We start from the raw sequence: 57,671 nt of genomic DNA, 5'->3' as shown, positions 1-57,671 counted from the left end.
CACCATCGCGTAATCCTTGATGATCCGCTTGAACGGCGTCAGTGACAGCAGATGGGTCACGATCGGCGCACCGTCCGCGCGTCGGATCTCGAAGGCGAGCCGGCGCTCGACCAGAGCGAGATGGGCGATATAAGGCCCGCATTCCTGGTCCGGCAGAGCGAAATGATTGCGCTCTATCAGGTCGTAGATCGCAATCGCGCGCTCGTGCTCCTGGTCGGGCGAGCCGCGACCGAGCGAGGCCTCGTCCAGCGTCACGCCGATCAGGCAACTGGTTTCAACCTTCGCGCTGTCGTCGGACATGCCGCCTCCGATCGTGATTGCCGCCTACAGGTTCAGTCTGATGGTCACGGAACGACCATGCGCCTGCAAGCCCTCCGCCTCGGCAAGTTGCGTCGCGGCGGACGCCAGCACGCGCAGCGACTCCGGACCGCATTTCAGCAACGAGGTCCGCTTCATGAAATCGACTACGCCAAGGCCCGACGAGAAGCGCGCCGAACGCGCTGTCGGCAGGACGTGGTTGGGGCCGCCGACATAGTCGCCGATCGCCTCGGGCGTATGCCCGCCGAGGAAGATCGCGCCGGCATTGCGGATCTTTGCCGAGAGCCGGTCGGGATCGACAGTCATGATCTCGAGATGCTCCGGCGCCAGCCGGTCGACCAGCGGCACCGCGGCTTCGAGGTCCGAGACCAGCAGGATCGCGCCGAACTCGGCCCAGCTGCGGCCCGCGATCTCCGCGCGCGGCAGGGTCTTGAGCTGCGCCAGCACCGCCTTCTCGACCGCCTCGGCAAGGGCAGCATCATCGGTCATCAGGATCGACTGGGCCGAGACATCATGTTCCGCCTGCGCCAGCAGATCGGCCGCGATCCATTCGGGATTGGCGGTCCTGTCGGCGATGACGAGCACCTCCGAGGGGCCGGCGATCATGTCGATGCCGACCTGCCCGAAGACGCGGCGCTTGGCGGCGGCGACATAGGCGTTGCCGGGCCCGACGATCTTCGCCACCGGCGCGATCGAGTCCGTTCCATAGGCCAAAGCCGCCACGGCCTGCGCGCCGCCGATGCGATAGACCTCGTCGACACCGGCCAGCCGGGCAGCCGCCAGCACCAGCGGGTTGGTCTCGCCGCGCGGCGTCGGCGCGACCATGACGACGCGCGGGACGCCGGCGACCTTTGCGGGAATCGCGTTCATCAGGACCGAGGACGGGTAGCTCGCCGTGCCGCCGGGAACGTAAAGGCCAACGGCCTCGATCGCGCTCCAGCGCCAGCCGCTCTCCACACCTGCCTCATCCGAGAACCAGGCATCCTGCGGCTTCTGGCGGGCGTGATAGGCCTCGATGCGGCTGCGCGCCGTCTCGAGCGCGGCCAGCAGTTCCGGAGAGCAGGCAGCCACGGCTGCGTCGATCTCGGCTTCGCTGACGCGCAGGGTGCCTGGCGTCAGGTCGAGGCTGTCGAACCGGCTGGTGTAGTCGATGACGGCCGAGTCCCCGCGCCCACGGACCTCTGCGATGATGTCGGCCACGACGCGATCGACCTCCTCGGAGGCCTCGCGCTTGGCGCCGAGCAGATCCTTGAACGCAGCCTCGAAGGACGCACTCCTGTCGTCGAGCCTGATCGGCATCGTAAAATCCTGAATAATGGTCTGGAGGGTCAGGCGTCGTCGGGGTGACCGGGCGTGGCCACGGCTTCCCATATCGGCCCGAGATCCTTCATCTGGGACTCGATGCACTCGACATCGAGGCGGATCGCGGCGCCGTCGGAAAAGTGCAGGGTCACGATACCGGCGGGCGCATCCTGCGCCTCGAAGGTGATCGCCAGCAAATTGAGGATCGCGCCGGGAACCGCGGGGTCGATCTTCGTGCTGCGGGCGGCCGCGACGCGGTCGAAATGAAGCGCCGCGAGACGGCGCCTGCGCTGGCCGGCCGGCACGCCCTGCCAGTCGAAACGCCTTGCCGCCAGGGCAAAGCGCTTCTCGGTTGGCAGATATGCGATATCGGCCACCTTCAGGACAGCGTCCTGGAGATGCGCCGAGACGATCGCGAGATCGTCCGTATCGAGCGCGATCAGCTTAAGCGGTTCTGCGACATCCTTTGGCATCGCCGAGTTCTGGCGAGGCTGCGCGCTGCCGTCAACCGCTGATGCGCTCAACGGCGGCTCCGCAGCGGCTGAGCTTGGCTTCCAGCGCCTCGAAACCGCGGTCGAGATGGTAGACGCGGTTGATCGTGGTGTCCCCTTCGGCAGCCAGACCGCCGATGACGAGCGAGACAGAGGCGCGCAGGTCGGTGGCCATGACCGGCGCGCCCGTGAGCTTCGCGACACCCTCGACATGGGCGACATCGCCGTCGAGGCGGATCTTGGCGCCCAGCCGCGCGAGTTCCTGCACATGCATGAAGCGGTTCTCGAAGATGGTCTCGCGGATGCGCGACGTGCCCTTGGCCCGGGTCATCAGCGCCATGAACTGCGCCTGCAGGTCGGTGGGGAAGCCCGGGAAAGGATCGGTGTCGATGTCGACGGCGTCGATGCCGTGGCCGTTGCGGCGGACGCGGATGCCCTCATTCGTCGCGGTGATCTCGGCGCCGGCCTGGGTCAGCGCATCGAGCGCCGACTGAAGCAGGTCGGGGCGTGCGCCTTCCAGCATGACGTCGCCGCCGGTCATGGCCACCGCCATGGCGTAGGTGCCGGTTTCGATCCGGTCCGGCAGGACCGCGTGATGCGCGCCGCCCAGGCGTGCCACGCCGGTCACGACGATGCGGGAGGTTCCAGCGCCCTCGATCTTAGCGCCCATCTTGGTGAGGCAGGCTGCGAGATCGGTGACCTCGGGTTCGCGCGCGGCGTTATTGATGACCGTTGTGCCCCTCGCCAGCACGGCCGCCATCAGCGCGGTGTGAGTGCCGCCGACCGTCACCTTCGCGAAATCGATCTCGGCGCCGCGCAGGCCCTTGGGGGCGCGCGCCAATGCATAGCCGTTCTCGATGACGATCTCGGCGCCGAGCTTCTCGAGCGCCATGAGCAGAAGGTCGACCGGACGCGTGCCGATGGCGCAGCCGCCCGGCAGCGAGACCTTGGCCTCGCCCATGCGGGCCAGGATCGGTGCAATCACCCAGAAGCTCGCTCGCATGGTCGAGACCAGTTCGTAGGGCGCACAGGTATCTGTGATCTGGCGCGCCGTCAGCGACATGGTCTGGCCACTCTCGGCGGATTGGCCGATGCGCTTGCCGGCGACGGTGCGGTCGACGCCCTGATTCGACAGGATACGCGAGAGCGCCGTGACATCGGAGAGCCGCGGCACATTCACCAGCGTCAACGTCTCGTCGGTCAGCAGGCTGGCGATCATCAGGGGCAGCGCGGCGTTCTTGGCACCCGAAATCTGGATGCTGCCATTGAGGGCCTGGCCGCCGGTGATGCGAATCTTGTCCATCTATATGTCCTGCAGGGCCTGACGCGGCGAATGCCGGGCGGTTCGTGAGAGGGTCAGGACCGGGGGGACTCGGCCTGGGTTTGTGACGCCGGCTCCTGCGCTGGCGCTTCGTCCACCCGGCGAGCGCGAGCCTGCGCCTTGCGGCGCTTCAGGTTCTCGCGAAGGGCGGCGGCAAGCCGTGCCCGTCTTTCCTCGTCTACGGTTGGTCTGCTGTCCACGGCATCAACTCGACGTCACGCTTCAACGCTGGGAACACGGCGGAATCGCGGCATATGGCTTAACCGGGCCGATTCATTTGGACAAGTGCACCGTCCCGGCGCCGCGCAGCATCCGGCACGGTTGCGTGTCGGATCGGGACATTGCGCCCGGGCGCCCTCGCCGCTTTCGCGACACCGTCGAGCCCTCCGAGGATAATCGCCCGAACCGGAGCTGTCTGAAGCTCGAAAGCCCAGCCGATTCCGGCGCTGGCGAGAACGTTTTTCCCCGACCACAGCATGCCGCGATCTTGCACGCGATTTGCGTGCCTTCAGCCACCGGCCGGCTTCGCTCCACACCGCAACGCAACATAGCCGGTTAAGGACAAAACCTAACGAAATTAACCATTTCTAAGGGATTGCGTTTACAGTTCGTTAACTTCGATTACCCTGCATTTTATTCAATTGCTGCACAGCAACACGGGATCCGAGGCATGCTTCAATCTCTTGCCCAAGCCGTCCACCCGACCACTGCCTCCGACCCCGACAACTGTGAAGTCATCGATGCGATCCGGCGCCGGGCGGGGTTCCTGCCCGAAGTCCAGCTGGCCTATGAGCCCGAGATCCAGACCCTTTGGGTCACGATCAAGCCCGAGCTGAAGCCCGTCTTCACCCTCCAGTTGCTCGACAGCCTCGGCAAGGTGCAGCAGGCGATCATGGCGCTGTGGGGTGCGCCGGAGCAGTATCATCGCGCCCCGGTGCGGTTCCTCGCCTTCCGCGGCGTCGGCCCCTTCTTCACGCTGGGCGGCGATCTCGATTTCTATCTCGATTGCCTGGCCAAGAACGACCGGGCCGCCCTGGCGGAATATGCAAAGCTTTCGATCGAAGGCGCGGTCGCCAATGCCAGCGGGCTCAACGGGCTGGTCGTGACGATGTCGACGATCCACGCCAAGGCGATCGGCGGCGGCATCGACGCCCCCCGCTCCTGCAACATCATGATCGCGGAGGAACAGGCCTCGTTCGTCTACCCCGAGATCAAGTTCAACCATTTCCCGATCACGGCGGTCGCGATCCTGTCGCGCCGGATGGGCGCGCGCGCCGCCGAGCAGATGCTGCTCTCAGGCGAAGAGCTCAGCGCCAACGCGTTCATGGCGGCCGGTGGGCTCGAAGCCGTGGTGCCGAGCGGGACCGGGGAAGCCTGGATCCGGAAGTACGCCGCGGATTCGCTGCCGGTCCACGCCGCCAAGACTGCGCTGTTCTCGGCCTTCAACCGCCGGGCCGGCGACCTGCGCGAGGAACTCGCGCATCTCGGCGAGATCTGGACGAACTGCATGCTCAGGCTCAATCCGAGCGCGATCTCGAAACTGCAGCGGATCGCGCAAACCCAGGATCGCATGCTGGCACGGGTCTATCAGCGGCCCGCCGGCAATGGACTTTCCGCCGCACTCAACACCTGACGCGCCGGCATCTGCCGCAGGGGCATCAAAGGACCGCCCGCAACTTGCTTGGATTCTCCTCCGGCCACACCAAACATTTACTTCTGCTGCTCTAAATCAATCTCACGGCTGTGATAATGTGGTTGAAGCGCAAAGTGCGCTCGTGCCGTGCAGAGGCAGAGGTGGATGGCAGGCCCCATCGGTCGATTGCTGACAGGAGGACAGGCTGAGGCTGGCGGGGAGTTTGACCTCCCCAGCTATCGGCTGCTTGTCAGCTCGCTGTTTTCGTCCCCCGCCTCGATCACTCCTGGCGGCATCGCCGGGATTCTGACTCCGTTCCTGTGCTGGGTCTCGACCGGGCTCGACCTGTTTCTGAACCTGACGATCCTGGTTACGCTGATCGTGATCGCCCGCCTGATGACGGTCGTGAACTATCGCAGGCGCGATCACGCCAATGACGATTTCGCCGAAACCCGGCGCTGGGATCGCGAGTATTTCCTCGGCGCGACCGTGTTCAGCATCGTGCTGGGCTATAGCTGCTACGCGGCGCTGGCGCACACCGACGACCCCGCCGCCCACATCACATCCGTCGCTTCGACGATCGCGCTCGCCTCCGGCTATGTGTCGCGCAATGCCGGGCGGCCGAAATTCGTGGCCGTCCAGTTGCTCGCCTTCTGCGTGCCTATGGCCGTCGGCCTGATTCAGGCCCACAACGTCTACTACCAGTATATCGGCTACTTCGCCTTCCTGTACCTCGCGGCCAATATCGCGATCACGAACTCGCTTCACCGCAACCTGTTGGCTCTGAGCGATGCCACAAAGCAGTCGAAGGCGCTGGCGACCGCACTGCATTCCCAGAACCTGACGCTCGATGCCGCCCTGAATACGATGATCCACGGGCTGGCGATGTTCGATCGCGATCTCAAGATCGCCGTCAGCAATGCGCCCTATCGGACGCTTTACGGCATTCCCGAGACGCTCTCCCTGCCCGGCACGCCGGTGACGGCGATCGCACGCTTCCTGATCGAACGACAGGTGATCGGCGCCGACCAGGTCCGCGAGATCCGCAGCGGGCTCGCCACCGTCCAGGACACGCAGGTCACGACGACCCGCGAGATCGTCACCCGCGCCGGGCGCGTGCTCGTCGTCACGATCGCGCCCGCGGCCGAAGGCGGCATCCTGCTGCTGACCGAGGACGCAACCGAACGCAAGGCCACCGAAGCCCGCATCGAGCAGATGGCCCGCTTCGACGAACTGACCGGCCTCGCCAACCGTTTCGAGCTCAACAACCAGCTCGCAGACGCCTTCAGCCGCCACGAGCGCACCGGCGAGGCGTTTGCGCTGCTCTATGTCGACCTCGACGGCTTCAAGCAGGTCAACGACAATCTCGGCCACGACATCGGTGACCAGGTTCTGGCCGAGACCGCCAACCGCCTGCGCGGCGCGATACGCAACGGCGATCTGCTGGCGCGCTTCGGCGGCGACGAATTCCTCCTGATCCTGCCTTCGGCGAGCCACGCCATCGTCACCAGCGTCGCTCAACGCATGATCGAGACCATGGGCAAGGTGTTCCAGGTCGACGGCAAGAGCGTTTACGTCACCGCCAGCATCGGCATCGCGATGGCGCCCGATGACGGAACGACGCCCACCGACCTGCTGCGGCATGCCGATACCGCGCTCTACAAGGCCAAGGCGGCGGGTCGCAACACGCTGACATTCTTCAACCCGGCCATGGCCGAGGAGATGCTCGACCGCCACGAACTCGAGGTTGACCTGCGCGGAGCGAGCGCCGATGGCTCGCTGGAGCTGTTCTACCAGCCGATCATCGACCTGAAGACCCAGAAGATCGTGACCCGCGAGGCGCTGATGCGCTGGCGCCACCCGACGCGCGGCATGGTGCCCCCCAGCATCTTCATCCCGATCGCCGAGCAGTCGGGGCTGATCGCGGCGATGGGTGATTGGGCGATCCGCCAGGCCTGCCGGGACTGCGTGCGCTGGGGCAACGACGTCGGCGTCTCCGTCAACATCTCGCCTCTGCAGTTCCGCGAGCCCAGGCGCATCGTCGAGACCGTCAAGCATGCGCTGATCCTCTCCAACCTGCCGGCATCCCGCCTGACGCTCGAGGTCACGGAATCGCTTCTGATCGAGGACAACAAGACGACGCTGTCGGTCATCGACGAACTGCGCGCGCTCGGCGTGCGCTTCGCCCTCGACGATTTCGGGACCGGCTATTCGTCGCTGTCCTACCTCTCGACCTACCCCTTCGCCCAGGTGAAGATCGACCAGAGCTTCAGCCGCAACGTGCATTCCAGCGAAGCCTCCAAGGCCATCATCGAAGCGGTTTGCCAACTCGCCCGACGGCTCTCGATGAACGTGGTGGTCGAAGGCATCGAGACCGAGCAGCAGCGCATCGCCGTGCAGTTGCTCGGCGCGCAGCGGGCGCAGGGCTATCTGTTCGGACGGCCCGAACCGATGTCGGATATCCTTCCCCAACAGGACCGCCGGATCGCCTGACCGGCCGGATGGCATGGACCGTGCGAAGGCATGGCCTTGATTCCGCCCGCCCCGCCACGCATCTGCGTGATCAGGCTGGCAGATTCGGAGGACGGCGTGAGCGAGACACAGGCTGCGACTGCGAGGGCCGCCGCGCTGACGCCGGATATCTGTGTGATCGGAGCGGGCCGAGGCGGGCTCGCCCTGGCAACCGCTGCGGCCGCCTTCGGCGTCTCCGTGGTGTTGGTCGAGCGCGGTAACATGGGCGGCGCGCGCCTTGAGGCCCGAACATCCGCCTTGCGCGCCGCAGCCAGCCGGGCGCAGGCAATGCGTGGAGCCGCTCGCTACGGCATCTCGGGCACCGAGCCACAGGTCAATTTCGCCGGAGTCCATGACCATGTGCAGCGCGCCGGTTCGGCGCTTGCAGCCAATCAAACAGCCGAGCGCCTGGGCGCACTCGGCATCACCGTGATCTCGGGCGAAGCGCGCTTCGTCAGCCGCAGCACGGTCAAGGTCGGCGAGCAGGCGATCAAGGCACGGCGCTTCGTCATCGCGACCGGCTCGCGGCCGGTCATGCCCGATATCGTCGGGCTCGACGCTGTACCGACGCTGACAGCCGGGAGCCTGCTCGATGTCGCCCGCCTGCCCGCGCGATTGCTGGTCCTCGGTGGCGGCGCGACCGGGGTCGCGCTAGCCCAGGCCATGGCACGCCTCGGCAGCGCGGTCACGCTGGTGGAATCCGGGAACCTGCTGTCAGACGAGGATCCGGAAGCCGTCGGCCTCGTCAGGCGCGCCCTGCTTCGCGAGGGGATCGCCCTGCACGAGCAGGCGAACTTCCTGCGTGCCGAGGCGCTCAAGGGGGGCGTCAGGTTGGTGCTGTCGCGGGGAGAGAACAGCGAATTTGCTGTCGAGGGCTCGCATCTGCTGATCGCGACCGGACGTAGACCCGATATCGAGGCGCTCGATCTCGAGATGGCGGGCGTCGGGAGCACTGGCGGAGGCGTGATCGTGAACAGCAGCCTGCGTGCGCAGAACCGACGTGTCTTCGCGATTGGCGGCTGCGCCGATCCTGGCATGGGAGCGCCAATCGGGCACAGCGCCATCCATCAGGCCGGGCTTGTGCTGCGAAACCTGCTGTTTCGCCTTCCGGTGAGGTTCGAGCCGCGCCTCATCCCGCGGCTGACCAGTTGCGACCCCGAGCTTGCCAGCGTCGGCCTTTCCGAAGTGCAGGCGCGAACGAGCCAGCGCGGCCTCACCATCTTGCGCTGGCCCTATGCCGAGATCGAGCGCGCGCAGGCCGAGCGCGAAAGCGACGGGTTCATCAAGCTCGTCTGCGACCGTCGCGGCAGGATCCTCGGCGCAACCATCGTCGGCGCACGCGCCGGCGACCTGATCGCGCCTTGGTGCCTGGCCGTGCAGAAAGGTCTCTCGGTCAAAGACATGGCGGCCATGGTCGTGCCATCGGGGGCCTTCGCCGAGATTTCGACACGCGCGGCGACCTCGTTCTATGCGGCCTTGGCCGCAAAACCGCGCCTTCGACGGCTGATCGGCTTTCTCCGGCGTTTCGGCTAGACTGCGGCCTTATGCTTCAACCGGATCTCGACACCACCAAACTCTCCGTCAGCGTACCGCGCGGCCTGACGCGGCTTGGCCTTTCGGCCAAGCTACTGCTGCTGACCGTGCTATTCGTGATGCTGGCGGAAGTCCTGATCTACCTGCCGTCCGTCGCGAATTTCCGGCTCAACTGGCTCAATGACCGGCTCGCCGCCGCGCAGGTCGCAGTTCTGGTGCTGGAAGGCGCGCCCGATGATCGCCTGCCCGAAGGCAGCGAAGCGCGGCTGCTCATGGGCGTGGGGGCCCGGGCAATCGCAGCCCGCGTCGGCGGGGCGCGGCGGCTGCTCAGCCTGGATTCGATGCCGGTCGAGGTCGCGCGCACAGTCGATCTCCGCGCAATGACCTGGACGACAGCCTTGCGCGAGGCGGTCGAAGTCCTGGCGACGCCGCCGCATGACCTGCCGATCCGCGTCATCGGCCAGGCCAAGGGCGAAGCCGATTTCGTCGAGCTCGTCATTGACGAGACGCCGCTGCGACGGGCCATGCTCTCCTTCTCGGTCAACCTGCTGCTGATCTCGCTGCTGATCTCGGGGCTGACGGCGGTGCTGGTCTATCTCGCGCTGAACTGGATGATCGTCGAGCCGATCCGGCAGCTCGCGGCCAATGTGATGGAGTTCGAGGTCGACCCCGAGAACCCGCGCCGGGTCTTCGAGCCCTCGCTGCGTGCCGACGAGATCGGCGAGGCCGAGCGGGCGCTGGCGCGCATGCAGAGCACGCTCGCGGGCGAATTGCGCACCAAGAAGCATCTTGCCGAGCTCGGCCTGGCAGTCAGTAAGATCAACCACGACCTGCGCAACATGCTGGCCGCGGCACAGCTGATGTCGGACCGGCTCATCGAGAGCCGCGACCCCAAGATCAAGCGCTTCGCGCCGCGCCTGATCGCGACGCTGGGGCGCGCCATCGACTTCTGCCAGGCGACGCTGGTCTATGGCCGGGCGGCCGAGGCCACACCGGTGCTGCGCGACGTGTCCTTGCGCCAGTTGGTGGCCGAGCAGGCGGAATTGCTGGGCTTGCCGGAGAATGCACAGCTGCGCTTCGCCAACGACGTCCCGACCAGCTTCACCCTGCCCTGCGACCCCGACCAGATGGCGCGGGTTCTGCTCAACCTGATGCGCAATTCGGTGCAGGCGCTGACGCAGGCCGGCGTGGAGGGAGAGGGCGTGCCGCTGCTGGCCGTGAAGGCGGAGGCAGCCGGCGGGGCCGCCGTTCTGCGCGTCTGCGATAACGGGCCCGGCGTGCCGGAGCGGGCGCGGGCAAACCTGTTCCAGGCCTTTCGTGGTTCGGTCACCCCCGGCGGCGTGGGGCTTGGCCTCGCCATCGCAGCCGAGCTTGTGCGCCTGCATGGCGGCACGATCGAACTCGAGCCCTCGCCCATGGGGGCGGTGTTCAAGGTCACGCTGCCAATGCGCAGGCAGAGCGGAAACTGACGTGGGGAGCCGGCCGTTCTACTGGCTTGCCCAGATCACCCGCGCCATGAAGGCGATGTCGTCGAGGTTCAGAACCCTGTCGGGATGCTCGGGATTGAGCGAGGCGAGCTCGATCGTCTTGGCCGTCTGGCGCTTGAGCTGCTTGGCCAGGACCTCACCCTCGATCGTCTTGACCACCACCCTGTCGCCGCGCCTGACGGTCGCGGTCGGCGAGACGATGATGGTATCGCCATCGCGATAGAGCGGCAGCATCGAATCGCCGGCGATCTCGAGTGCATAGGCCTTCTCGTCGGCGACGCCGGGGAAAGCGACCTCCTCCCAGCCGGTCCCCACCGGGAAACCGCCATCGTCGAAGAACCCGCCGGAACCGGCCTGCGCGAAGCCGATCAGCGGGATCGTGCGCGAGGGCGCCGGGCCGCGCCGCATCACCACGCTCATGAACTCGTCTAGCGAAGCGCCGGTCGCGATCAGGATTTTCGCGATCGACTCCGTCGAGGGCCAACGCTCGCGGCCGTCTAGCCCGATACGCTTCGAACGATTGAAGGTGGTCGCGTCCAGCCCCGCCTTGCGGGCGAGCCCCGAAGCGGTGAAACCGTAGCGCTGAGCGAGCGCATCGATCGCGCCCCAGATCTGGTCATGTGACAGCACCGCGGAGCCTCGTTGCTGATGTTGCCGATTGGCGACGATCGAAATAGGAAATATACCCTATTTGATGAGATTTCAATCCGTTTCTCGCTGGAATGTCGATAAGATTTGCCGAAGGCTCCTGCCACTGTTTATGCCGGATGCGACGATCACCAGGCGAGGCTGTCCGTGCCGCTCATCTACAAGATCTGCCCCGAAGCGCTATGGCGCGAAGCCGAGCTATCGGGCCGCTTCACTGGCGCTCCCGTCGACCTCGCCGATGGCTACATCCATTTCTCGACCGGAGCACAGGTGCGCGAGACGCTGGCACGGCATTTCGCCGGGCAGACCGAGCTGCTGCTGATCGCGGTCGATGGCGGTAAACTCGGCAGCGCGATGCGCTACGAGCCCTCGCGCGGCGCCGCCCTGTTCCCGCATCTCTATGCCACGCTTGACCCCAAGAGCGCGCGCTGGATCTCATCCCTGCCGACCGCTCCCGGCGGCGCTCATCTCGTACCGGAGGATGTCGCGTGATCGGCGCCCTGTTCAATCTCGCCCGCCCCCTGATCCACAAGCTCGATGCCGAGACGGCGCACCGCATGACGGTCGTGGCACTTGCTGCCGCGCCAGCGCTGAAGCCCGCGCCCGATGCCGCGATCCTCGCGACGACGGCCTTCGGACTGTCGTTCTCCAATCCGGTCGGGCTCGCAGCCGGCTTCGACAAGAATGCCGAAGCGGTCGACGGGGCGCTTGGCCTCGGCTTCGGTTTCGTCGAGATCGGTGGCGTGACGCCGCAGCCACAGCCCGGCAATGCGCGCCCGCGCGTGTTCCGGCTCGTCGAGGACGAGGCTGTCATCAACCGCTACGGCCTCAACAGCGAGGGCATGGAGGCCGTGGCGCAGCGCCTGGCCGCGCGGCGCAAGCGCGGCGGGCTGGTCGGCGTCAATCTCGGCGCCAACAAGGACTCGACCGACCGCGCTGCCGATTATGCGATCCTGGCCCGGCGCCTGGCCCCCGTCGCGGACTTCCTGACCATCAACGTCTCCTCGCCCAACACGCCGGGCCTGCGCGACCTGCAGGCGGAATCGGCGCTGGACGATCTCGTCGCGCGCGCGCTGGAGGCCCGCGACGCAGTCGCCATGAACGGCCGCAAGACGCCGATGCTGCTCAAGATCGCGCCCGATCTCACATTGCCCGAGCTCGACGGCATGGTTTCGGTCGCCCGCAAGCGCGGCATCGACGGCATGATCGTATCCAACACGACGATCGCGCGTCCGGCCTCCCTGATGAGCGCCTCCAAGGGTGAAACCGGTGGGTTGTCCGGCCGCCCCCTGTTTGCGCCCTCGACGCGGATGCTCGCCGAAACCTTCCTCCGTGTCGAACGCCAGTTCCCGCTGATCGGCGTCGGCGGCGTCGATTCCGCTCAGACGGCGCTGGGGAAGATCAGGGCTGGTGCCGACCTCGTGCAGTTCTACTCCGCCATGGTCTTCCATGGCCCCGGACTGGTGGCCAAAATCAAGACTGGGCTCGCTTCCGAGGCCAGGAAGGCCGGCGTCTCGACCATTGGCGAACTCGTCGGGCGCGACGCCATGGCAGTCGCGCGCGGCGAGGACTTCTAGCCTCGTCGTCATCGCGAGCGAAAGCGACGCGATCCAGAATCGTCGGACTCTACGTCCCCTGGATCGCTTCGCTTATGCTCCCAATAACAGGTTTCAGCGCCGCGCTGCGAACAGCCGGGCCAGCAGCCAGAGCGGAACGACGATGAGCGCGCCGGCCACGACCCACTGGCCGACTTCGCTGAGCGCGCCGAATCCGAGATTTCCGATGGAGCGGACGAAGCGCGCCACCGCCTCGTAGAGGGCTCGCGGCGAGATCCCGAGGAAGGCCATGCCCGCGCCGACCAGCAGCGATATGAAGATCAGCCGGACCAGCACGCCGAGCGGCGAGCCACCCAGAAACCGTTCGACGTTGCCATTGGCCATTGCAGAGAATCCCCGGATAAAAAATCTGGCTAGCGCCCGGCGCTTGAACCGGGACTGAATGAACGGAGTAGCCGGTCTCAGGCCGTCGCCGCTGCGCCTGCGGTGGCCCAGGCTGTGCCTGCGATCTTCGAAGCCGCGATCACCGCCTGAGTGCGGCTGTCGACATTGAGCTTCGTCAGGATGGCCGAGACATGAGCCTTTACGGTCGCCTCCGAGACACCGAGCTCATAGGCGATCTGCTTGTTCAGGAGCCCCTCGGACAGCATCATCAGCACACGCACCTGTTGCGGCGTCAGGGTCGAGAGCCGGCGCACCATGTCGGCGACCTCCGCGTCCACAGGCGAGGTGAGATCGACGCCGGGCGGCGTCCAGACGCCGCCATCGAGCACGGCCCGGATCGCCTCGCCCATCTGTGCGACATCGGCCGTCTTGGGCAGGAAGCCAAGCGCGCCGAACTCGATGCAGCGCCGGATCACCGCAGGGTCGTCATTGGCCGAGACAACGATGACGGGCACCTCGGGATGGTCCGCCCGCAGGAACAGCAGACCCGAAAACCCCTGCACGCCGGGCATGGTCAGATCGAGCAGGACGAGATCGGCGTCCTCGCCCTGCGACAGAGCCTCGGTCAGCGCCTCGAGCGAGCCGACTTCGCCGACATCGGCGCCGGTCAGGGCCGTCGAGACCGCCTGCCGCAATGCGCCCCGGAACAGGGGGTGATCATCCGCGATCACGATCCGCGTTGTAGGCTGCCGAGACATCGCATTCATCCTCATTCGTGCGCGCCGGTATATTGCCCCAGCCGCGCGGACGATCTCAAGCACCGCGCGGCCGGCCATGCAAGGCCGGCGACATCACGCTCCTGCCGGCAGCAGGCTTTCCAAGGCCTCGATGCGGTCCGCCTCCGCGGGCGGCTTGTCCCAACGGATGCGGTTGATCCGGGGGAAACGCATGGCGACACCGGACTTGTGGCGGGTCGAGCGCTGCAGTCCCTCGAAGGCCACTTCGAAGACGAGGCCGCTCTCGCTGGTATGCGTGACCTCGCGGACCGGGCCGAAGCGGTTCAGCGTGTGCTTGCGCACATAGCGGTCTAATTCGATCAATTCCTCGTCGGTAAAGCCGAAATAGGCCTTTCCGACCGGCACCAGTTCGTCCCCGCCCTCGCCCTCCCGCCAGACGCCGAAGGTGTAGTCCGAGTAGAAGGACGAGCGCTTGCCATGGCCACGTTGGGCATACATCAGCACGCAATCGACCAGGCGCGCCTCGCGCTTCCATTTCCACCAGTAGCCCTTGGGCCGCCCCGGCAGATAGGGCGAATCCAGCCGCTTGATCATGCAGCCCTCGACGGCTTCGGCATCGGCTCCGGCGCCAGCCTCGACAGGATCGGCGCGGGCGGCGGCGAGTTCGTCCCACGAAGCGAAGGGTATCTCGGGCGAGAGATCGAAGCGGATGCTGGCAAGCCGCGACAGGAACGCTTGCAGCCTTTGCCGGCGCTCGGACAGCGGCAGGTGCCGGATGTCCTCCTCGCCATCGACCAGGAGATCATAGACGCGGATATGGGCCGGGAACTCGCCCAGCATCTTGGCCGTCACGGTCTTGCGGTTCAGGCGCTGCTGCAGCGTGTTGAAGCTCTGGACCGTTGCATCCCGCATCACCAGCAACTCGCCGTCCAGCGCGCCATCAAGCGCCAGAGCCTCGACGAGATCGGGAAACGCGTCGGCGATATCCTCTCCGGTACGGGAGAAGAGCCGCGTCTGGCGCGTGCCATCCTCCCGGGTGCCGCTGACCGCCTGGACGCGGATGCCGTCCCATTTCCACTCGGCCGAGAACTCGGCAGGGTCGAGCCTGTCGAAATCGCTGTCCTCGATCGGATGGGAGAGCATGACGGGGCGAAACGGCGCGGGGTCCGTGGCTTCCGGGCGCGGTCCCCTGCCCTCGAGCCAGGCGAAAAGCTCGACATAGGGCGGCTCCAGCCCATGCCAGACGTGCTCGACCTCGTCGGCAGGGATGCCGCCGAGGCTTGCGGCCGCGGTCTTGGCGAGACGTGCGGAGACGCCGATGCGCAGCGAGCCGGTGATCAACTTCAGCAAAGCCCAGCGCCCGGTCTCGTCGAGCGCATCCAACCAGGACGACACGAGACGCGGCAGATCCGTCTTGCCGGCATTGCGCAGGCCTTCGACGACCTCCGGCAGGGTCAAGGGCGAGCGATTATGGCCGGCCTCTGCCACGGCATCACCTTCGCCGTCATCCCGGGCGAAGCGAAGCGGAGATCCGGGATCCATGCCTGAACCGCTCCGGAGTGGATCCCGGGTCTCCCCGAGGTCGCCCGGGATGACGTGGCTTGCGGCGTCGCTTGGGGCTTTTGAAGGCCACATCAGCGCGACGGTCTCGGAGAGATCGCCGACATAGTCATAGGACAGCGCGAACAGTACGGGGTCGGTGCGCTCGGCAATCAGCGCGCGGACCAGCCCTGCCTTGGCGTTGCGGAAGACGAGGCCTCCCGTCATCGCCGCCAGCGCCAGCCCGCGATCGGGATCCGGCGTCGTGCGCAGGTAATCGGCGATCAGCGCCAGCTTGCCATTGCGGCGAGGCTCATAGGCGAGCCGGTCGAGCAGCCAGGCGAAGCGGTTCATGACGCGACCTCGCTGGCGGCTTCCGTCGGCGCGGCGTCAGGCTCAGCCTCGCCTTCGTCGCCATAGCCGACAAGATGCAGCGGCTTGGCCTTCAGCCCCACCGTGCCGCACCAATGCACCAGCGCCTCCGCTTCGCCATGCGTGACCCAGATCTCGCCGGCCTGGACCTCGCGGATGGTCGCCTGAAGGTCGTCCCAGTCGGCATGGTCGGAGATGATCAGCGGCAGTTCGACACCCTTCTGCCTGGCGCGGGCGCGCACGCGCATCCAGCCCGAGGCGAAGGCGGTCACAGGATCGGGAAATTTTCGCGCCCACAGGTCCTGGATCGCGCTGGGCGGGCAGATCACGATCTCGCCGCCCAGGGTCTTGCGCTCGGTGGCCACGACCTTCCTGAGTTCGCCGAGCTCAGCGCCTTCCGAGAGATAGAACTCGCTCAGCTTCTCCATCGCGCCGTGAATGTAGAGCGGGCGCCCGTAGCCGGCCTCGCGGATCAGCGCCATGACGCGCTGCGCCTTCCCCAGCGAATAGGCCCCGACGATGTGGGTGCGCTCAGGAAAGAGCCGCACGGATTCCAGCAGCTTCGCGACCTCCAGATGTGCCGGCGGATGGCGGAACACCGGCAGGCCAAAAGTCGCCTCGGTGATGAAGATATCGCAAGGCACCGGCTCGAAACCGGCGCAGGTCGGGTCTCGCTCGCGCTTGTAGTCGCCCGAGACAACGATGCGCAGGCCCTTGTGCTCGACCACGATCTGGGCCGAGCCCAGCACATGGCCTGCCGGCACGAAGCGGAATGCGACGTCACCAATCTCGGTCACGACGCCCGGCACCGCCTCCTGGCGAGCCTGCGTAAAACCCTCGCCATAGCGCAGCGCCATGATGGCCAACGTCTCTCGGGTCGCCAGCACGGCGTCATGGCCGGCGCGGGCGTGGTCAGAATGGCCGTGCGTGATCAGCGCGCGCCCCACCGGGCGCACCGGGTCGATGTAGATATCGGCTGGCGGGCAATAGAGACCGGCCGGCGTCGGTATCAGCAGGTCCGAGGGGCGCAAAGCCTGCGAGCTACGCTGTCTGGCCAGTGTCATGCTCCTGAGATAGACCCGCTGGCATGACCGAAACAGGCTCGACCACGCATTTCGCATCCTCGGGCGACCCAACGCTCGATCGTCGCTACGCCTGGGCGGACGCCGCCCTCAAGGACGGTGACCCGGGGGCTGCCGTCGAGATCCTCGATCAGACGCTGGCGCAGGCCTATCACTTCACCGCCGCCTGGCACCTTTACGGCCAGGCTCAGGAGGCGCTCGGCCACAACGAGGACGCTGCCATGGCCTGGCGTCAATGCCTCGACCTCGATCCCAACGATCATTTCGGCGCGCGGCTCGACCTCGCGCGCATCGGCGCTATTGCGGCCGAGGACGCGACGTCCGAGAACTTCTCCGGCGTCCTGTTCGACACCTATGCCGAGCGCTTCGACAGCCATCTCGTCGAAAGCCTGCATTACAATGCCCCTGCCTTGCTGAAGGACGCGCTCTCGCGCATCCAGGACAACGCCGGCAAGGCCTTCCGGTTCGAGACGATCTACGATCTCGGCTGCGGCACCGGCCTGATGGGCGAGGCGATCCGGGATCAGGCCGGGTTCCTGGCGGGTTGCGATCTCTCGCCGCGCATGATCGAGCGCGCGCGGGCCAAGACAGCAGCCCACGGCACGCCGCTCTATGACAAGCTCGCGGTCGCGGGGCTGACGAGCTTCCTGACCAGCCGCCCCGACCACTCCGCCGATCTCGTGATCGCGGCGGATGTCTTCGTCTATCTCGGCGAGCTCAACGCCGTCTTCTCGCAGAGTGCCCGCGTGCTGCATGCCGGAGGCCTGCTGGCCTTCACGGTGCAGAGCCATGACGGCGACGGCGTGATCGTAGGCGGTGATCGCAGGTTCGCGCATGCGGAAAGCTGGCTCCGGCAGCGGCTGGAAGACGCGGAGCTTTTGCTCCTACAGATCACGCTCGCCAGCACGCGTCAGGACCGCGGCGTCGCGGTGCCGGGGCTGATCGTGGTGGCGCAGAAGCGCTGAGGCTTCCCCCTCCCGACGCCAGGCTGGCACTCCACGCGCGAAGCCCAGCGACCAATGGGTCTATTCCCCTTTCGTTCTAGGGCGGCGCGCCCTATCTTCAAGCGGCATGAGCGCGCCGCCTTCCCTCCCGCCTGCCTTCGAGCGCTGGTTCGCGAGCCGTGGCTGGAGCGCACGGCCGCATCAGCTCGCGCTTCTCGAGGAGGCGCGCGCAGGGCGCTCGACGCTTCTCGTCGCGCCGACGGGCGCCGGCAAGACGCTTGCCGGCTTCCTGCCCGCGTTGGTCGAGTTGACCCAGCAGGCGGATGAACGCCAGGGCCTGCACACGCTCTATATCTCGCCCCTGAAGGCGCTCGCGGTCGATATCGCCCGTAATCTCGAAATTCCGATCGCCGAGATGGGGCTGTCGATCAAGGTCGAGACCCGCACGGGCGACACCTCCGCCGCCAAGCGCACGCGCCAGATCGCAAAGCCGCCCGACATCATGCTGACGACGCCGGAGCAGCTGGCGCTGCTGGTCTCGCATCGCGACGCAAAACCGTTCTTCGAGAACCTCCGTCATGTCGTGCTCGACGAGTTGCACGCGCTGGTGACCTCCAAGCGCGGCGACCTGCTCTCGCTCGGGCTCGCCCGGCTGCGCACGTTGGCGCCCGGTCTCAGCGCGGTCGGCCTGTCTGCCACGGTGCGCGAGCCTGCTGACCTGCAGCGCTTCCTGGGCGGCGCCGAGACGCCGGCCGGGCTGGTCACCGTCACCGGCGGAGCGAACCCGCGCATCAACATCCTGCCAAGCGCCACCCGCCTGCCGCTGGCGGGGCATACCACCGGCCACGCGATGGCCGACATCTACAAGGCAATCGGCTCCCACAAGCTGACGCTGGTCTTCGTCAACACGCGCATGCAGGCGGAATTCGCCTTCCAGGCGCTGTGGCGGATCAATGACGACAACCTGCCGATCGCGCTGCATCACGGCTCGCTCGATGCCAGCCAGCGCCGCAAGGTCGAGGCCGCCATGGCCTCTGGCAAGCTCAGGGCAGTCGTCTGCACCGCCACGCTCGATCTCGGCATCGACTGGGGCGATGTCGACCTCGTCGTGAATATCGGCGCACCCAAGGGCGCCAGCCGGCTGATGCAGCGCATCGGCCGCTCCAACCACCGCATGGACGAGCCCTCGCAGGCGCTGCTGGTGCCCTCGAACCATTTCGAGTTGCTGGAGTGCCGCGCTGCGCTGGAAGCCGTGGCGGAGGCTGCGCAGGACACCGCCGACGCCCGCATCGGCGCACTCGACGTACTCGCCCAGCATGTGCTGGGAATCGCCTGCTCCGACGGGTTCGATGCCGACGCGTTCTATGAAGAGGTGCGCACCGCCTCTCCCTATGCCGGCCTCACCCGCGAGGATTTCGACGCTGTCGTGAATTTCGTTGCGACCGGCGGCTACGCCCTGCGCAGCTATGAGCGCTTCGCGAAGCTGCGGCAGGACAAGGCCGGCCATTGGCGCGCCAGCAATGCGCGCGTGATCCAGCAATATCGCATGAATGTCGGCACCATCGTCGAATCGACCATGCTCAAGGTCCGGCTCGGCCGGGCGCGTGCCGGAAAGCCCGGCCAGCCCTCGATGATAACCCGTGGCGGGCGCGTGCTGGGCGAGGTTGAGGAGTATTTCGCCGAGACGCTGACGCCGGGCGACACCTTCATCTTCGCGGGCGAAGTGCTGCGGTTCGAGGGCATCACCGGGAACGAGGCGATCTGCTCGCGCGCCTCTCCGGGCACCGATCCCAAAATTCCCTCCTACGCCGGCGGCCGCTTTCCTCTCTCGACCTTCCTGGCCGAGCGCGTGCGCGGCCTGCTGGCACATCCCGAGGAATGGGACAGCCTGCCCGAGGAAGTCTCCTCCTGGCTGCACGCGCAGCGGCTCAAATCGCGGCTGCCCCGGCAAGGCGAACTGCTCGTCGAGACCTTTCCGCGCGGCGGGCGCTTCTATCTCGTCGCCTACCCATTCGAGGGCCGCCTCGCCCACCAGACGCTCGGCATGCTGCTGACGCGCAGGCTGGAGCGCGCGAAAATGCGGCCGCTGGGCTTCGTCTGCAACGATTACGGCATCGCCGCCTGGGGGCTCGGCGACATGTCGGCGGCGATCGCGCGGGGCGCCTTGAGCCTCGACGATCTCTTCGCGCAGGACATGCTGGGCGACGATCTCGAGGCCTGGCTCGCGGAATCGGCCTTGATGAAGCGCACCTTCCGCGCCTGCGCCATCATCGCGGGGCTAATCGAGCGGCGCTTTCCCGGCCAGGAGAAGAGCGGGCGGCAGGTCACCATGTCGACCGACCTCGTCTACGACGTGCTGCGCCGGCACGAGCCCGACCATGTCCTGCTCAAGGCTGCACGTGCTGACGCTGCCACAGGATTGCTCGATATCTGGCGTCTTGGTCAGATGCTGACACGAATCAGCGGCCACATCGTGCATCAGCCGCTCGACCATGTGTCGCCGCTCGGTGTCTCGGTGATGCTCGAGATCGGGCGCGAGGCCGTCTATGGCGAGGCGGCGGACGAAATTTTGGCGGAAGCGGAAGCGATGTTGATCGAAGAGGCGATGGCGTGACGATTGCGGCGAACGGACTTGCCCCCGTAGGCGACGCCTTCATGCTCGGCCGGCTGGCTTTGATACCCGATCTCTCTGGAGCGCTCTGGCTGCCCGACGAGCGCACCCTCGTCGTCGCCGATCTGCATCTCGAAAAGGGCTCGAGCTTTGCGGCGCGCGGCATCTTCCTGCCCCCTTACGACTCGGCCGCGACCCTGGCGGCGCTGACGGCAGTGATCCTGCGCCTCGCGCCGGCGCGCGTGATAGCACTCGGCGACAGCTTTCACGATCGCGCCGCGGAAACGCGGATCGCGGCGGACAGCCTGGCGATCCTGCGCTCGCTCCAGGCGAGCCGCGACTGGTTCTGGGTGACGGGCAACCATGATCCCGAGATCAGCTCGCAGATGGGGGGCGAGACCGTCGCGACCGTTGAGATCGCCGGTGTTGTCCTGCGCCATGAACCCATGGCCCACGCTGCGGGTTTCGAAATCGCCGGGCACCTTCACCCGGCCGGGAAGGTGAGGATGCGCGGGCGGGCGCTGCGCCGGCGCTGCTTTGCACTTTCTCCACAGCGTTGCATCATGCCGGCGATGGGCGCCTATGCCGGCGGGCTCAATCTGCGTGACGGCGCCTTTCGGCCGCTTTTTCGCGCGGGATTGACCGCGCATATGTTGGGGGACGGCCGGCTATTCCGCATCGCAGAGCGGCTGCTGCTGCCCGACTGACATAGAAATTCGAGGAGAGCGCGAAGAGTTGCGTTTGGCGGGTTGCGTCGACCCCGGGCTTGTGGCATCAGGACGCCGCTTCGGAACGACGACGCCGCCCCCGACCTTCGCCACTGGCGAACAGCGGAGGCACCAAGGCCGATCGATCCTGCTGCGGTAGCTCAGTGGTAGAGCACTCCATTGGTAATGGAGAGGTCGAGAGTTCAATCCTCTCTCGCAGCACCAGCCCATCCCCTTAAAATAGCTGTGGTTTTCGGGGCTATCCTTGATAGCCTCCAATGCATCAGATGCTGGACATTGCCGCCAGATACATCTGTCTCGGCACGTTGCTGACACGGGGAATCGGTGTTTGTTCGGTAACGCGTTGCGGAGACGGCGCGCGATCTCTCGGACGGAAGGCTTCGGATAGTTGCGGCCGCCGCGGCCGATCGTCTCCACCCGCGTCATCCTCAGCCCGGCCGCGCCACAGCATCGCGGCATAGCTCGATAACGCGGTGAAACGGTCCCATCTTGGACGCCGATCAGCGGGATTGGCGGAGGCTCATTGCGCGCCGATTTCCTTCGCTGGGCCCACGCTGCCGCCCCGAGCCTCAAGGCCATGGCCGGCCGAGGAAGCTTAGAATCCGCCGGCCCCGATGGCTCTTAACTCGCCATTAACCTCAATCGGTATTTTGTCCGACCAGGAGTGGCTTCGCGCGGGCTGTACCCTAGCGGCGCAAGGGTGGCAGACATGCGGCTAATCGTCGGCACAATCATCGTATTCGTCTGCGTCTTCGGCAGCTACGCGGCCATGGGTGGCCACCTCGAAGTCCTTTGGCAGCCGTACGAATTTGTCATCATCCTCGGTGCTGCGATCGGTGCCTTCATCATCGGCAACACCGGGCCTGTGCTCAAGGCCGTGCCTGCCATGCTCGGTACGCTCGTGAAGGGCCCCAAGTACAAGCAGGAATGCTATGTCGAACTGCTGGGGATGCAGTATTCCTTGTACAAGCTCGTGAGGCAGAAGGGCCTGCTCGCACTCGAGCAGCACATTGAAAATCCGAGCGAGTCGACGCTGTTCAACGCCTTCCCGACCTTTGCCGCGAACCATCATGCGGTCGAGTTCGTCTGCGACTACATGCGCATGGTGACGCTGGGCGCTAACAACGTCCACGAAATAGACGCTCTCATGGACCAGGAACTGGAGACGCACCACCAGGAGCAGGAGCGTATCGTTTCGGCCATGCAGTCGCTCGCCGACGGAACACCGGCGCTCGGCATCGTCGCCGCCGTGCTTGGCGTGATCAAGACGATGGGGGCGATCAAAGAGCCGCCGGAGGTGCTGGGACATCTCATCGGCGGCGCGCTCGTAGGGACCTTCTTCGGCGTTTTTGTCGCCTACGGTTTCTTCGGACCCATGGCGCAGTCGCTCAGGAGCCTCTTTGAGGCGGAATCCAAATACTACGTTTCACTCAAGGCGGGTCTCCTGGCCCATATCAGCGGCCAGCCGCCGGTGATGGCGGTAGAATTTGCCCGCAAGGCTCTGATGAGCGACGTGCGCCCGACCTTCGACGAGGTCGAAGCGGCAACCGCCGATCTGCCCGCCTAGATCTGACCCAACCTCCAGTAGGGACCCGATGACCCAGCCCATCCAGCCGATCATCATCAAGAAGGTCAAGAAGGCCGCCCATGCGCACCACGGCGGGGCCTGGAAGATCGCGTATGCGGACTTCGTGACCGCCATGATGGCATTCTTTCTGCTGATGTGGCTGATCAGCATGACGACTCAGGAGCAGAAGATCGGTTTGGCGGAATACTTCGCCCCGGCATCCCTCAGCCCGACAACCAGCGGCGCCGGCGGCCTCCTGATGGGCACCGCCCTGGACAATTCAGGCAACAAGCCGCTGGCGCCCCGCGTCGCGGCGGTGGGCACCGTCAAGCAGGAAGACAGAGCGCGCGGGACCAACTCGGGCCGCGACGGCGACGTCAGTTCCACGGCCGCCAGCGTGCAGGCCAACTACAGCGCCATAGCCAGCATTCGGCAGGCGCTCCAAAAGCTGCCAGAAGTTGCAGAACTGTCGCGCAACATTGTCATCGAGCCGACCAAGGAGGGCTTGAACGTTTCCCTCGTCGACGAGGACGGCCGATCCATGTTCCGCGAGGGCTCGGTAGACCCCTACGCACGCACCCGTACCGTGTTGGAGGCGCTGGCGCCCACCCTCCGCCGGCTGCCCAACCAGTTGTCTGTTACCGGCCACACGGCCACCGCGCGCCCAGGCTCGGTGGCGGGCGTGGATCCCTGGAGACTTACCACCGGGCGCGCGCTCGCCGTGCGCGAGATCCTGTGGGGTGCCGGGTTCCCTAACGACCGCTTCACCTCCGTGGTGGGACGCGCTGACACCGAGCCGGCCTTCATCGATAATCCCTACCTCGCGCCGAACCGACGGGTGACGATCACGCTGCTCAATCATGAGCCGCCGCTGCCCCCGAACCTCTTTCGCTGACGAAGAGCGCCCCGGCCGCCAGAGTCCGTTTGAAATTGAGCTCAAGGTCCAACGTCATTCGCCAAGGACCTAAAATATAACAGACGCTAACCGCGTAGCGCCCAGCGACTACGGGGGGCACGCAATGGTCAGTTTCTGACGTCATGTCAGCCACTTGCTAGGAAACAACCCGAGAACGAAGCCGCTCATGCTACCCATGCCGTTGACGGCCAACATGCAGGGTGAACGGTTGACCGCCTCCTATTCGTGAATGACGGAACGGCCTTCGCCATGGCGGGACGACGTAGTGGATCCTGCTGCGAATAGCCCGGAGTCCGCCCGTGCAGTCCTTGCCCGCGCAATCATCAGCCGCGAGGGCGTCGCTCGCAGACCATCCGCATGAACTTAATCGCGGGGCTCATGCTGTCGTCAAAACGCCATATCCCCTCTTCAGTCTCCTGCGAGGAACGGCGTGCGTGTTCGGGCGCGCGGAGTTGCTTGAGCTTCCGTCGGGAAATTGCTGAAGGGCACTGAGGGCTTGGCGTCGCGCTCCGTTACCCCGGCCCCCACTCCAACGAAACTCTGGATGAACTGACGAACCATGGTCTTCGGGCTCATCTATGCGGTGCTGAAGGATGCAGGCGCGCTCGATGCCGTAGAATCCTATTTGGTATCGGCGCTGGCGGCAGCTCAGATCAAGCCGCGGAACGGGAACCTTCCGAGCGGGGATCGAGCCAAGGACGTAGAGCGTGCTCTGAAATCTCATTTCATGCAGTCAGAGCACCTGTCCCTGGCGCAACGTCGAATGCTCGGCGCCGGGTGGCAGCAGGGGCTTTCGGCTCCGCGCAATGGCAAGGTATTCTGGTCCTACAGCTCAGAAGGCGTCGTCAAAGCAAGATGGTCGAGTTTGGCCAAGGGCTACGTAATTGCAGGGGCAAGCGCCCTTCAGGCCGTCGAACCCATTCTATGGCTTCCACTGTCTGCATTTCCCGAGGACTGGGCTCCCCCGAAATAGGGACGAGGCTTTCACCCCCCTTTCGCAGGTCCTACAGCAAGCCTTGATCGCACTGCCGTGTGACGAGGACCGATCGTTAACGGATGAGAGAAGATGTCGCGCAGCTCAGGCTTCGCAGCTGTACCGCCTCGAACGCCCGACGACCGAAATATCCTGCCAAGCTTGACCCAACCCGATCCCCCAATTGCTCTGCAATGGATCATATCGACGGCAAAAATGGCCGGCCATCGACAGATGGCGCCTGACGTCGAGCCGAATAGTCTCTCAAACCTTGCCTTGGCAATGCATCAGCGGCGTTCCAGCCTGATTGTACCCGGCAGGCCGTCTCCGGTTAGCGCGAGTTCATTTCCCGTAAAGGCCCCGATGAACTGACGCCCTGCCACCGAGAAGACAACCATCTTCTCGGTGATGTTGCGGATGATCAGCGCGTCTCGCTGAAATGGCTTCGCGGGATCGAGGTTGGCCTGCATGCGATCGAGATCGAGCAGGATAACCTGGCTGCTGCCCTGCCATGTCCCGTGCATGAAACGGAGAGGCATGGAAGCGGCGGCAAAGGGTACCAGAAGGCCACCCGCACAAGCTAGCAGACTTCTTATCCACCTGTTCATCATGCGATGTCTGCGCAGCACTTGAACCCTGAGCTCGAACGTCCCATTGACTGGTCTCCGGCTCGACAAGCGCTAAGGTTGTTCGAGCAATTTTGTCAAACTGCTCCTTCATCAGGAGCCTACGAATTCAGCCGACTGGATTACGAATATGACCGGGCCGAGCGGCTACGATAAGACGGCATCTGTGGATGAAGCGCCAGAAGCCACCATCATCCCGCGCGACATCCGTTTCGATATTCCCGGCAATGCGACACGACATTGGTTCGGCGGCGATGCCATCAAGACGATCATCGTGGACGGGCTTTCGATCTTCCTCCCGGAGGGAGAGCGCTTCTTTATTCGGTCGCTCAAGCACTATGCGGCGAAGCTGACCGATCGCGAACTCGCGGCTGAGATCAACGGCTATGCAGTCCAGGAAGCATTCCATACGCGCGAGCATGAGGACTACAATCGGGCTATGGCGTCGCTCGGCTATGACGTCGAGAAAATGGAAGCCCCGATCCGCTTCGCGATGGGCCGCATCAAGAACCCTCTTCATCGGCTGGCAGTGACCTGTGCCATCGAGCACCTCACCGCAACGTTCTCGAGCATGACGCTTCGCGATCCGGCCCTGATCGAACATGCTGCGCCGGCCTATCGACGGCTCTGGATGTGGCATGCCCTCGAGGAACTGGAACACAAGGCCGTCGCGCTCGATGTGCTCCATGCGGTGACGCCGGACCTCCCGGGATGGAAGCGCTACTTTCTTCGGGTAGCAGCCATGAATGCCACCATTTTCCCGTTCCTGATCCTGTTCTTGAGAAACGTGCCGATTTATATGCGCACCGACGGGATCAAGACGGGGTTTCGCTTCTGGGGCCGCTTCTTCTGGGTGGTCTTCGTCTCTCCGGGCTTCTGGAGGCGCTGCTTCTGGCCCTTGATGCGATATTATCTGCCGGGCTTCGACCCGCGTAACAGCGATGACGGCGAACTGGTGCGCAAGGGGCGCGACTGGCTTGCACGCGACCTGTCGACGGCCCACTGAGCAGACAGGTCGATGGCCAGCCGCATCTTCTCCCGCATTCTCGCAGCCATCGATCGCGGAGCGTTTCCGCGGACGCGGAAATGGGTGTGGCGCGGTGTCTACAACATGCTCTCGCGCGCCTGGCGCGACGATGACTGGCGCTTCATGAACTACGGCTTCCTGCCGGAGGGCGCGCCGTTTCCGCTACGAAGCGAGGACGAGGACGAGCGCGTCTTCATCGGCCTTTACCATCAGGCGGTCGATGGCCTGCCGATAGCCGGAGCGCGCATTCTCGAGATCGGCTCCGGGCGCGGGGGCGGCTCTCGCTACATCGCCCGGTACTTTGGGCCAACGACCGTCGTGGGCCTCGACTATTCGCCTGGCACTGTCAGGCTGGCCCGGCGATTGAACAGCGACACCGAGGGACTCTCCTTCGAGGCTGGCGATGCCGAGAAGCTGCCTTTCGCCGACGGTTCCGTCGATATCGTCGTGAACATCGAATCCTCGCATTGCTACGCCGATGTACCCGCTTTCGCGCGCGAAGTGGCGCGGGTACTGGCTCCAGGTGGCTGGTTCACTTTTGCGGATATGCGATCCCACGCCAAGGTCGACGAACTCGACCGACAACTCGCGGCGCCTGGATTGGAACTGGCGGCTCGGCGGGACCTGTCGGGAGGCGTCGTCGCGGCGCTCAATGCCGCCGAAGACCGCAAACGCGCGCGCATCGACAGATCACGCCTGATGCGGAGGTTCATGACCGAATTCTCCGGCGCGAAGGGGTCGATCCTTTACCGGGGCCTTGCTGACGGGAGCGTTTCCTATGTCGCGCGACGCTATCGGAAAATGGCAAGCAATTGACCACGCTCGCGCGTCTCACGCGGCTGCTTTGCAGGGAGCAACGATAGGTTTGCGCGCCCGATACTCTGGCATTGGCGCTAAAGCTCACCGGCCGACTCGATCCGGTTTGGCAGACCCTGAATATAGCCCCGCAGACCGTCGATCACCGGTGCGTCATTCGCGCACCCAACAGTTCACTGTCGAGTTGTCGCTTGCCCGGCATCGCGCCGCTGTCTATGCAGCAATCCAACAGGAGTGATTGAATGAACTGGGTGACACGCGCGAAGGAAAGCCTCCTGGGCGCGTCGTTCAACAGGCCCCCTCCCGTTACCGAGGCGCCGCCGCCCCCATCATGGGACTCGCTGAGCGCGATCGACGCGGCGATCAACGAACGTCTGACCGGCTCGCCGGAGCGCCACCCTGCGGCACAGGCATGTCTGGCTCGGGGATCGATCCAGCGCTGCCTCGTTATGGCCGCGACGGGAGCGGAGGCGGCGAAGATCACGGACTCGTTGACCGCTCAGAACATTGTCTCGAACGACGCAATCGTCACCTGCATCCTGATGCCGGACCGTCCGTTTCACGACACCGTCGCAGCGCTTCTGCCCTCTGAGGATTTCCGGTTCGATGCAGCACTGGTCGTTTTGCCTCGATATCCCTGCGTCGACTTCGAAGGCATGTTCTCGTGGCTGAACGATCGGCTGGCAGAGCACGGTGTCCTCTGGCTGCATGCGACGAAGCCAGCGGAAACAGAATTGGGCGTTCCCACCAACCTCGTCGATTCGCTCCTTCAACAGGTCCCGAGCCGATGGCGATCAGAGGCGCGGTTCAGGAAGGGCACCCCGCGATCGACAGCGATGGAGCTTGGCCGTACTTATGAAGGAGCTTTGAGGAGCCGGTTCTCGGTGGAGAGCGCAGTGAGCCGTGGCGGCTCGCTTCTGGCTCCGCTCTTTGCCGCCGGTTGCATCGCGCCGGAAATGAACGACGACCCCGAAGGCCGCGCTCTGCTGCGGGCGCTGTATCTGACTGAGAGCGACCTGATCGAGCGAGGCGAGATCGCCGCTCTGGACACGATCTATGTTGCCTCTCCCAGAGCGGATCAGAACAGCGAGATCGCGCGCCTGTTCGACACTCATGCCGGAGCGCCGCCTGCGGCGGGGATCGCGGGCATGTCAGGGTCGCTTCCCGAATGGATACGCTTCAACTTGACGGAGGCGTTGAACAGCGCCCGGGCCGCAGATCATGCGGCGCCGTTTCCGCCCGACGAATTGATGTATCATACGACCGGGCTCAAGCTGCATCGCGACTTCGCGCAGCATGGCGCCGATATCCTCCGCGCGCTTGCCGCCGCCAGCCCGTCCCCGCTCAATGAGCGCAAGGCCGTGCTCGACTTCGGCGTGGGTGTCGGCCGTGTGGGCCGGTATTTCAAGGGCTTTTCCGGGCGCTATGTCGGCGTCGATATCGACCACGCGAACGTCGCCTGGGTCAGCGACAAGCTGCCTTGGATCGAGGCCATCGCCACGAAGCCGGCGGAAGCCTTGCCATTCGATGCGGCGACGTTCGACTGCGTTGTCAGCATCTCCGTGTTCACCCACATCGATCAGCAGTCGACCGAGTTCTATATCGACGAACTGCACCGCGTGACGCAGCCCGGCGCGCTGCTGTTTCTGACGCTTCATGGGGAAAGCGCGCTCGAACGCGGCCTATCCGAGGAAAGAGTCAGCCGCCTCATGGGTGTATCGACCGAGCATCTCGAGCACACCAAAGCGGTTCTGCTCCAGGACGGCTTCGCCTTCGCCGAACAGTACACGCATCTGACGCAAGACAATTACCGCTACGGGACGACATTCGTATCGCAGGCGCGAGCAGAGGCGATGTTCGGCCGCAGATTTGCGGTCCATCGCTACGTTCCCGCTGCCATCCACGCTTTCCAGGACCTCATCGTCCTCGAGCGCGCCTGAAGTGTCGCTCCAGCCGGCTTTGCAGCGATGATGCGCCTCTTCTACACGCCGCAGCCGGTCATCGAGCGCAAGGGCCCGGATTTCTTCGTGCCGGCCCATATCCAGCCGCGTGTCGCTCCATTGGGCGCGCTGGGGATGGCCATCGGTGCACGTCGCAATCTCATCGGCGACTGGATGACGCAGCATTATCGCAGCGGCGTCGACAGCTTCCGATTGCTGAAGCGCCAGATCGTCATCGTGAATTCGCCCGAAGCGATCAAGCACGTCATGGCGACCAAGCATGACATCTACGAGCGAAAGAGCCCGCAGATGCGACGCGCGCTGGAAGTTCTGCTGGGCGACGGCCTGTTCATCAGCGACGGCGAGACCTGGCAGAAACGTCGCCCGCTCGTCGCCGACATCGTCCACAAGAACAGGCTTCCAGGCTTCGCTCCAACCATGGAGAACGCCGCGGTCGAGATGGCCGATCGCTGGTCGGCACGCGGGAAGACCGCAACCTTCGACATGCTGACGGAGATGGCGGAACTCACCGCCGAAATCATCGCGAGAACCGTGTTCGGGCGTGAACTTGGCGCGGGTGCGGCACGCGAGGTCATTGCGGGCTTCACGCAGTATCAGCGCCACGTCGACAGCTTCAACCTGGGTTATTTCCTGGGAAACGACGAGGGCTGGCCGATCTTTCGCTCACCCGCGCTGCGAGCTGGCGCAAAACGTGTGCAAGGCGTGATCGGCGAAATCGTCGAGCGTCATCTTGCGGGTGGTGGCGACGAGGGATCGATGATTGCGCTTCTCGTCAAGCGCCGCGCCAAGAGCCCGGCGCTGGGCCTGGATGTCGAAGCGCTCCGCAACGAGGCAGCCACGATTTTCATGGCAGGGCATGAGACCACGGCATCGCTGCTGACATGGAGCTGGTACTGTCTTGCGAACGCGCCCTGGGCGGAGGATGCCCTGCACCGTGAGCTCGACACCGTCCTGAACGGACGAGCGCCGACCGTCGCCGATGTCGCGTCCCTGCCCTATACGCGCGCGATCATCGAGGAAACGTTGCGGCTCTACCCGCCCGTCCCGATCCTGTCGCGTCAGGCAAGTCAGGCCGACACGGTTGGCGGGGTCGCGGTCGAAAAGGGCGCGCTGGTGCTTGTGATTCCATGGCTGCTGCATCGGGCAACAGACCTTTGGGACGACCCCAACCATTTCAGGCCCGAGCGGTTCTCGGGCTCAGTCCGTCCGAAGCCCTACAGCTATATTCCCTTCGCGGTCGGACCGCGCATCTGTGCCGGGCTCGCTTTCGGCCTGACGGAATCCATACTGTGCCTGGCGACGCTGGCGCAGCGTTTTCGCGTTCACGTCCTTCCAGACAAACAGGTCGAGCCAGTATGTCGATTGACCCTTCGCCCCAAGGCCGGCTTGCCCGTGACGGTGGAGCCGCGGTGATCGATCCGCTTCTTGAAAACCCGCCCGTCCACACGCTCCGCTCCCGCCTGCAGGATGCGGTCTACTACGCGCTCTATTTCGTGCTTCGCTTCGCGCCGATCGATGTCGTCTCCGGGATCGGCAGCGCGTTCGTCAGGTGGAGCGTGCCGCGCAATCGCCCCTGGATCATCAGGGATGCGCGGAAGAACCTCGAGCGGCTGACAGGCCGGACGGATCAGGCGACATCCGATATCGCCATCAACAGCTTCCTCGACAATATCGGGCGCATGATGGCCGAATTCGCCGTCCTGCCCCGCCTGCACGCCGCCGGCCGGATAAAGGTGACGGACGTCTTCGAGCGCGGCGCCATTGTTGCCAAGGAAGCGCCGACGATCGCGATCGTCCTGCATACCGGCAATTGGGAGGTCTGTGCCGCAGCGCTGCACGCGCGGAACCTGTCGGTCGCGGACTTCGCGATACCGCCCGAGACCTGGGCTCAAAGGGTGATCGCGACCAAGGTGCGCAAGCAGCTCGAACTGCGGATGCTGAGCACCGATTCGCGCGGCTTGCGCGCGGCGCGCCGCGAACTGCAGCAGGGCGGGATCGTTTCAGTCTTCTGCGACGAAGCCCGCGCCGGACGAACGATGGCGCCCTTCTTCGGTCGCCCCCCGCACCGAGACGGAAATCTCTCGATCGCGGCCTGGCTCGCCCGCGACAGTGGTGCCCGCCTCGTCGTGGTGCACTGCCGGAGGGTGGAGCGAAGCAATTTCCTGGTCGATGCCACGGACTATTTTCACCTGCCCCCGCAGGACGGCAAGTTCGACAAGAAATCGACCGACGACGTAGCCTATCTCAATGGCATCATCGAGCCGATCGTCATCGCGAACCTCGACCAGTGGTACTTTCTCGACAATTCCATCGAGTCATAGGTGCTGATCGAAGCGGGAACTCAGCAGGTGACGCCGCGGGCGCGGGCCGCGGCCAGACGCGGAGGCGGATCGACAAAGGCCCCCACCTCGTTCACGAGATCGCCCAGCACGCGCCGCACGATCTCCCCAACGGCCACACCCCGGCCGCCTCGCGCATAAAATGACCCGCGCAACTGGATCGTTGCAGCCAAGGTCCTGACCAGGGCGTCGACCAGAGCGGGGTCCGGCGGGGATGGAGAGGTCCACATCTCGGCCAGATCGCGCTGATCCGTCAGCCCCGCCATGTCATAGACCGCAACGCCAAAGGTCCTGACCGGGCGCCCTGCCCTCAAGGCATGCAGGCCGACCGTTGAATTCACCACGAAGACCGCGATCGCATGCGCCATCAGGGCGTCGAGATCGCCGCCGTCAATGAAATGGACACGATCCTGGACCCCATGGCGGCGCGCGATCGCCGATGTTTCCGCGCCCCAGTCGATCATCCCGACATCCATCGGATGCAGCTTGACGATCAGCCGCATGTCCTCATGAGCATCGCGAGCAAGCGAGGCGATGACGAGATCCAGCACCTCGCGCTGGTCGCGGTAGGGCGAATTGGCCCGGATCTGCCAATCGCTTTGCAATTGCAGCGCATGGAGCGCGTAGGGCCACGCGCGATCGGCGGCTTGCCTCAACACCCCGTCGGCCGTCGCCTTGTGGCGCCGACGCCGCTGCGTCCGCAAAAGCGTGCTGAGGTATTCGGGCCATGGCGCATAGAAGCGGTCAGGGTCGTACTGGCGATAATGGAGCCGGCCCACGCTGGTGAGCAGATTGAACGCGACCTCGTTGAAGGCCTCGACCGCAAAGGCGTGAGCGTAGCGGCGTGTGCCGTCGACAGCCGGCAGGTCACGAGCCAAGGCGCTCAACCGATCGCCGTCATCAGGAAAATGCGAGTGCGCGCCCATCCCGCCACGCTCGAGCGTGATCCAGCCTGGCCGCAGATAACCGAATTCGACCGCGTAGCAGCGGATGCCAAGGCGCTGGGCACATTGCGCCGCCGCCGCATGGTAGGGCATGCGGTCACCGAAATAGAGGATGTCGGTGATGCCATGACGCTCGATGAGATCCGTCAGGTATCCCGGCCAGTCGCTCCGGTTGCCCTTGTACGTCAATGCGGGCTTGCGGCCCCAATAGACGGCATCGCCAAGGCAGAAATTGACCTTGAGCAGTGCTGCTCCCGCCGTTGAGAAGCCCTCCCCGAGTTCCCGCCAGAACGACGATGGCGGCCCCTGCAGCAGCAGGACTGTCCTGTCCTTTACGGCCATGTCGAGCAAACCTCAGGCGGTCGTGCCGGTCTCAAGCACGGAGCGTCATCGCCGCCGCGGCCATCAATTGCGGCAGCGCGTCCATGCCATAGCCTTCGGCGATCAGCTTATCGAGTTCTTCGCGGGTTGCGTCGATAGCCGTGTCGATCTGCTCGAACGTATGCTCGCTCGATACGAAAAAGCGCAGGCGCGCCGTGCCATCCGGTACGCCCGGAGGCAAGACAGGGAATGCGTTGATTCCACGCTGCAGCAGCCGCTGCGCCAGCATCACCGTACGCAAGGTATCACCGATGATGACGGGCGTGATTGCGAAGCCCCAGCTTGTGCCGGTATCGAGCCCACAGGCACGCGCACGCTCGAGCAGATGGACGCCGTTGGCACGCAGGCGCGCGACACGCTCCGGCTCGGCCAACATGATCCGCAGGGCGGTGGTCGCGGCAACAGCGGCGGGAACTGGCATTCCCACGCTGTAGACAAAGCCTGGCGCGACGGCTTTCAGAAGTTCAACCAAAGCCTTGCTTCCGGCGACGTAGCCGCCGCAGCTGACCATGCTCTTGGACAAGGTACCAAGCCAGATATCGACTTCAGCCGGATCGACCCGGGCATGCTCGAAGATGCCGCGACCGGTGTCTCCCATGACGCCCAGACCATGGGCATCGTCTACGAGAAGCCAGCAATTATAGCGCTGCTTGATCTCGACGAGACGGGCAAGATCGGGACCGTCGCCGTCCATCGAGAACAGGCCCTCGGTCGCGATCAGGACGCGCTGGAAGCGGGACCGCTCGGCCTGAAGCAGATGCTCGAGGGCGTCGAGATCATTGTGCCCAAAGAGCCGGCGTGTCGCACCCGACATCTGGGCGCCCGCGACGATGCAATTGTGAATCAGACTGTCGTGCAGGATCAGGTCATTCTGCTGCAACAGCGCGGCGATCGTGGAGACCGCCGAGGCGTGGCCGCTGACGAAGGTGACGGCGGCCTCTGCCTCGTAAAGCGCCGCGAGCTCGGCTTCGAGCTCGCGATGAGCCTCGCGCTCGCCCGCCGTGATGCGGCTCGCAGACACGCTCGTGCCCCAGCGGGCGGTCGCGTCCTGAACCGCTTGGGTTATCCGCGGATCGCCATTCAGGCCCAGATAATCGTACGACGCAAAATTGAGGATAGGGCGCTCGTCGATGCGACTCTGCGCACCCGCGCGCTCTTGATGTACCCGGTAATATGGGTTTTCGAGCCCGAGTTGATCGCCGATGGTACGCTGCAAGACCATCTGCTGGTACGCAGGCAGCGTCTCGAACGACATGTCGATCGCCGGCGGCACGCTTGCAAGCGGCCGGGGCGGCGTCCGCCCGGGTGCGCGAGACGTGCCGGACCGCTTCAGGACCAGCGCAATATCTGCATCCGACAGCGCTGACTTGCTCTTGGCCCTCATAGCACCCCAACCTTGACTTTCGGCAGCTCGATGATCTGCATCACCGACCGGGCAATTTCCGTGCCGTCGGCGCCATGGGCAAGCGCCATGGCGTCGGCGACTTGAACCGCCTCGCTATCCACCTCGCCAGTGCCGAGCAAGCCTTCGAGGATCTTCTCCGCGACATGAGACGCGGATCGATCGCCCAGAGACATCAGCGGCAATTCCACGCCGATGCGCTTCTCGACGCCCAGGCGCAGTTCCAGCGCCATCAGCGAGTCCATTCCGATCTCAGACAGGGGCCGACGCGGATCGATGGCGTCAGCGTCGATCCGTAGGATCCGGCCAATCTCGCTCTTGGCGACGGCAAGCACGATCTCCAGTGCTTCTGCCGCCGTTTTACCAACAATCTGCTCCTGCAGATCAACCGCGTTGCCATCGCTCTGATCGCCGGCACTGCCACTGAGCGCGACAAACGCAGGGGATTTCAGCACGGCCAGGCTATGCGCGACCGCGCTATTGCCCATCGAAGAGTAGATCTGAACCGGATCAACCTCATTTCCTCGGGCCAGAAGCTGCCCAAGATGTCTCAACGCGTCTCGCACCGGAACACCGGACACGCCGGTGGTGCGAGCGAGCCGTTCGCCGAGCTTGCTATCGCGGGCAATGACGCCGGCATCGGCAATCGCCCCCCAGCCGACAGCCAATGCCGGGACGCCTGCGAGACGGCGTTGGCGCATCAGCCCTTCAAGATAGGCGTTTGCCAACACATAGGCACCCTGGCCGGGACTGCCGATCAACGTCGTTGCGGACGAAAATGCGACGAAGCACTGCAGCGGATCGGACCGCGTCGCCTCGTCAAGCACGGTCACGCCGACCGCCTTGGGCAGGACCACCCGCGCCAGCGATTCATCGGTCAACCCATCGAGCAGACCGTCCTCCAGCACCATGGCCGTGTGGATCACACCGGAGAGCGGCCCGTGCTTTTCTCGAACGCGCGCCAGGAAGGCGGTGACGGATGCGGGGTCGGTGGCGTCGGCACGATCGACGCTGATCCGCCCGGCATAGGCTCCCAGCCGATCACTTGCGCTTGCATCGAAATGGCCTCGGCGCGAGGCTACGACGACTTGCGAGGCGCCGCGATCAGCCAGCCATATCGCAGTTTCCAGACCGAACCCGCCTGCCCCGCCCAGCACCACGAAGGGCCCGGGCTTCGGCTTGAACGAAGGGACGATGCGATCCTCCACCGCCTGCAGCGCAGGCCGCACGACGATCTTGCCGACATGCCCGGAACGTTGCATCAGCCGCATCGCATCGGACACATCCTCGCCAGCGAAGAGACGGTACGGCACGGGCTTCAGATCGCCGCTCTCAAACCGGCGCGTCAGTTCATCGAGAATGCGACGCGTCAGCGAGGCGTCGTGAGCGAGCAGTTCGTCGAGATCGACGCCAAAATAGCTGAGGTTGCGAACGAAGGGCCTGAGCTCAAGGGCGGTATTGTCGAGGAAGTCGCGCTTTCCAAGCTCGATAAAGCGTCCGAACGGCCGCAGGAGCCGGAACGATGCCTTCATCGCTTCGCCGGCGAGCGAATTCAAGACGACGTCGACGCCGCCATGTTCGGACAGGATGCGTTCGGCGAAATCGAGACTCCGCGATTCGTAGACGGCGTCCGCGCCCAAGGCGAGCGCGAGCTTGCGGCGTTCGGGGTTTCCGGCGGTCGCGATGATCTTCGCTCCGACGAGCTTTGCGATCTGCATCGCAGCCTGTCCAACGCCACCGACCGCGCCATGGATCAGAACCGTCTCGCCGGCGCGCAACCGGGCCACTTCCATCAGCGCAAACCAGGCCGTGGAGAACGCGACAGGGATGGTCGCCGCTGCCTCGGCCGAGAGCCCGGCGGGAACCTTGGAGAAGCTCGCTGCAGCCGAGGTGACGTGCGACGCAAAGGCCTCGGCCGCAAAGCCCATGACCTTGTCGCCGACAGCAAGGTGCTCGACCTGGGGGCCGACACGGACGACCGTTCCAGCACATTCGAACCCAAGCGCAGCCGCACTCATTCCGCCAGCCAACAGGCCCTCGTCGAGGAGCCCCATGCCGACCATGACGTCGCGGAAATTCAGGCCGGTCGCATCGACCGTGATCTCGACTTCATCCCCGCCCGGGGCACGCCTGTCGGCCCAATGCCACGCGAATTGCTCGAAGCCGGCGCCATGCTCGGCTCTCAACTGCCGGCGCCGATCCGAGTTCTCGCCCGTTGGAGCCATCACGCTACGTTGGACGCGCGGCACGAAGATGCCCTCGTCCGAAATGAGCAATTCGCGCTCTTCACCAGCCTCGGCGACGACCTTGAGCAGGCTCTGGGCGGCAGCAGCGGCGGGCAGCGACGAGGCGATGTCCACCAGTCGAATGTCGATGGCGGGGAATTCGTTCATCGCAACGCGAACGAAACTCCAGATGGCGTCCGATTGCGGTTCGGCACGCCCGTTCCGCGCGAACGCATCACGTGTCACCACCCAGATTGCCGTCGGCACGTCGGCGCGCGAGAGTTCTCGCAGTCGTTCTACGATACGCGACGCGCGCGCCTGGCCTGCGATGCTGTCGCGATCGGATGCAAGCGGCAGTTCAAGTTCCAGATCCGATCCCGCCCCGGACAACTCCAATAGCGTCGCTGCAAGGCTCTGGTCGTCCTGCATCGAAGGTTCGGCCATAGCAAAGCGACGCTGAGCCTGATCGCGCTCAGCAGGAATGGCGCGGTTTGCCGTCAGAATTGTACCGCCGGAGGAGCCGGGAACCAGTTGGGACTCGCCGAGCCCAAGGTTCCGGATTGCCGACGCCACCATGTCGGCGCTCGGGACCGCTCCTGTCGCAAACCAATGATCCGGTTGCGTCTGGAGCCAGTCCTCCCCGAGCCCGAGCATGAGATCGAGCGCATCGTCATGCGGCAGCGTGCCGATCAGGGCCGAGCAGGTTCCACCCAGCATGGATGCGAGCCGAGCAAGGGCAGCGGGGCGCGGCAAGGCTCCGTTCAGAAGGCCCACGACACCGTCGAATGCTGCGAAGGCCGTGGGCGACGACGCCTCGTTGTCGGCTAGATCGAGGCTTCGCAGCCAAGGCGCTGACGACCCGCTTTTGCCCTCGGTAACGGCGACGAGGTTGATGCGCCCCTGCTGCGCCAGCGGCCGCAGCGTATCGTGTACGATCTGTGCGCTTGGCTCGATGATCGCAATCCGGGGTGGACGCGGGAAGCTGGCCGCAGCGATCGACCCGACCAGATCCAAAATTGCGTCGGAGCACTCGTGGAGGATCGAGGCGCCCGACCAGAACTGACGCTGCACCTCCGGCGCAAGGCGCGCCTCGCCCGTGCGCAGTTGCTCGCCGAGTAGCGTCGACACGGCGTTGGCGGTGACGAGTTCGGCCTGGGCTTCGGGGAAGCGTTCGGCCAGTGCGGAAATCAGACGCGCTGGCGCAGGGAAATCGTCAGCGTCGGCGATCTTCCAGATGCCCTTGTCTTCCGAGGCCAGTTGGGCCGCCTCCAGGAGACGCAAGGCGACGCCAAGCAACGGCGCGGTCGAAGGATGGACGAGGCCTTGGCTGACGCACGCATCGACCTCGATGCGCCCGCCAATCGCCAAGGCGAGAACGGCTTCATGGGCGGATGCGATAGCGATCGCACGCGTCAGCAGCCAGGACGGCGACGGATCTCCATCGACTTCAGGCGCCTCCCAAGCCGGCAAAGAGGTCGGCTGATCAGCCGATACCATCTCAAACCACGTGTCGAATATGCGGCTGGCATCGTCAACGCGGGCAAGAACAGCGGCTCGGAGGTAGACCCCTTCGAATTCCGCGACAACAGCGTCATCCTGGTCGAGCAGCCAACCCTGCAAGGTCATCGACCGTGCCGATTCCTTGTTGATCTGAATCAGGGCACGCGCGATCGGCACGCCGGCGCGCCAGCACCGCAATCGCCTGATGCGAACAGGCAGAAAGGCGCGCGTTTCGCCGGGCTTATGCTCCAGCCCAACAAACAAGCCGTGGAAGGCGGCATCGAGCGCAGTCGGATCGAGAACTTGCGTGTCAGCGAAAACGCCCAGTTTCATGTGGCCAGCGGAGAGCACCGCATCGAGCCACTGGCCATCGCGCCGCAGCCTCTCGACCCGCTGGAACGAAGGGCCATATTGCAGGCCCGCTCGCGCCGACGCCTTGTAGACCTCGGCGTGACCGTGGATCGTGCTGGCATGATTGTCAGGGCCGGCAGCGGCCGCATGGGCATGCCCCTGAAGCTGGTTTACCCGGCCGCCTGCATTGAATGTCCATTCGTTGCCAAAACGCGGCCTGCTCCAGACTTCGACGCGCGAGAGCGAGCGTTCGTGACGAACCGAGATCTCGCGCATGCCCTGCGCAGGAAGGATCAGGGGGCGCAGAATGTCGATGTCGGTCAGCTCGAGCGGGACATCGCCGTAGAGCTCACGGCCAACAGCCAGCGCCATCTCGACCAGGGCAGCACCGGGCACAACGACCTCGCCGCCGACCTGATGGTCCGCCAGATAGGGCACGGTCTCTGCATCCAGGAGCATTCGCCATTCCGGCGACCCTTGCGCAAGGCGGGTTCCGATCAGAGGGTGGCGCTGACCGCCGTCGATGCGGCCATAGGCCTCGATGCCCTCTGTGGTTTTCGGCAAGATGCAGAGCTGCTTCTGCCAGGGGTAGTGCGGCAACGGCACTCGCACGGTCGGCGCGGTTCCGATCAGTTCGTCAGAGGGCGCGAGAACGCCCCGGGCAACCAACATCGCCAGAAGCGCCAGAACCGGGTCGCGCTCTGGGTCGGCACTGCGCTCGGTCAGGCTGCCTATCGCAACTGCTTGCGCCCCGCTCGCGCGGCAGATCTCCGTGACCGCGGCGACAAGGATCGGCCGGGGCGACAACTCGATGAAGAGCGTTGCGCCGGCTTCGGCTGCGCATTCGACCGCAGCCTGGAACTGCACGGGATTGCGAATGTTTCGCCACCAGTACTCCGCATCGAGCGCCTGGCCCTCGACGACTGCCCCGGTGACGGACGAGATGAATGGCACGCTCGTTGTGCCAGCACGGATACCGCGGACCCCGTCCAGCAGGGTTTCGCGGATATCGTCGAGCAGCGCCGAATGGAATGGGTAGTCGATCCCGAGCCTGATCGTCGCGATCCGCTGCTTGCGCGCCTCGGACGTGAGCGACTTCAGATCGGCGTCGCTGCCGACTACCGTAAATGAGCTGGGAGCGTTCAGCGCGGCAATCTCAAGGCCGCCGCCGACGCTGGCAACCAGGTCGCGCGCAGAGGCTTCGTCGGTCGCGATGGCCATCATGCCGCCGGCGCCGCGCACCTTTTCCTGATGCTGGCTTCGCTCCCTGACGAGCCTGACGGCGGCTTCCCGTGTCAAGGCGCCGCTGGCCTCCGCCGCGGCGATTTCACCCACGCTATGCCCGAGTACGAAATTCGGCTTGAGGCCATGCCGAACGAGTACACCAGCGAGCGCCGACTGAATGGCATAGATAAGGGGCTGCGCGACGCTGGTCGCGGCAAGGCGCTCCCTGATATCTTCCGCATGCAGCGCTTGGATTAGCGACCACCCTGCCTCGGCCTGAAAGATCGTGTCGATCGCGCGAAGCTCCTGCGCGAATTCAGCGTTGTGCCGATACGCTGCGACGCCCATGCCGGCCCATTGCGCGCCGTTACCCGGGAATACCAGGGCAACGCGGCTCGTACCTGCCACCGCAGCCACGGCGACATCGCGCGTCTCTTCCCCCGAGGCAATGCGATGAAGTTCGGCGAGGGCATTGTCCCGGGACGATAGCGGCAGCGCGAGCCGATGCTTGAGCCCGTCGCGCTGTCGGGCGCTCGCACGGGCGAGCGTATCGAGATCGATGGCCTCATCCTGCAGGCGCTCGCTATAAGTCGATGCCAGTGCCGAGAGCGCCTCGCGCGTGTGCGCGCTTAGCATCAGGAGGCGGGCCGGCTGCGTCTCACCGTGCTCGGACGTCGCGCGCTCCTGCGTGGTGGCGGAGCGCAGGATCACATGGGCGTTGGTGCCGCCGAAGCCATAGTTGCAGATGCCGGCCGTTGCGCTTCCAGCAAGATCGGCGCCGAATGCCAGGTCTTCGGTCGCCGGAAGGAGATTCAGCTCCTCGAAATGGACGTTGGGATTAGTCTCTTCCAGATGGAGAGTGCGCGGGTATATGCCCTTCTCGAGCGACAGGACGACCTTGGCGATGGCCGCCGCGCCGGAAGCGGATTCCAGATGGCCAATGTTCGATTTGACGGAGCCTATCGTCAGCGCAGCATCCCGCTTCTGGCCGAGAGATTCGCCTATCGCGCGTGCCTCGATCGGGTCTCCCACCGGGGTGCCCGTGCCATGGGCCTCGAGGAATGCCAGCGAGGATGGCGCAACTTCCGAGCGCTCATACACCTCTGCGAGGAGCGACGCCTGACCATCGACCGAGGGCAGCGAAACGCCTACCGTACGGCCGTCCGAGTTGACGCCAGTGCCGAGAATGACCGAGCGGATTGTGTCGGCCGAGCGCCGAGCGACATCGAGGCGCCGAACCACCATGGCCGCCCCGCCTTCGGACCGTACATAGCCGTCGGCCTTGGCGGAGAACGGACGGCTTCGGCCGGTCGGCGAGAGCATGCGCGCGCGCGAGAACCCGATGAACGGTATCGGGGACAGGAGCATGTTCACACCCGCGACGATCGCCGTGTCGATCTCGCCAGCCTCGATTGCGCGAACCGCCGCGTCCAAAGCCACGATCGACGACGAACATGCGGTATCGACCGTCAGACTCGGCCCCTTGAGGTCAAAGGTGTACGAGATACGATTGGATGCGATCGCCAGCGAGATGCCGGTGATGAAGTGGCTTTCCATGACCGACTGGTCGACAGAAGCCGCGCCCTGATAGTCGACATTGGACGCGCCGACATACACGCCGACCCGATCCCCCGCGATTGTCGAGGGCGGAATCCCGGCATCCTCGAGCGCCTCCCAGACCAGTTCCAACAGCAGTCGCTGCTGAGGGTCGATCTGGGCAGCTTCACGTGGCGAAATTCCGAAGGCCAGCGGATCGAAACCGAGGGGGTCGTCAAGATAGCCGCCGGCGAAGCTGTAACTGAAACCGAGAGCTGCTGGATTGGGATGGAAAAAGCGCTCGACCAGCCAACGCCCCTTCGGACCATCGCTGACGGTGCAAGCTCCGGCAATCAGAACATCCCAAAGCTCACTCAAATCTCGCGCGCCGGGAAGACGCGAAGCCAAGCCTATAATTGCAGAAGTCATATTAAAAAAAGCAGCCTTCAATCATCTCAGCAGCAGCGTCTAAAATCAGCATCGCATTTGACGCCCACACGTCCTGCCTGCCTACGCAATTGGACGGGCGGCCGCCACATTTTTTGACGTCAGGACCGTTTTGTTCTCATTTCATGCCTCAGCAGGCGAGCCTGTTGCAAGTGGAATATTGGCGCGAAAATGCTATGAAAGCGCGCTAAAGCTGCGATAGCAAAACCTGGGCCCACCATGAAACGTCCTTTTGCCGCACCATCGATGATCGCCGTGCCCACCGTGTCGGCGGCCCAGATGCCCGCTCCTTCCGTGATGAGGCTCGTAATCCGCGGCTTGGTCAGACGCTCGGACATCAACTGAGGGGTCTGCGTGTCGGGCGGGCAGGCCAAAGTCACCGTGACTCCGGCACTGGCCAACTCCAAACGCAGAATTTCAGCCAGTGCACGGACTGCGAACTTTGATGGCGCGTAGGCCGAGTAGCCGTATATTCCCAGGAAAGCGGCCCCTGACGAGATCAGCACGATGCGGCCCCGTCGCGCTTCGACCATGCTGGGGGCGGCCGCTTTCACGAGGTGAAGGGTGCCGAGATAGTTGCACTGCATATGCGCAACGTGCTGTTCGACCGGTTGGTCCAGAAACAAGCCTGGCTCTGCCATGCCCGCGCTGGCGATCAGCCACTCCGGAGCACCATGGGCTGCCACGAGATCCTGGACTGCCCGCCGGCACGCTGGCCAATCTCCGACATCGGCAGACACCGTGACGACCAACGCATCCGGCCGCCTAGCCATCAGTTCGGCCTTCGCCGCGGCGAGACGTTCCTCGTCCCGCGCCAAGAGGGCCACCGGGTGCCCGAGGTCGACCAGTCTGGCGGCGCAGGCCTTGCCGATTCCACTTGACCCGCCGGATATGATCGCCAACCCCGGCTTGCCTTCGTGCATGGACATCTCCCGTCACGGCGGATGCGCCGCCTTGATCTTCTGGACCCCCCTCGATCAGTCCACTAAGACGTGGAGGCTGTACAAGCGCGCAGGATGCCTTGCGCAGCATTGTTAATCCGGAAAGTCTCGTGCCCAGCCTGTTATCGGATCTTCTCAGGTTTAGGTATGACGAAATATGCCCGAACGCGCTGCGCGTTAAGGCCGCCAAGCGGATGGTTGTCCTGCTTTCAGGACAAAACCCAACATTCGACTACTATATCGCGCCGCGCCTTGGCGGGATCGAAACACAGCTCATCGACATCCGCTCACAGACGCCAGGCACCTTCGAGCCACGGCCCGGCGACTATGTCCTTATCTGCCGCTACCTCACAGGGCGCTGGGCTCGGCATATTGCGGAAGCACGGGATCTGGCGGGGATCGGCCTCTTCTTCGACGACGATCTGGTCGCCTTCATCGGCGATAGCTCCATTCCTCTGCTCTATCGACTAGATGTGGCTCGCCGGACAATTCTGCCGCTCCGAAATGCGCGTCCAGCGCTTACAGACATCATCGTTTCGACGGTCGCCTTACAGCAGCGCTATAGCCGCTCGAAAGCGAGGGTACTGGGCCCCGTGCCGGCAGAAGACGACATCACGCCTCGTCCTAGGGCCTCTGCTGAACCTTTTCGGATCGCCTTCCACGCTCAATTGAGCCATCTCGCCGACCATGCGTTCGCCGCACGGATTTTTGCGCAAATGCAGGGGCGAGTTGAGATCGATGTCATGGGCCCCGCGCAATCGAAGCGCGCTTGGGATCGGGTGCCTGGTGTCCGGTTTCACGCTGAAGTCGACTGGCCGGCCTACAAGCGTCGTTCCAAGCAACTTGGCGCCGATCTTCTGGTCGCTCCAATGCTGGACACTCCGCTGAATCAGGCACGCTCGTCGACCAAAGCGATCGACGCGGTCCGCATGGGCGCAGCGGCGATATTCCCGCGAATGGCGGCTTATCGCGGGTTAGACGGCAGCGCGACCTTGATTGATGGCGGCATACGCGAGTGGGTCTCCACGATACGCTCCTATGTCGAAGACCGCGCGAGAACGCACAGCGCTGCCGAGAAACTGAGAGCGGAGATAACCCGTTGGCGCGATAAGCCGAGCCCTCTGATTCGGGGCCTCGAATGCAGCGATTGACCATCGCCTTGTGCACGCATGGCTATTTCCCGGAGCAGTTTTTTGGAACGGCTGTGTATGTCCGGCAGCTTGCGAAAGCCTTGCAGCGTCTTGGACATCGTCCGGTCATCATCGCGCCGCGGCTTGACCCCGACACCGCAATAGCAACTCTGCTGCCACCGGAATGGATCGACGACATCGAGATCTACCGCGTGTTGCGTCCCAGCATCCGTGACGCCCGCGACAGCTTCGACGACGTCCGCCTCCTCCCCGCTCTGCGGGAGGCGCTCGCAGCCATCGCTCCAGACGTCGTCCATGTTGCCCATTTTCTCGGCCTGACGACTGCGCTCTACAATGCCGCTCAATCGCTCGATCTGCCAGTTTTCGCCACGCTCACGGACTTTCACGGCTTTTGTCACCGCGGGACTTTGCTCAACGCGTGGGGCAGAGATTGTCGCGGACCAAACCGTCTGCGTAGCAACTGCCTCGGCTGTGGGCTCAGCGACAGAGCCGCCGAACAGCCGAACTCGCTTTCATTGGCCTATTTCTCGTCGTGGTTCGCTCGACCGACCAGCAGCGTCGTCTTTCCCTGGATCGCTCCACTGCTACCACAGCACGCGAGACGCGATATCCAGGCCACCCTTGACCGTCCTGACCATCTGCATAGCATGATGTCCGGGCTACGTGGCGCCATCGCGCCGACCGCCTTTCTGCGCGACGCCTATCTCAGGAACGGCTTTTCGATACCCATCGAGGTCAGCCCGTTCGGCATCGAGGCCAATCGCGCCGTCAAGCCAGAACGGCAGGCAGGCCCGTTGCGCGTCGGATTTATCGGCCAGATCGGCGCGCATAAGGGTTGTCACGTGCTAGTCGAGGCAGCCCGACACCTGCGGGCGGGCAGCGCGTCGATTGGAATCTGGGGCGACATGGCTCGCCATCCGTCCTATGCGGCGGCACTGCGCCGCGCCGCAGCGGGTCGCAGCGTCTCGTTTCATGGAAGCCTGCCTCTGGAGGCGATGGACGACGCCCTTCGCGGGCTCGATGTGCTGGTCATGCCGTCGATCTGGGCGGAGAATGCGCCTTTGACGCTGCTCCAATCGCTCGCCTGCCACACCCCCTGTATCGTTTCAGACCAGCCAGGCATGACGGAATTCGTGATCGACGGGGTCAACGGGTACGTCGTGCCGCCAAGCGATCCTAAAAGCCTTGCGAAAGCGATTCAGATGCTCGCGGATGAGCCCAAGCTGCTCTATCGACTAACGACCGCAGCAAACTATGAGCATGATACCGACGCCATGGCCAACCATGTTCTGGATCTCTATTCGCGCAGTGGCGTGGAGTGGTCCTATTAGTTTATCAATGATGTGATGGATTCGACACAAGCAGCAGATATTCGGCTGCGAACGGATTCTTCACTGCCACGGCGTGATAAACGTGCTGCGTGTGGATATGGATGATTGATTAGCGTGCCTTGGCGTTCTGTGTATGTCCTCGCCTTGGCGAGCCTGGTGTCCGGATGCGAGGCCCTGCCATCGGCCGGGCCGCTTCGTTCCGATATTTACGAGCAGTCGAAACCATCCCAGCAGTCAGAGCATGGGCAATTTGCACTCGTTGATATCAACGAGCAGGTCGTCACTGCTCTCGCAAGCCGTCGTGAACCCACGTTTGGTCGGCGTTTTGGTGACTATCGGCCACCGGGTCGATACACGCTGGGGATCGGCGATGTGGTCGTCGTCACCTTGTGGGAGGCTGGTTCGGGAGGGCTGTTCTCCGCGCCGATGCTGAATGGCGTCAGCACAGGCTCACGCTCGACGATCGTGCCCGAGCAGCAGGTTGGGCAGGATTTCTCGATCACAATTCCCTATGCAGGGCGAATTTCGGTGAGAGGTCGGACAACCGCGGAAGTCGAGGCTCTTATTGTCGAGCGCCTTGCGGGTAGCGCGATACAGCCGCAGGCACTCGTCAGCGTTTCAAAATCGGTCAGCAACGCAGCCACGGTACTTGGCGAGGTTACCACCGGCGCACGTTTGCCCCTCTCGCCGCGGGGGGATCGCGTTCTGGATGTCATCGCGAGCGCCGGCGGACTTCGGTCCCCTATCCATGAGACCTTCATTGGCCTGAGCCGCGGTCAGCAGACAGTCGTGATGCCGATGCAGGCGTTATTGAGCCGACCGGCCGAGAACGTCTACGTTCGTCCTCAAGACACACTGACGGTGATCCGACGCCCTCAGACCTTCACCGCTTTCGGCGCAACGATGCAGAATACGATCGTCCCGTTTGATGCCGTTGGCATCACGCTGGAAGAGGCCGTGGCGAAGGCCGGCGGGCTTTTGGACCAACGCGCCGATCCGCGGGGTGTCTACCTGTTGCGCTTCGAAGAGGCGAACCTGGCTCGCATGATCGCGCCCGCGGATGCAGTGCTTCCGCCAAGTGGCTGGGTGCGGGTGGTTTACCGACTCGACATGCAGCAGGCCTCATCCATCTTCATGGCACGGCAGTTCAACATCCGCGACAAGGACGTGCTCTACGTCGCCAACTCGCCATCGACTGATGTCCACAAGCTGTTATCGATGATCGGTACGCTGACCGCACCAGCTTTGCAGGCAGCTAACGCAGCAAAGGGCTTTAACTGACCATTTTGGATCGGCGTGGCGAACCTTGGCTCGCCGATCGGATGTGGATCCAATGAAAGTGTCGCGCGCAGAAACGCTGACGAAGGTCGCATCGACCGAAGCCGACGGGATGGCGTTTGCCGCCAACGGCAGCGGCGGGGTCATGCGCCGACCGACCGAGCCGGGTGCACCCTCGATAGACCCTGCCCCGTCGTCGACCGATGTCGATTCGCCCACGGCATCGATCGGTTTTCCGTTCGCCTCGATACGATCGCGCCCACCGTGGGGTCCGATCAGCTTCGCACTGACGGTCCTCGTGCCAGCTGCGGCCTGCCTGCTCTACCTGATCTTCCTTGCCGCGCCACAGTATGTCTCGGAGACACGTTTCGTGCTGCGCGGCAGCCTGGAAAAGCTGGCACTGGAATCGATCGGCCAGGCAGCAGCCCTGTCTGCGCTCAACAACTCGCAAGAAGCGCACGTCGTCGCCGACTACATTCGCAGCCAGCGGATCATCCAAGACCTGTCGCGCGATCATGACTTGCGCAGCCTCTACGCGGGGTCGCCTCTCGACTTCATCTGGGGGCTCTCAAGCGACGCCTCGCCCGACCGTCTCGTTCGCTATTGGCAAGCGATGACGAGGGCCGATGTCGATGCGACGACCGGCATTATCACAGTCCGTGTTCACGCTTTCAGCCCCGAAACCGCTCAAGAGCTGAACAGGAACGTCGTCGCTCTCAGCGAGAAGCTGATCGCCAACTTTTCCGAAAAGATGCGTACCCAGCGGCTGGAGCAAGCGCTGGCCGACAGCAACGCCGCTCACGCCGAGTTGAGCACGTTGCTAGCGGCATTGGAGGCAGCCCGCGGCCACGCAGAAACGATCGATCCACTGACGACTGCCACGGCATTGACCACGCTGGCCTCGACACTGCGCGACGAACGCGCAACGCTGGTTGCGACGCGGACGGCAGCAGCCTCGCGCATGGGAGCGAACGCCCCCACGATCGCGCTGGCTGATGAGCGTATCCGGTCGCTCGATGCGCAGATCGAACTCGTGCTGTCATCCACGACAACGGCCCGTAACGGAGCGGCGGCGGCAAGCGATCTGCTCACTGCAACCTCGTTGTTCGACCTCTTGCAAACGCGCAGGGAGCTCGTGACACGCCGGGTCGCGCGTGCGGAAATGGCGCTGGCACAGTCTCGCCAGGATGCAATCCGCCAGCAGGTCTATGTCGACGTGTTCATGCCGCCCACATTGGGCCAGATGAAGATCCACCCGCTGCCGCTATGGACGACCTTTATCTTGACCCTGAGCCTGGCGGCGCTCTGGGCGATCGCGGCGCTCTATTTCGAGACGATCCGCGAGCGGACGCGCTGAGGACGACACCTATTGCGTGGCCGCGAAAGACTCTCTCGCGATGTCGTAAAGCTCCTTATCGACCGACAAAATCTGTCCCACAACTTCAAGTCGAGACAGATTCCCAGCCAGATCGACAACACGCTTGGAAGGCGTTGAACCCGGTAGCGACGGCATCTCGGTATCCAGGGCAGCCTCGATATGAGCGACAAAACCTCTCATATCGGACCTAAAGCCCACTGCGGAGCATTCAGCCAGCGTATCGAGCGCATCCGCAAGCGCTTGCGGGGCCAAGCGATCCTCGGAAGACAGACAGGTCAACAGCCGTGTCATCGGATCCGTGAGGGTTGCGCGTGCACGGGGAGGCAGGCCCAGCAGCCAAGCCTCCATCTGCCCTGACGAGGACGTTACATCGGGCTCCATCAACTCCACGATATCGAGGTAGGCCTCGTGTAGCACGCCCTTCAGGGTCGATCTAGGACGTGTCGCGGCCCATTGCAGCAGCAGCAACTGCTCCGCCAATTCCTCGAGCGGATCGCGGAGAGAGATACAGGTTTGGAAACCGCGATCCCGCAGCAGCGGCTCGAACGCGCGGTAGTAAACGCGGCCAGTCACGTAGATTGACGGGGAGAAGGGAATTCCAATGATCGACTTGGCCGTTTCCTCCGGCACGGAATCGAGCCTGGTGAACGCCATGTGGAAATGCGGCTCCATGGCCTCGTTAAGAACGGCATTGCGTAGGAGTTGGCCCTCTAGCCGAAACACCTTGGCGTCGATGTCGGCCGTTTCCGGACGACGCCGGTAGATTCGGACATTCGTGTCCGCGTCGAATATCTCCAGGTCGTCGCCCCCCGCGAGCGTCGGGCAATTTTTGGTATCGACGATGAAACCGCAAACGCCGGTGTCGTGGAGACCCTGCTCGCGTAGAAGGGGGCGAAGCACGTTCGCCTGGATCGTGGCAATGGCCTCGCCGGAAATGACGACGAGGATCTGGGGCGTGACAGAGGGGTTGTCGGGCATGATCCAGCCCTCAATGCGCGATCCGCTATCACCGTCGATGTTAAAAAGCATGGGCGTCAGTCGAGTTGGTCGAGAGTGATCGATACGGCAGTGAGCATGAACAGCCAGGCAATCGCAGCAAGTGCTGCAACGAACGCTATCGAGACCAGTATCGCGGGCTCTCGCGCATCGCTCGGCAGGGCTGGCTCCAGATAAACCAGAAGGAACGATGCCTTGTGCTCAGCTTCACGCCGAGCCTGGTCAAAGACGCCCGTCGCAACATTGAGCATGCCTTCCGCAAAGCGGCGCTCGAGCTCCAGGGCTTCGAGATCAGCGACAGAATTCAAGATGGTCCGGTCGCCTGCATTTCCCGTCAGCCGGCTGTTTGCTTCGACAATCTGTGCATCGAGCCCAAGAATGGTCGCCTGGATCTCTGCAAGGCCGGGAGCCCTGCCGCCTCCCAGATTCTTGATCGTTGCCATCTCAGTGCGAGCCTGGATGCGCTCCCTCAGCAGGCGGATCAGTGTCGTCCCAGTGGCCTTGACCTCGCTGGCGGGGTCGACAATGCGCGACTCGCGGCGCATCTGGCGGATCTTCAGTCCGGTCGCCTCATAGCGTGACTCGGCCTCGACAAGTTCGGCACGCGCCAATGCCAATGTATCGTCACGCTGGCGCATGGTCAGTTCCCCCAGCATCTCCTCGCTGATGGCGAGAGCTCGCAAACCGATATCCCGCGCATCCTGCGCCGAATAGGCCCTGACGCGAAGCTGGATCGTGTTAGAACGCCGCTCGACGGCTGCCGTGACGTGGCGCCGCCAATAGGCGAAGAGTTCTTCCTGCGAGGCGTCGTTCGCCAGGCGTGACCAGCGATCGACATCGCTCCGCGAAAAGCGCTTGCGCAACCAGCCCTTATCGTCGAGCCGGCGGGTCATCTCGGGGCTCATTAGATAGCTGCTGACGACAAACGGATCCTGCAGGCGACTGGAACTTGATCCAGACATGCCACCGCCGAGATCCCCGAGTCCACCGAGGCCAGACACCGCGCTTGACGCTTTTCCGGCGCCGGAGTTGCCCTCACCTATGTCGATGTCCATGGCGGGCCCGGCGATGGACGAGCGCACTGCAAAGTGGCTTTCCGAGACGAACCGTGGCGACGCCAGAAACACGAAGTAGACCGCAGCGACAAGAACCGGCACGCCGATGATCACCAGCGCCAGAAATCCAGCGATCTTGCCAACGCTTATCCGGCCTGAGGCGTGCCGCAGGATAGGAAATCGCTGAGGTGTATTGGCACGGTTGCCGACAGACACGTAGGGAAGGCGCGCGCTTGCAACGTTCAGGCTCATGGTGTCCTCACGACCACGCCGTGATGGGCGTACATCGCAAGGACATCAGCCACCATATCGCGTGATGTCCGCTCGTAGCGAGTCGTCAGGCTCATCCTGCGTGCCAGATCGGGTTCGTCGGCAAAGCGCTGGAGTACCCTCGCGAGCGAAGCGGTATCTCCGCGTCGAAAAGCAAATCCGTTCTCTCCCGGCAGGAGAAACTCGGTCATCCCGGCAACATCCGAGATCACAACGGGCGTCCGCGTGGCCAGCGCCTGCAGCAAGATCAACGGACTGTTCTCGTACCATGTCGAAGGAATCACGACCACATCAAGTGCACCAAGGACACGAGCCAGTTCCTCCGCGGCGAACGTGCCTTTGAAATCCACGCGCAAATCGGCGGATCGCAGCCGAAGATCGCGCGCATAGGCCGGATCCTGCCCCTCAGAGCCGAAGATGTCCAAGCCAAGGCTCGCGCTGCCTACCGCCCGCAACGCGTCGATGAGCAAATGGACGCCTTTGTGAGGAGCGAGCTGGCCGATATAGCCGAGGCGAACCGGCCCACTCGCACGCTCGGGCTTGGCCGATCGGTCGATATCGACGCCGAAGCGACTCAAGACAAGATTCTCAAAGCCGTTCGAGCGGTATGCTCCGCACAAAAAGCCGCTGGGTGCGATCGCAGCGCGATAGGTGCGATACGCATCCAGCAGCCGGTTGGGCCGAGCCTGGAGGTCGACAATGCCGCCGGCCTCGGCCCCAGCGAGTTCCGGCCGCCTCGCCAGCGCCCGAGAGACCAACCCGCGCGCGCGCGGCCCCTGAAGCCAGCGCCGGGTGCGTGTCGGTGCGGGGCTATCCTTCAACAGGCAGGCGATGCAGTTGGAGCGCTGTTGATTGGGGCCACTGCAAAGTGCGCCATTGGCGGCCTCTAGCTTGTTATTGAAGCAGAATCCGAAGAAATCGGTAAAAGTTGCGAAGGCCGGAATTGCGAGGCGCTCGCAGACGGACAGAAGCGACGCCGTGTGATTGATGAGATGCGTGACGTGGACCACATCGGGCTCAATCTCCCGCAGCAGTTGGGTCTGGATCTCAATCATGCTGCGCTGGAGATAGGTGTCTCCGAGGCTGGCATGCGGGAGCCGGTTCTTGTCGATGCGCAAGACAGGGATGTCGTCGATGCGATAGCGCTCTACCAGGTCGGCCTGTCGCGGCTCTCCGGCGAAAGTCGCGGTAACCACGACCGGCTCATGGCCCATTTCGCGCAGATTCCGCGCGAGCAGCCGCGTATAGCTTTCCGTCCCGAAATAATGTTCGGGATAGTAGCAATGCACGAACAGAGCGATCCGCATTGTTTTATTGGGCCTCAATCTCGGCAAGGAGCCTGCCCAATCCTTTGCTGAGGCTCAGTCGCGGAGCCCCGCCGGCGGTCGATCGCCGATCCCTCCCTGTCTCGCGGAAGAGACCGTGACACCCCTTGGACAGCAGCGCACGGCAAGAGCTTTGTTCGATTATGCCTGTGGCCCCGGTAACGAGAATGGTCATGCCGACAGTTTTTCGGCGTGCTGCGCCAGCGTGTCGCCATAGAGCTTTTCATAGTCTGCAATCATGGCATCGAGGCTGAAGGCATGCGCACGCTCGTGGTTGGATGCACCCTGCTTCGCAAGCCTGTCGGCGTCATCGAGCATGTCAGCCAAGAGTGTTCCAGTCTGCTCGGCATTTTCTCCGAGGGTTGCGGACGATTCCAGGATTTCCGACAACGCGCCGACCTTGTTGCCGACTACGCCCAGCCGCATCGCCATGGCGAAAGGTACCACCTGACCAAAGCTTTCGCGTGCGACCGGTGCCAGGAACACATTTGCCTGAGCATAGACAGCCGGCAAATCTGCATAGGGCACCGAGCCTCGGAAATCGAAATTCGCCCGGCACCCGGCCTTTCGGACGCGCTTGGCAAATACGGAGAGAAGCGGCCCTTCGCCCACGATGACTATTCGCGTGCGAGGGCGGCGCTGGACCGCGAAGATCGCCGCATCCAGCGCATCCGCCTCGAGCTTGTCGCGATCAAGCCGGTACACCAGCAAGGCAGTGTCGTCGGCATCCGGGCCGAGCCGGCGCGGAGCGGAGAAGGCTTCGAGATCGATGCCAGGGTAAATGACGACGGAGCGAGACAGCCCGGGCGCAAATGTCTCTCGCACATAGTTCGAGACGAAGGCCGTCGCAGCGATGCGCGCATCACTATAAGGCACCACAGGGGTGTTGACGTTCTGGATCACCGGCACGCCGGTACCAAGCGCAGCCTCGAAAGCAGGCCGATACCAGACGTCATCGGTCGAGCCCCAATAGTGCACATGGACGAGATCGGGTGCGAGCGACGCCACCATGGGCTTGAAACGATCGAATGGCTCGTCGAGCCCAATCCGCTGGATTGTCATGCCCGAATGGGCTCCGCCTGCAGGCAGGGCGGCCGTTAGAACCTGCATGTCATAGAGATGACCGAGATGGCGGTGGAGGTCGACCACAAGCTGCGTCGAGCCGCCAACGAAGACATTCGGAATGATGTGGAGCAGCCGGGGCCGGCGCGCCCTCGCCTCATGTTTGAGCGTCACGGAATAGCGAGGCGCTGGAGGGTCGACGAGAGCTTCGCTCAAGCCGCGCTTGATGCGCCGCCACATCGCGCCTCGCTCAAGACGCAACGTCCATGGCAGGTCGGCTGCAGATCTTTCGCAACGCAATGCCGTTTCGCGAGCCGTGGCAATCAGGTCAACAAGAAACACAAAGGTGCCCTTGGGAGCCGCGAAGGCCACTAGACACCGGTTGAGAGTACGCAGGAAACGAGTAAGTCCCTCAGTCATAAGCCTGATGCATCGACCTTTGCGCGGACCGGGAGCACATCGCCTTTCGTCTCTGGATCCTTCGCCAAATCACGCGCCTTCCTGCCTTTGGACGATAGCCAGCTTCTACTGATTTTGCCTGGCACATGGCAAGGCTGTGCGGATTGGCAGGGGCTCTGCTTTTCTGCTAACGCCACAATCAGGGAATCTGATGGACATCGTTGAAGCAGCGCCTCGCACGGACAGTGCCCAACTCGACAACTCGGCCTCCCTGCGCCGTGCCGCCATGCGCGAGCGGGCAGCCCGGTTTGCGCTGGAGCTGCAACGACGAGCACGGCGTGCTCGCACGCGCCGGCGGACTTCGATGGTCAGGGCGCCCGATGTCCGCGCGCTCGTCCAGACTCTCTCGCTCACCAGCCTGTTGCGACCGCTTACGCTCAGCGCATTGCTGGTGGTCGCCCTGCCCAGCCTGATTGCTGCCGTCTATTTCGGCCTCATTGCCTCCAATGTCTACGAAGCCGAAGCGCGCTTTGCCGTTCGCACCGGCGCGATCTCGGGCATCGATGCCCTGACCAGCCTTGCCGGCATTCCATCGATCAACCAGGTGCAGGACTCGCTGATCGTCGCAAACTTCATTACCAGTCGCGCCGCAGTCGAGGCTCTCGAGGACAACATTGGCTTGCGCAAACGCTACAATGACAAGGCAATAGACATCGGATCGCGGCTGTCCGCCGACGCCCCGATCGAAGACCTCGTCAGATTCTGGCAAATGCACGTCTCTGTCGCGATCGAGTCGCCCTCGGGGATCATCACCGCGCGGGTACGCGGTTTCTCGCCTACAGATGCGCAGGCGCTGACAGACGCGCTGGTGCGAGCAAGCGAGCAGCTGGTCAATAAGCTCGGCGCCCAAGCCCGAAACGACCTCGTCGCCAACAGCGAACGTGAACTACGCGACATTGAGAACAGACTGCGGGCATCGCGTGAACGCCTGAACCAGTTGCGCGTCTCCGAAGGCGTCATCGATCCGCAACTGACCGCCCAGGGCATCAATCTGCTGATGACGGAATTGCGTGGCGAGGCAGTCAAGCTCGAGCAGGAAATCGCGACGATTCAGCGCGTCGTCTCGAAAGATGCGCCGCAAGTGCAGCTCATGCGCACGCGCCTGGCGGCAATCCGCGAGCAGAACGACGCGCTCCAGAACGAACTAACACTTCGCCGCGACAATGGCCGCGAGGCCCTGTCCAGTGTCATGACACGCTTCGACCAACTCACACTCGAGCGGCAGATCCTCGAACGGCAATACACCTCTGCGGCCGCCTCACTGGAGCAGGCCCGTGCGGCAGCGGCGCGCCAGCAGATGTATCTCGCGACTTTTGTCAGGCCAGTGCTGCCTGAGGATCCTGCCGGACCGCGTCGCATCCTGCATCCGTTCCTGATTGCGCTTGGGCTTTTGGTCATCTGGGGTGTCGCCGCCTCGATCGTATCCCGCCGCCAGGCGCTAGCTGGCTGATCGGAGCGCACATGATCGTCGTCGATCGCGTCAGTAAATATTACAAGGCCAACTGGCAGCGAAAGGTAGTGCTCGACAAGGTCTCAATCGCCTTCGACACGAAGCGAAGCTATGGCTTGCTGGGCAAGAACGGCGCCGGCAAATCGACTTTCCTGCGGCTGATAGCCGGCACCGAAGCACCGAATTCGGGCCGCATCCATCGCTATGTCCAAACTTCTTGGCCGCTCGGCTTCGCAGGCGGCTTCCATCCGATGATGACAGGGCGGGAAAACATTCGATTCCTGGCGCGCGCCTACGGCGTCGATGCGCGCAGCGTGGTCGATTTCGTCGATGATTTCTCGGAGCTAGGCCGAGACCTCGATGTGCCCGTGAAAACCTATTCGTCAGGCATGATGTCGCGCCTCGCATTCGCAGCTTCGATGGCGATCGAGTTCGATTTCTACCTCGTAGATGAAATCACGGCGGTCGGTGACAGCCGCTTCCAACTGCGCTGCCGCGACGCCTTCGCCAAGCGCAGGGAGATTTCGGGCATGCTAATGGTCTCTCACTCGATTGGCACTATCCGCGACTACTGCGATACAGGCATGGTGCTCACGAAAGGGAAAATTCAAATTTACGACGAGCTCGACGAAGCAATAGAGATGTACAAAACTCAGTTATTATGAGTAATTATTCTTTTAATCCAGAATTAACAGGCTAATACGACACGCATTATATGTTTTAATTCACAAATTCAATTGAATTTATATTTAACTCTCTTACAGATTGTTTTATATCCCGAATAGAAATAAACTATTCGAGACTGGACCGCTTAGCGAGCGCTTGCTTCAACCACCGGGCCATCCGATAACCTGTTGACGGCTCCACATCGAGAGACAAGCCTTTCGGCCGATACGATGCTGTATTCAGGGTGGGCTACTAGGTTGAGATGATAAACCAGACAGTGACACTTCTTAAACAGGTTACCGGGCGGATCGCGTGCGCATTTCGCACGATCTTGACGACTTTACGCTATGTGCGAATTGCCCAAATCGTGAGACGAAGCGGCGCCTTTGACAGCCCCTGGTATCGTGCGACCTACCCAGATAGCTCCGGTTGGGATCCGATCATTCATTATTTTGCACGCGGCGCCGCGCAAGGACATCTGCCTCACGCGCTGTTCGACCCAGAATGGTGGCGCGAGACTCGTCAGCACGCACGCCACCGCGATCCATTCGTCGACTATGTGCTCGCACCCGAACGCTGGAATCTGGCACCTTCTCCGTATCTCAAAGTCGACGATGCGATTGACCCCTATCCTAAATTGGGACCCAGCTCCCCGCTCTCCTTGTACCGGCATGGGGGATCCCACCTGAGGCCCTCTCCCCTGTTCGACGTCGAATTCTACAAGCGTCAAAACCCCGACGTTATGGACGCTGGCTTCGATCCATTGTTGCATTTCATCACGAATGGCGGGCGGGAGGGACGTTCGCCCTGCGCGAGCTTCGACGCATTCTGGTATCTCGAAAAAAACCTCGATGTTCGCGCTGAGGGTGCAGAACCGCTGCGCCATTTCCTGATGCGGGGCGCGCGCCAAGGGCGCGCCCCGCATCGCGCAATAGAACTCAGGCTTCTTCTCCAGCGTGCTCCAGGATACGATCCAGCTGGCGCTCTGATGCTCTATCAGGCAGAACAACGGCACCGACTGGATGCGTTTACCCACCGACATCTTCCGCCCCCCGGGGCACGTGCCGCACTTTTCGACGATTGGCCGTGGCGTAAGCCGCCTATACCCGCCGCGTCAGGTCGACGATTGATCATTATTGCCGGGGAAAAAAACGCCGACCTGGACCAGCGGATCGGCGCGCTGGCGAACTCCACGAACTGCAAAAACTGCTGGCTCGTCGCGATGGATTCGGCCGCAGCAGAGGCTGCGACTAAGGCCAAGTTTCCAATCTTGGACCTTAGCGATGAGCCCGTCGATACGCTCAATGCGCTGCTACGAGCAGGCTTCGCCGCTGACCCCTGGATAAACATTTCAACTGATATCGGGGACGGACATCCAGTTCACAAGTTACTCGCTGACACCCCAATCACGTGTATGCCACGACCAGGCGTATCGCCGATTGGGGCCACCGATATATGTCGGGTCCATTCAGTACAGAAGCACCCCCATCTCAAAATCAGCGTCATCGTACCGTCCTTCCAGCATGCGTCCTATCTCAACGCGAGGCTCGCTTCGATCGTCGCCCAGCGCCTGCCCCCCTCCGAGATCATCATCATAGACGATGCGTCGCAGGACCAAAGCATGCAGCAGATCCGAGAATTCGCTGATCAGGCCCAGTTGCCCGTACGGGTCGTAGCGCGCGAGCTTAATAGCGGAAGTCCATTTTCAGCATGGATTGACGGCGCCACACTTGCGAGCGGAGCGCTTGTCTGGATTGCCGAAAGCGATGACCTCGCTGACACACGATTCCTCGAACGGCTTGCTCCCTACTTCGATCGCGATCCTTCGATGATGTTGGCTTATTGCCAGAGTGGAATAATCGGCACTCGTGGGGAGAGCTATGCGAATGACCATTTGTTCTATACGGACAGCCTGAATGAAGAGCGCTGGGAGAAATCTTATCGCGTTGCCGGCTCGGAGGAAATTCGGCAGGCACTGGCAATCAAAAATACTATACCCAACGTTTCGGCTGCGCTGATCCGACGTACGGCTCTCATCGAGGCATGCGAGGGTCTATCAAAGTACCGCTACTGCGGCGACTGGCTCGCTTATGCCCGACTGGCAACGCAGGGCAACATTGGCTTCCACCCCGAGACCCTCGCGCAAACGCGAAGACATCGCCACACGACGACCGCCGAAGGCGAGCGCGATATGATCGCGATCCGCGAGGCACAGCGGATCCGTCAAATGCTCTGGGAACGCAGCGAATGCCAAACGGATACGATCATTGCTGGTTACGCACAACATGAACTCGAAGTTGATTCCCGGCGAACGCGGCACCGGTTAGCTCGAGCGGCGTTTCGGGACGAGCCTTCATTCTCGGAATTTCGAGCCTCTGTTGAAGCATTGATGACTAAACATCATAATGAATAGCCACGATTTTGTGGACGCCCTCGGTTCAGATTTTTTGCAGCCGTTCGGAACCAACGGGTGACAGCATCTCGTTTTGGACGTTCTGACGTAGCCCCCATTTTTATCCAGCGCTCAGTTTGTTTCCGGCTGTTGTTGAGCTCGTTTGGGCTGGTGAAAGCGCCGGGCGCTGGCGCTGTGCTTTTCCCATAGCGCTGCACTAGAGCCCGGCGTGGGGGGAAGGTCGAGGCGAAGACAGACGGCGTCTGCCACCCCAGTTGGGAGAAGGGGCGTTCGGTATTGTAGTCTGAGCGCCAGTTGGCCAAGACGGTCCGGGTCTGGGGCAGTGACGAGAACAGTGCCTCGTTGAGCAGTTTGTCACGCAGGCGACCATTGAAGCTTTCGATGAAGCCGTTCTGCGTCGGTTTGCCGGGCGCGATGTAGTGCCATTCGACGAGAGCCCGATCTGCCAAGCCAGGATCGCGTCG

The 57,671-nt window shown here is 63.7% G+C and carries 42 protein-coding genes, 1 tRNA gene and 1 pseudogene (1 of these 44 running past the window's edge); 25 read left to right on the top strand and 19 right to left on the bottom strand.

The features are described 5' to 3' along the window. The 4 genes in view from AC1D2L_RS14735 to murA are tightly spaced (at most 31 nt apart) and all read right to left on the bottom strand, a layout consistent with a single transcriptional unit that may run on beyond the window. Window positions 1-300 carry the 5' portion of a UPF0262 family protein gene (locus tag AC1D2L_RS14735; protein ID WP_476846633.1) on the bottom strand. 192 nt of this gene lie to the left of the window's left edge, so 300 of the gene's 492 nt are visible here — the first part of the coding sequence; its start codon is at window positions 298-300; its stop codon lies beyond the left edge, outside the window. Between the two features lie 24 nt (window positions 301-324). Then, a complete protein-coding gene (gene hisD / locus AC1D2L_RS14730) occupies window positions 325-1,617 on the bottom strand; it encodes a histidinol dehydrogenase (protein WP_476846632.1) in 1,293 nt (430 codons plus the stop codon). A gap of 29 nt (window positions 1,618-1,646) precedes the next feature. Further along, on the bottom strand, window positions 1,647-2,093 hold the full coding sequence (locus AC1D2L_RS14725; protein ID WP_476846779.1) for a DUF2948 family protein: 447 nt from the start codon (window positions 2,091-2,093) through the stop codon (window positions 1,647-1,649). 31 nt (window positions 2,094-2,124) lie between these two features. Continuing rightward, window positions 2,125-3,414 (bottom strand): UDP-N-acetylglucosamine 1-carboxyvinyltransferase, encoded by a 1,290-nt coding sequence (gene murA / locus AC1D2L_RS14720; protein WP_476846631.1) that lies wholly within the window; start codon window positions 3,412-3,414, stop codon window positions 2,125-2,127. A 688-nt stretch (window positions 3,415-4,102) separates the two neighbouring features. Between murA and AC1D2L_RS14715 the strand changes: the two genes are divergently transcribed. The 4 genes from AC1D2L_RS14715 (at window position 4,103) to AC1D2L_RS14700 (ending at window position 10,578) form a co-directional block, all read left to right on the top strand. Next, a complete protein-coding gene (locus tag AC1D2L_RS14715) occupies window positions 4,103-5,065 on the top strand; it encodes an enoyl-CoA hydratase-related protein (RefSeq protein ID WP_476846630.1) in 963 nt (320 codons plus the stop codon). A 165-nt stretch (window positions 5,066-5,230) separates the two neighbouring features. After that, window positions 5,231-7,558 (top strand): putative bifunctional diguanylate cyclase/phosphodiesterase, encoded by a 2,328-nt coding sequence (locus AC1D2L_RS14710; protein ID WP_476846629.1) that lies wholly within the window; start codon window positions 5,231-5,233, stop codon window positions 7,556-7,558. Between the two features lie 96 nt (window positions 7,559-7,654). Then, entirely contained in the window at window positions 7,655-9,109 is a 1,455-nt protein-coding gene (locus tag AC1D2L_RS14705) for a dihydrolipoyl dehydrogenase family protein (protein ID WP_476846628.1), read from the top strand. Window positions 9,110-9,120: 11 nt separating this feature from the next. After that, a complete protein-coding gene (locus tag AC1D2L_RS14700) occupies window positions 9,121-10,578 on the top strand; it encodes a sensor histidine kinase (protein WP_476846627.1) in 1,458 nt (485 codons plus the stop codon). 18 nt (window positions 10,579-10,596) lie between these two features. On the opposite strand, the gene AC1D2L_RS14695 is transcribed toward AC1D2L_RS14700, so the two are convergent. Further along, window positions 10,597-11,226 carry a S24 family peptidase gene (locus AC1D2L_RS14695; RefSeq protein WP_476846626.1) on the bottom strand — a complete coding sequence of 210 codons (630 nt, stop codon included), beginning with the start codon at window positions 11,224-11,226 and terminating at the stop codon, window positions 10,597-10,599. Window positions 11,227-11,391: 165 nt separating this feature from the next. On the opposite strand from AC1D2L_RS14695, the gene AC1D2L_RS14690 reads away from it, so the two are divergent. Then, complete coding sequence (locus tag AC1D2L_RS14690) at window positions 11,392-11,736, top strand: DUF952 domain-containing protein (protein WP_476846625.1); 345 nt, start codon at window positions 11,392-11,394, stop codon at window positions 11,734-11,736. Continuing rightward, window positions 11,733-12,821, top strand: coding sequence for a quinone-dependent dihydroorotate dehydrogenase (locus tag AC1D2L_RS14685; RefSeq protein WP_476846624.1), 1,089 nt, complete (start codon window positions 11,733-11,735; stop codon window positions 12,819-12,821). The genes AC1D2L_RS14690 and AC1D2L_RS14685 overlap by 4 nt, the downstream gene beginning before the upstream one ends. A gap of 93 nt (window positions 12,822-12,914) precedes the next feature. Here AC1D2L_RS14685 and AC1D2L_RS14680 read toward each other — a convergent pair whose 3' ends face one another. The 4 genes from AC1D2L_RS14680 to AC1D2L_RS14665 all read right to left on the bottom strand — a co-directional run bounded on the left by AC1D2L_RS14680 (window position 12,915) and on the right by AC1D2L_RS14665 (window position 16,896). After that, window positions 12,915-13,184, bottom strand: coding sequence for a DUF6460 domain-containing protein (locus AC1D2L_RS14680; protein WP_476846623.1), 270 nt, complete (start codon window positions 13,182-13,184; stop codon window positions 12,915-12,917). A gap of 77 nt (window positions 13,185-13,261) precedes the next feature. Beyond that, window positions 13,262-13,942, bottom strand: a complete 681-nt coding sequence (locus AC1D2L_RS14675) for a response regulator transcription factor (protein WP_476846622.1) — start codon at window positions 13,940-13,942, stop codon at window positions 13,262-13,264. Between the two features lie 93 nt (window positions 13,943-14,035). After that, window positions 14,036-15,814, bottom strand: a complete 1,779-nt coding sequence (locus tag AC1D2L_RS14670) for a cisplatin damage response ATP-dependent DNA ligase (RefSeq protein WP_476846621.1) — start codon at window positions 15,812-15,814, stop codon at window positions 14,036-14,038. Beyond that, window positions 15,811-16,896 carry a ligase-associated DNA damage response exonuclease gene (locus tag AC1D2L_RS14665; RefSeq protein ID WP_476846620.1) on the bottom strand — a complete coding sequence of 362 codons (1,086 nt, stop codon included), beginning with the start codon at window positions 16,894-16,896 and terminating at the stop codon, window positions 15,811-15,813. The genes AC1D2L_RS14670 and AC1D2L_RS14665 overlap by 4 nt, the downstream gene beginning before the upstream one ends. 23 nt (window positions 16,897-16,919) lie before the next feature. Between AC1D2L_RS14665 and AC1D2L_RS14660 the strand changes: the two genes are divergently transcribed. The 7 genes from AC1D2L_RS14660 to AC1D2L_RS14630 all read left to right on the top strand — a co-directional run bounded on the left by AC1D2L_RS14660 (window position 16,920) and on the right by AC1D2L_RS14630 (window position 24,653). Continuing rightward, window positions 16,920-17,879 (top strand): class I SAM-dependent methyltransferase, encoded by a 960-nt coding sequence (locus AC1D2L_RS14660; RefSeq protein ID WP_476846619.1) that lies wholly within the window; start codon window positions 16,920-16,922, stop codon window positions 17,877-17,879. A gap of 106 nt (window positions 17,880-17,985) precedes the next feature. Continuing rightward, window positions 17,986-20,472 (top strand): ligase-associated DNA damage response DEXH box helicase, encoded by a 2,487-nt coding sequence (locus AC1D2L_RS14655; RefSeq protein ID WP_476846618.1) that lies wholly within the window; start codon window positions 17,986-17,988, stop codon window positions 20,470-20,472. A 41-nt stretch (window positions 20,473-20,513) separates the two neighbouring features. Continuing rightward, window positions 20,514-21,176, top strand: a complete 663-nt coding sequence (pdeM, locus tag AC1D2L_RS14650; protein WP_476846617.1) for a ligase-associated DNA damage response endonuclease PdeM — start codon at window positions 20,514-20,516, stop codon at window positions 21,174-21,176. 150 nt (window positions 21,177-21,326) lie between these two features. After that, a tRNA-Thr gene (locus AC1D2L_RS14645) sits at window positions 21,327-21,401 on the top strand. Window positions 21,402-21,906: 505 nt separating this feature from the next. Further along, entirely contained in the window at window positions 21,907-22,764 is an 858-nt protein-coding gene (motA, locus tag AC1D2L_RS14640) for a flagellar motor stator protein MotA (RefSeq protein WP_476846616.1), read from the top strand. A 28-nt stretch (window positions 22,765-22,792) separates the two neighbouring features. Beyond that, the gene (locus AC1D2L_RS14635; protein ID WP_476846615.1) at window positions 22,793-23,659 is read left to right on the top strand and encodes a flagellar motor protein MotB; all 867 of its coding nucleotides are present in this window, start codon (window positions 22,793-22,795) and stop codon (window positions 23,657-23,659) included. A 580-nt stretch (window positions 23,660-24,239) separates the two neighbouring features. Then, window positions 24,240-24,653 (top strand): hypothetical protein, encoded by a 414-nt coding sequence (locus AC1D2L_RS14630; protein WP_476846614.1) that lies wholly within the window; start codon window positions 24,240-24,242, stop codon window positions 24,651-24,653. 287 nt (window positions 24,654-24,940) lie between these two features. Here the strand turns inward: AC1D2L_RS14630 and AC1D2L_RS14625 are convergent, their stop codons facing one another. Continuing rightward, window positions 24,941-25,264, bottom strand: coding sequence for a hypothetical protein (locus tag AC1D2L_RS14625; protein WP_476846613.1), 324 nt, complete (start codon window positions 25,262-25,264; stop codon window positions 24,941-24,943). Window positions 25,265-25,409: 145 nt separating this feature from the next. Here AC1D2L_RS14625 and AC1D2L_RS14620 point away from each other — a divergent pair, with 145 nt between their 5' ends. The 5 genes from AC1D2L_RS14620 (at window position 25,410) to AC1D2L_RS14600 (ending at window position 31,404) form a co-directional block, all read left to right on the top strand. Beyond that, window positions 25,410-26,285 (top strand): metal-dependent hydrolase, encoded by an 876-nt coding sequence (locus AC1D2L_RS14620; RefSeq protein WP_476846612.1) that lies wholly within the window; start codon window positions 25,410-25,412, stop codon window positions 26,283-26,285. Window positions 26,286-26,297: 12 nt separating this feature from the next. Further along, window positions 26,298-27,122, top strand: coding sequence for a class I SAM-dependent methyltransferase (locus tag AC1D2L_RS14615; protein ID WP_476846611.1), 825 nt, complete (start codon window positions 26,298-26,300; stop codon window positions 27,120-27,122). A gap of 242 nt (window positions 27,123-27,364) precedes the next feature. Continuing rightward, the gene (locus AC1D2L_RS14610) at window positions 27,365-29,062 is read left to right on the top strand and encodes a class I SAM-dependent methyltransferase (protein WP_476846610.1); all 1,698 of its coding nucleotides are present in this window, start codon (window positions 27,365-27,367) and stop codon (window positions 29,060-29,062) included. A gap of 27 nt (window positions 29,063-29,089) precedes the next feature. After that, the gene (locus AC1D2L_RS14605; RefSeq protein ID WP_476846609.1) at window positions 29,090-30,496 is read left to right on the top strand and encodes a cytochrome P450; all 1,407 of its coding nucleotides are present in this window, start codon (window positions 29,090-29,092) and stop codon (window positions 30,494-30,496) included. Beyond that, window positions 30,493-31,404, top strand: coding sequence for a lysophospholipid acyltransferase family protein (locus AC1D2L_RS14600; RefSeq protein WP_476846608.1), 912 nt, complete (start codon window positions 30,493-30,495; stop codon window positions 31,402-31,404). Before AC1D2L_RS14605 ends, AC1D2L_RS14600 begins: the two co-directional genes overlap by 4 nt. Before the next feature lie 20 nt (window positions 31,405-31,424). Here the strand turns inward: AC1D2L_RS14600 and AC1D2L_RS14595 are convergent, their stop codons facing one another. The 4 genes from AC1D2L_RS14595 to AC1D2L_RS14580 all read right to left on the bottom strand — a co-directional run bounded on the left by AC1D2L_RS14595 (window position 31,425) and on the right by AC1D2L_RS14580 (window position 42,355). Then, window positions 31,425-32,708: a capsule biosynthesis protein gene (locus AC1D2L_RS14595; protein WP_476846607.1), complete on the bottom strand. Its 1,284-nt coding sequence runs from the start codon at window positions 32,706-32,708 to the stop codon at window positions 31,425-31,427. Between the two features lie 31 nt (window positions 32,709-32,739). Then, a complete protein-coding gene (locus AC1D2L_RS14590; RefSeq protein ID WP_476846606.1) occupies window positions 32,740-34,002 on the bottom strand; it encodes an aminotransferase class I/II-fold pyridoxal phosphate-dependent enzyme in 1,263 nt (420 codons plus the stop codon). A 125-nt stretch (window positions 34,003-34,127) separates the two neighbouring features. Continuing rightward, the gene (locus AC1D2L_RS14585; protein WP_476846605.1) at window positions 34,128-41,414 is read right to left on the bottom strand and encodes a type I polyketide synthase; all 7,287 of its coding nucleotides are present in this window, start codon (window positions 41,412-41,414) and stop codon (window positions 34,128-34,130) included. Window positions 41,415-41,533: 119 nt separating this feature from the next. After that, the gene (locus AC1D2L_RS14580) at window positions 41,534-42,355 is read right to left on the bottom strand and encodes an SDR family oxidoreductase (protein ID WP_476846604.1); all 822 of its coding nucleotides are present in this window, start codon (window positions 42,353-42,355) and stop codon (window positions 41,534-41,536) included. 128 nt (window positions 42,356-42,483) lie between these two features. Here AC1D2L_RS14580 and AC1D2L_RS14575 point away from each other — a divergent pair, with 128 nt between their 5' ends. The 4 genes from AC1D2L_RS14575 (at window position 42,484) to AC1D2L_RS14560 (ending at window position 47,490) form a co-directional block, all read left to right on the top strand. Then, the gene (locus AC1D2L_RS14575; RefSeq protein ID WP_476846603.1) at window positions 42,484-43,524 is read left to right on the top strand and encodes a hypothetical protein; all 1,041 of its coding nucleotides are present in this window, start codon (window positions 42,484-42,486) and stop codon (window positions 43,522-43,524) included. After that, window positions 43,512-44,855 carry a glycosyltransferase gene (locus AC1D2L_RS14570; RefSeq protein ID WP_476846602.1) on the top strand — a complete coding sequence of 448 codons (1,344 nt, stop codon included), beginning with the start codon at window positions 43,512-43,514 and terminating at the stop codon, window positions 44,853-44,855. Before AC1D2L_RS14575 ends, AC1D2L_RS14570 begins: the two co-directional genes overlap by 13 nt. Before the next feature lie 114 nt (window positions 44,856-44,969). Beyond that, complete coding sequence (locus AC1D2L_RS14565) at window positions 44,970-46,136, top strand: polysaccharide biosynthesis/export family protein (RefSeq protein ID WP_476846778.1); 1,167 nt, start codon at window positions 44,970-44,972, stop codon at window positions 46,134-46,136. Between the two features lie 52 nt (window positions 46,137-46,188). Further along, window positions 46,189-47,490: a KpsE/RkpR family capsule polysaccharide export protein gene (locus AC1D2L_RS14560; protein ID WP_476846601.1), complete on the top strand. Its 1,302-nt coding sequence runs from the start codon at window positions 46,189-46,191 to the stop codon at window positions 47,488-47,490. A gap of 9 nt (window positions 47,491-47,499) precedes the next feature. On the opposite strand, the gene AC1D2L_RS14555 is transcribed toward AC1D2L_RS14560, so the two are convergent. The 4 genes from AC1D2L_RS14555 to AC1D2L_RS14540 form a co-directional block, all read right to left on the bottom strand. Then, a complete protein-coding gene (locus AC1D2L_RS14555; protein WP_476846600.1) occupies window positions 47,500-48,540 on the bottom strand; it encodes a hypothetical protein in 1,041 nt (346 codons plus the stop codon). 5 nt (window positions 48,541-48,545) lie between these two features. Further along, window positions 48,546-49,814, bottom strand: a complete 1,269-nt coding sequence (locus AC1D2L_RS14550) for a KpsE/RkpR family capsule polysaccharide export protein (RefSeq protein ID WP_476846599.1) — start codon at window positions 49,812-49,814, stop codon at window positions 48,546-48,548. Next, entirely contained in the window at window positions 49,811-51,139 is a 1,329-nt protein-coding gene (locus AC1D2L_RS14545) for a glycosyltransferase family 4 protein (protein ID WP_476846598.1), read from the bottom strand. Before AC1D2L_RS14545 ends, AC1D2L_RS14550 begins: the two co-directional genes overlap by 4 nt. Window positions 51,140-51,328: 189 nt before the next feature. Further along, window positions 51,329-52,639 (bottom strand): glycosyltransferase family 4 protein, encoded by a 1,311-nt coding sequence (locus tag AC1D2L_RS14540; protein WP_476846597.1) that lies wholly within the window; start codon window positions 52,637-52,639, stop codon window positions 51,329-51,331. Window positions 52,640-52,982: 343 nt separating this feature from the next. Here AC1D2L_RS14540 and AC1D2L_RS14535 point away from each other — a divergent pair, with 343 nt between their 5' ends. The 3 genes from AC1D2L_RS14535 to AC1D2L_RS14525 all read left to right on the top strand — a co-directional run bounded on the left by AC1D2L_RS14535 (window position 52,983) and on the right by AC1D2L_RS14525 (window position 57,207). After that, a complete protein-coding gene (locus AC1D2L_RS14535) occupies window positions 52,983-54,128 on the top strand; it encodes a KpsE/RkpR family capsule polysaccharide export protein (RefSeq protein WP_476846596.1) in 1,146 nt (381 codons plus the stop codon). Window positions 54,129-54,139: 11 nt separating this feature from the next. Next, a complete protein-coding gene (locus tag AC1D2L_RS14530; RefSeq protein WP_476846595.1) occupies window positions 54,140-54,793 on the top strand; it encodes an ABC transporter ATP-binding protein in 654 nt (217 codons plus the stop codon). Between the two features lie 278 nt (window positions 54,794-55,071). Beyond that, window positions 55,072-57,207, top strand: coding sequence for a glycosyltransferase family 2 protein (locus tag AC1D2L_RS14525; protein WP_476846594.1), 2,136 nt, complete (start codon window positions 55,072-55,074; stop codon window positions 57,205-57,207). Window positions 57,208-57,425: 218 nt separating this feature from the next. On the opposite strand, the pseudogene AC1D2L_RS14520 reads toward AC1D2L_RS14525, so the two are convergent. Then, window positions 57,426-57,671: pseudogene (locus tag AC1D2L_RS14520) on the bottom strand (integrase core domain-containing protein); the annotation flags it as partial.

The sequence above is a fragment of the Allobosea sp. P1_B10 genome (assembly GCF_056406735.1).
Note: the sequence above shows the minus strand (reverse complement) of the source record. Positions and strands in the feature narration are given on the sequence as shown.

Coding starts and splice junctions, on each gene's coding strand:
- AC1D2L_RS14595 (WP_476846607.1), bottom strand. CDS start 32,708: ATGGCCGTAAAGGACAGGACAGTCCTGCTGCTGCAGGGGCCGCCATCG.
- AC1D2L_RS14605 (WP_476846609.1), top strand. CDS start 29,090: ATGATGCGCCTCTTCTACACGCCGCAGCCGGTCATCGAGCGCAAGGGC.
- AC1D2L_RS14535 (WP_476846596.1), top strand. CDS start 52,983: ATGGTCAGGGCGCCCGATGTCCGCGCGCTCGTCCAGACTCTCTCGCTC.
- AC1D2L_RS14635 (WP_476846615.1), top strand. CDS start 22,793: ATGACCCAGCCCATCCAGCCGATCATCATCAAGAAGGTCAAGAAGGCC.
- AC1D2L_RS14630 (WP_476846614.1), top strand. CDS start 24,240: ATGGTCTTCGGGCTCATCTATGCGGTGCTGAAGGATGCAGGCGCGCTC.
- AC1D2L_RS14700 (WP_476846627.1), top strand. CDS start 9,121: ATGCTTCAACCGGATCTCGACACCACCAAACTCTCCGTCAGCGTACCG.
- AC1D2L_RS14725 (WP_476846779.1), bottom strand. CDS start 2,093: ATGCCAAAGGATGTCGCAGAACCGCTTAAGCTGATCGCGCTCGATACG.
- hisD (WP_476846632.1), bottom strand. CDS start 1,617: ATGCCGATCAGGCTCGACGACAGGAGTGCGTCCTTCGAGGCTGCGTTC.
- AC1D2L_RS14620 (WP_476846612.1), top strand. CDS start 25,410: ATGACCGGGCCGAGCGGCTACGATAAGACGGCATCTGTGGATGAAGCG.
- pdeM (WP_476846617.1), top strand. CDS start 20,514: ATGCTCGGCCGGCTGGCTTTGATACCCGATCTCTCTGGAGCGCTCTGG.
- AC1D2L_RS14555 (WP_476846600.1), bottom strand. CDS start 48,540: ATGCTTTTTAACATCGACGGTGATAGCGGATCGCGCATTGAGGGCTGG.
- AC1D2L_RS14675 (WP_476846622.1), bottom strand. CDS start 13,942: ATGTCTCGGCAGCCTACAACGCGGATCGTGATCGCGGATGATCACCCC.
- AC1D2L_RS14540 (WP_476846597.1), bottom strand. CDS start 52,639: ATGACTGAGGGACTTACTCGTTTCCTGCGTACTCTCAACCGGTGTCTA.
- AC1D2L_RS14660 (WP_476846619.1), top strand. CDS start 16,920: ATGACCGAAACAGGCTCGACCACGCATTTCGCATCCTCGGGCGACCCA.
- AC1D2L_RS14610 (WP_476846610.1), top strand. CDS start 27,365: ATGAACTGGGTGACACGCGCGAAGGAAAGCCTCCTGGGCGCGTCGTTC.
- AC1D2L_RS14550 (WP_476846599.1), bottom strand. CDS start 49,814: ATGAGCCTGAACGTTGCAAGCGCGCGCCTTCCCTACGTGTCTGTCGGC.
- AC1D2L_RS14665 (WP_476846620.1), bottom strand. CDS start 16,896: ATGACACTGGCCAGACAGCGTAGCTCGCAGGCTTTGCGCCCCTCGGAC.
- AC1D2L_RS14615 (WP_476846611.1), top strand. CDS start 26,298: ATGGCCAGCCGCATCTTCTCCCGCATTCTCGCAGCCATCGATCGCGGA.
- AC1D2L_RS14545 (WP_476846598.1), bottom strand. CDS start 51,139: ATGCGGATCGCTCTGTTCGTGCATTGCTACTATCCCGAACATTATTTC.
- AC1D2L_RS14585 (WP_476846605.1), bottom strand. CDS start 41,414: ATGACTTCTGCAATTATAGGCTTGGCTTCGCGTCTTCCCGGCGCGCGA.
- AC1D2L_RS14580 (WP_476846604.1), bottom strand. CDS start 42,355: ATGCACGAAGGCAAGCCGGGGTTGGCGATCATATCCGGCGGGTCAAGT.
- AC1D2L_RS14715 (WP_476846630.1), top strand. CDS start 4,103: ATGCTTCAATCTCTTGCCCAAGCCGTCCACCCGACCACTGCCTCCGAC.
- AC1D2L_RS14680 (WP_476846623.1), bottom strand. CDS start 13,184: ATGGCCAATGGCAACGTCGAACGGTTTCTGGGTGGCTCGCCGCTCGGC.
- AC1D2L_RS14625 (WP_476846613.1), bottom strand. CDS start 25,264: ATGATGAACAGGTGGATAAGAAGTCTGCTAGCTTGTGCGGGTGGCCTT.
- AC1D2L_RS14560 (WP_476846601.1), top strand. CDS start 46,189: ATGAAAGTGTCGCGCGCAGAAACGCTGACGAAGGTCGCATCGACCGAA.
- AC1D2L_RS14670 (WP_476846621.1), bottom strand. CDS start 15,814: ATGAACCGCTTCGCCTGGCTGCTCGACCGGCTCGCCTATGAGCCTCGC.
- AC1D2L_RS14590 (WP_476846606.1), bottom strand. CDS start 34,002: ATGTCGTTCGAGACGCTGCCTGCGTACCAGCAGATGGTCTTGCAGCGT.
- AC1D2L_RS14530 (WP_476846595.1), top strand. CDS start 54,140: ATGATCGTCGTCGATCGCGTCAGTAAATATTACAAGGCCAACTGGCAG.
- motA (WP_476846616.1), top strand. CDS start 21,907: ATGCGGCTAATCGTCGGCACAATCATCGTATTCGTCTGCGTCTTCGGC.
- AC1D2L_RS14710 (WP_476846629.1), top strand. CDS start 5,231: ATGGCAGGCCCCATCGGTCGATTGCTGACAGGAGGACAGGCTGAGGCT.
- AC1D2L_RS14655 (WP_476846618.1), top strand. CDS start 17,986: ATGAGCGCGCCGCCTTCCCTCCCGCCTGCCTTCGAGCGCTGGTTCGCG.
- murA (WP_476846631.1), bottom strand. CDS start 3,414: ATGGACAAGATTCGCATCACCGGCGGCCAGGCCCTCAATGGCAGCATC.
- AC1D2L_RS14570 (WP_476846602.1), top strand. CDS start 43,512: ATGCAGCGATTGACCATCGCCTTGTGCACGCATGGCTATTTCCCGGAG.